Raw genomic sequence first — 54,854 nt, 5'->3', positions numbered from 1 at the left:
TCCATTTCCCGTACTGGGTATGGTTAGAGAATTGAACGGTATTAAGCGGCCAGACATTGGCACCAAGGCGACGCATCGGGAATTCCGCTGCGCTGTTGCCAGCATGTCCGAATACAACATGGGACTGAATGGCGAGGATATTCTTCATTTTTTGCTTACCACAACCCTGAAAAAACAAAGGGGCGTGGTTTCCCACGCCCCTGCATACTTTTGATTACTTCCAGCACACCAGACAGTAATTCTTCTTACCGCGACGCAACAGCGAGTAGCGGCCATACAGACGATCGCTGTCAACAAAGGTGTATTCAGGATCGGTCTGTTTTTCACCGTTGATGGTAATGGCGTTAGAGGCAATGGTCTTACGAGCCTGACCGCGGGACGGTTGCAGCTCAGAATCCACCAGCGCCTGCATCAGGTCTGCGCCTTTTTCCATCTCAACCATCGGCACGCCATCCTGCGCCAGCTGTTCGAAGTCCGCTTCGCTTAAATCGCTCAGCGTACCGTTAAACAGGCTTGCGGTAATGCGTTTTGCCGCAGCCAGGCCTTCTTCACCGTGAACCAGTTTGGTCACTTCATCAGCCAGAACATACTGCGCACGAGGTGCTGTACCACTGTTTTTGTCTTCTTCTTCCAGCGCATTGATGGCTTCAATGTCCATAAAGGTGAAGAATTTCAGGAAGCGGTAGACGTCAGCATCTGCGGTATTGATCCAGAACTGGTAGAACTTATACGGGCTGGTTTTCTTCGGATCGAGCCAGATTGCGCCACCCTCAGTTTTACCAAACTTGGTGCCATCGGCTTTGGTGATCAGTGGAACCGTCAGGCCGAACACCTGGTTCTGATGCAGACGACGGGTCAGATCGATACCAGAGGTGATGTTACCCCACTGGTCAGAACCGCCAATTTGCAGGGACACGCCGTGCAGTTTGTTCAGGCAGGCGAAGTCATAACCTTGCAGCAGGTTGTAAGAGAACTCGGTGAAAGAGATGCCCTGATCGTCACGGTTCAGACGCTGCTTCACGGCTTCTTTATTGATCATCTGGTTAACAGAGAAGTGTTTACCGATGTCACGCAGGAAAGTCAGCACGTTCATGCCGCCAAACCAGTCATAGTTGTTCGCGGCAATTGCAGCGTTTTCGCCACAGTTGAAGTCGAGGAAAGGCGCAACCTGTTTGCGGATCTTGTCCACCCACTCCTGCACGGTGTCTTCGGTGTTCAGTTTACGCTCAGCGGCTTTGAAGCTCGGGTCACCAATCAGACCGGTCGCGCCGCCAACCAGTGCAACAGGCTTATGGCCCGCCATCTGGAAGCGTTTCAGGCATAACAATGGAACAAGATGCCCCAAATGCAAGCTGTCAGCGGTGGGATCGAAGCCGCAATAGAGCGCGATCGGGCCTTGCGCCAGTCGCTCTGCTAACGCTTCCTCGTCCGTCACCTGGGCCACAAGGCCCCGCTCTTGCAATTGTTTAATCAAGTTACTGCTTGCCATCAAATTCTCCATGTATAAACGACTGCACCTTTGCCGGTACACGACTTTTCGCCTGATGCGAAAGGTACATAGAATAAAGCGCTGTCGCACGTAGCGCTAGCGCTTAAAACAACAATTTCGGGGATTACGGCGCCAGTCTGTCGATTTTCCAGCCACCATTCTCGCGCTGGTATAAAAAGCGGTCGTGAAGGCGATGTTCGCCGCCCTGCCAGAACTCCATTTGCTCGATTGGGATGCGGAATCCGCCCCAGAAACTCGGCAACGGGACTTCACCCTGCTGGAACTTTTGTTTTAACTCGAGGAATTTGCTTTCAAGTACACCGCGGGCAGAGATTCGACTGGACTGTTTAGAGACCCAGGCACCAATCTGGCTGTCACGCGGGCGGCTGTGGAAATATTTCAGCACATCCAGGGTGGAAAGACGCTCGGCCTTCCCTGTAACCATGACCTGACGTTCCAGCATATGCCACGGGAACAGCAGGCTCACGCGTGGGTTGTTTTCAATCTGGTGTGCTTTACGGCTGCCCAGGTTGGTATAAAACACCAGCCCTTTCTCATCGTAATGCTTCAGCAGCACGATGCGCTGATACGGCTGCCCGGTCTCATCAACCGTGGCAACAACCATTGCGGTCGGGTCGGCAAGTTTTGCTTCACAGGCCTGTTTCAGCCAGCGTTCAAAAAGCACCAGGGGTTCAGCGGGAAGATCCTGGCGACGCAGGCCGCCTTTGGTGTATTCACGGCGCAGATGCGCAATTTGCTGCAATTCGTCGTTATCTGACATGGCGTTAGCTGAAATTGACATTAGGTGGCGCTATTGTGCGCCGCCCCTGTAAAAATCTCAACGCTTCGGATTTTGTAGCTGGCAATTGTTCAGCACAATGCGGTCACGTTTATAGACCGTTGCTTCATCGCCTTTAGACCAGAAAACATAAATGCCATCGGTATAACGCGCACCTGATGCAGACATGCCCTGCTTCAGATTCAGCAGTTTGTTGTCAAATACAAAGCTGGCTTCCTGACGGGGGTTGTTGATCTTCACGGTCAGCGTTTTTTCGTCGCAACGATACTCCAGGGTATCGGTCTGCATACGTTCAACGAACTGGTTATAGACGCTGCACCCTGACAGCAGTAGAGGCACAGCAATAAGAAGAAGTTTTTTCATGGGCGTATTCCGAAGACTATCCTGGTCCTGGAGGACATTGCTGCCCTCCTGTTTTCTTTCCATTTTAACGGCTACACGCAGTGCTGAATTTCAGTTAACTCTGATTATGACGTGGATTTGCCGGGAAAATAGCGCCAAGCACGCTCGCTTCACGCGCACCGGTTACCGAAGGGAGATTTCCCGGTAACCCGGCGATGGTGCGCCAGGCTAGCCATGCAAAGGCCAGCGCTTCCATATCATCACCGCTGATCCCGGCATCGTCCGTCGTCGTGACTTCAGTGCCTGGCAGTAGCCCGGCCAGACGCGCCATCACCAGCGGGTTGCGGCTGCCACCGCCACACACCAGCAGGCGTTCACATCCGCCGCTGAGGAGAACCTGTTCGGAAATCGAGGTGGCCGTCAGTTCCGCAAGCGTTGCCTGTACATCTTTTGGGGAAAGTGCGGGGAATGGCATAAGCTGACGTTCAAGCCAGCCATAGTTGAAATACTCTCGCCCGGTGCTTTTTGGTGCAGGCGCTGCAAAATATGGGTCGCTCAGCATGGACTGTAAAAGAGGAATAATCACTTTTCCTTCACAGGCCCACTGGGCGTCTTTGTCGTAAGGTTTTCCGTACTGACGCCAGATCCAGGCATCCATCAGCATATTACCCGGCCCGGTATCATAGCCACGCACAGGCTGGCCCGGGATTAGCATTGACAGGTTGGCGATGCCGCCGATGTTGAGCACCATCCGGCGTTCTGTTGGGTGCGCCAGCAAGGCCTGGTGAAATGCGGGAACCAACGGTGCGCCCTGACCACCCAGCGCGATATCCCGACGGCGAAAATCGCCCACGACGGTCACACCGGTCCTGGCGACAATCTGGTTGTTATCGCCAATCTGCATCGTGTGCGGCGCGTCGCCGGTGGGTTCATGCCAGACCGTTTGCCCGTGACAGCCGATAGCCACCACATCCTGCGGTTGCAGCTTCTCTTTTTGCATCAAAGCCAGTATCGCATCGCCAAAGAGCGCGCCCAGACGCACATCAAGCTGACCAAGCTGTGACAGCGTCAACTGCTGGCCCTGACAGATGCCCAGGATAGCCTCTTTCAGCGAAACAGGGATCGGCCATGTCAGACTCGCCTGCTGTGCCACCATGTTTTCATCTATGGCAGCCAGAACAACATCGACACCATCAAGACTGGTACCTGACATCACACCAATGTAGCGACCCGATTTCATGCGCTTTCCTTACGTTTCGTGAGCGAGTTTCCCACACTCCACCATAAACGGCGTCGCTTTGCTATGCAGCGATAATATTATTTAACAATGTCAGACACGTAACCGGGGGGCTTCTTGTTTATGCCTCGTTAAGCCAAATTCAAGTACAATTTTCCTATTGTTAGTGCAAAGATATGAACTATGGCCTCTTATGCCATATAATTTAGCCATAACGGATGCCCTCACTGGGCGTTTTTGGTGAACAGGAGATTCAAATGATTTTACGTGTACTGGGCGTTTCGCTGATTGGATTGACGCTTGCGGGTTGTGTGAATAACGATTCCCTTTCCGGTGACGTTTATAGCGCGTCTGAGGCTAAACAAGTTCAGAACGTGACTTACGGTACTATCGTTAATGCACGTCCTGTACAAATTCAGGGCGGCGATAACAACAATGTTGTAGGCGCAATCGGCGGTGCAGTACTGGGTGGCTTCCTGGGTAACACCGTAGGCGGCGGTACGGGTCGTTCTCTGGCAACCGCAGCAGGTGCCGTAGCCGGTGGTGTCGCAGGCCAGGGCGTCCAGGGTGCGATGAACAAAACTCAGGGTGTTGAACTGGAAATCCGTAAGGACGACGGCAACACCATTATGGTTGTGCAAAAACAGGGTAGCACCCACTTTGCAGCCGGTCAGCGTGTTGTTTTGGCCAGCAACGGTAGCCAGGTTACCGTTTCCCCGCGTTAATACCAAAGAGGATGCGGCCAACTGGCTGCATCCTTTTACAATATTCATCATTTAAATATATATATTTACAAAATACTTTTCCCGCTAATTAATTTCCCCTTCTTATATTGCTCCTGCGCAAAGTATTTGTTCATGACGTTGTTAAACTAAGCAGACTCACACCTCTTTAATAAACTATTATATTTTTGTTAACAAAAACGTATGAACACGATTGAACGTTACATAAAGAACCGCTATATCGCTTTCTTCTTTGGCTGCATAATTGTCATTGGGATATTACAGGGTTCATTTTTAAAACTGGTCGAGTTAGTCCCGTCGTTTTCACCCTTATTATTCCCCACGCTCACCATATTTTTACTCGTGTTTCATCTGTTTATTGCTTGTTTTATGTCGATAAAATACTGGTGCGATCGCAGACGCTTGTATTTGGTCGCCATCGCCTTCGCCTTCGCCGGGTCGATGCTGATGATGACAGGGACGCTGTCGAGCTTCCCTGCCTGGCTTGACCTCTACCAGTTCGACGTCGTTAACTATAATGACACGATGATTTTCTTCACGTTTCGTCATATCCTGATGGCGGTGTTGATTATCCTTGCTGCGCTACTGTATATGGTCCGGGATTACCCTTTTTCGCGACTGGCGCATATCAGTATTATTATCGCTATTTTTGTATTCACCGCCTGTATGGTTTTACTGGCATGGCTTTTTTCCGGTCACTCATCAGTATTGATGATTGATTTAGTGGATAATGAAACCCGGCAGTTTATGGTTCTCTGGAGCCATTTTATCAATATCCTGCTTATCATTTTATGGGTGGTGGCATTCATCACGCTGTTAGCTATTACGCGTTTGCGCAATCTTTTCTGGGTTGGTGGTAATTTTTTATGTGTCTGTTACATCGTGACACTGTGCATGTTGTTTTTCGGTGGACACGCGGAGGATATCGTCTGGTATCGCGCCCGTTTATTTGAAACTGCGGCAACCTTACTCATTATTCTGGTTCTGCTTTATGATGTCTTTAGTCTCTATCGTGACTCACATTTAAAGTACCAACAGTCCTATCAAAATTCGATTCGCGATCCGCTTACCCGACTCTATAACCGCAGCTATTTTTATGACGCGTTAAACCAGTCCCTTGCGGCAGCGAAAGCGACCCGACCAGTTTCCGTTATCGTCAGTGACCTCGATCGTTTCAAACGCATCAACGACTGTTATGGCCACCTACAGGGCGACAAGGTATTGCAGTTTGTCGCCAATTTACTGATGGATTCCGTGCGCCCTCAGGATATCGCCGCACGCATTGGCGGTGAGGAGTTCGTCCTGATGTTGGCCAATACCGATTCCGATGCCGCACGCCAGGTGGCAGAGCGTATTCGCCTCAACTTAAGCAGCTTTGATAAGAGCAGCAGTAACGGACAGCTTCCGGAGCCCATTACCATCAGCATGGGGGTGTTTACCGCGACATCTTCACAGATAACCGCAGAGCAGTGTGTGGAAAGCGCGGATAAAGCGATGTATGAGGCAAAAGAGACGGGACGTAACCGTGTGGTGGTCTATCAGTAAAAAAAAGCCTTGCTGATGCAAGGCTTTTTTATGTTATCAGTCGCGGGACTGCAACTCACTGATGTTCTGCTCAAGACGAGCAATAAGACTAATGAGCATTTCAAGTTCCGCCGGAGATATCCCGGACAGGATCTCCCCTCGCGTTTTGCTGATCACAGCTTCCATCTCATCAATGATTGGCGCTGCTTTTTCAGTGAGTTTAATCCGCTTGGCGCGACGGTCACTGGCGCAGGTCTGCCGTGATATCAGCCCCTTTTCTTCCAGCTGATCGAGCGTTCGTACCAACGACGGCTGCTCAATACCTATCGCTTTGGCCAGTTGAATTTGCGACTGTTCGGGTGGCAGCTGATGAATGTTATGCAGCGTGACCCAATGCGTCTGTGTCAATTCCAGAGGTTTCAGGCGATGGTCAATCAGAGCACGCCAGACGCGTACCAACCTTGCCAGATCAGAACCTAATGGCGATTCCAATTTCATCTCCTTATAATTAGCTTGCTAAGTTATTATACTGATTTTAGAATAGTGTGCAGCATTTATATTGCCAAAACAAATGCAATACTGCATTCATCGATGTTGAAAGTATGATTTACACTGAATACTGACGCTTCATCGTGTAATGACCGGCCATTGTGGCCACCCTTTCAACTGCAAAGGATCTCTGCTCGTGAAGTTTTCTTACAGCTCTGCGGGGTTACCCCTCCAGGACTTGATAGTCGGTGCATCAGTCTATTTCCCTCCTCTTTTTAAAGCCGTTTTTGTCGGCTTTTTGATTTGGCTCGTCGCGCACCGCCTGCTGCGTGACTGGATGTATTCCGGTGAAATCTGGCACCCGATGCTGATGGATCTCTCCCTGTTTGCCCTTTCCGTATGTCTTGGCCTTGCCGTGTTGATTGTGTGGTGAATATGTCTCTGAAAACGCTAAAATATTTTTCCACTCTTTTGGTTCTTGCTCTGGCACTGGTTGCTGGTTGGTGGATGTGGACTTACTACATGCAGTCCCCCTGGACGCGTGACGGTAAAATCCGCGCCGAGCAGGTCAATATCACCCCACAGGTCTCCGGCAGTATCACGACGCTTCTTGTTAAAGATAATCAGTTTGTTAAAGAAGGCGATGTTCTGTTCCGTATTGACGAGACGCCCTTTCATATCGCTATCCTGAATGCACAGGCGCAGCTTGCCAAAGCACAGTCTGACCTGGCGAAAGCCAATAACGAAGCCAATCGCCGCCGCCATTTATCGCAAAATTATATCTCTGCGGAAGACCTGGACACCGCCAACATTAATGTGAAAGCCATGCAGGCAAGCGTCGATGTTGCCGAAGCAACGCTGAAACAGGCCCAGTGGCAGCTGACGCAAACGGTGGTGAAATCTCCGGTTGATGGATGGGTGACGAACCTTTCTACGCGTGTGGGGAATTACGCCACCACGGGGCAACCCGTGTTTGCGCTGGTAGACAGCCACTCTTTCTATGTTGTCGGCTATTTTGAAGAGACGAAACTGCGCCATATTCAGGAAGGTGCGCCGGCGCGGATAACACTGTACAGTGGCTCACAAACGTTACAGGGTCACGTATCAAGTATTGGCCGGGCCATATACGATCAAAGCGTAGAGACAGATTCCGGCCTGGTGCCAGATATCAAACCGAATGTGCCCTGGGTGCGTCTTGCCCAACGCGTTCCGGTTCGTGTGGAGTTTGATAACCTGCCGAAAGACATCACTCTGGTTTCAGGCACAACCTGTACCGTCTCTGTCGGAACACGTTAATGAACCTCTCCGCTTTCTCCTGGCGTAACACCCCATGGATAAAAGCAACCCGCCCGCAGTGGCGTTATGCGCTGCGTAACGGCATTGCCATGTGTCTTGCGCTCATGGTGGCCTACTATCTGAACCTGGACGAGCCCTACTGGGCGATGACCTCTGCGGCGGTGGTGAGCTTCCCCACCGTTGGCGGTGTTATCAGTAAAAGTCTGGGACGCGTGGCGGGTAGCCTGCTCGGTGCAACTGCTGCGTTGATCATCGCTGGCCATACCCTGAACGATCCCTGGCTCTTTTTACTGAGCATGGCAACATGGCTGGGCTTTTGTACCTGGGCCTGCGCGCATTTTACCAATAACGTGGCCTACGCGTTTCAGTTGGCAGGCTATACCGCCGCCATTATTGCTTTCCCGGTCATCAACGTGCTGGACACCACCGAACTGTGGGATATCGCCCAGGCGCGTGTGTGCGAAGTCATCATCGGTATTCTTTGCGGTGGGGTCATGATGATGATCCTGCCCAGCACGTCGGATGGCACAGCACTGATCACTGCGTTAAAAACCATGCACGCTCGTTTGCTGGAACACGCAAGTCTTCTCTGGCAGCCCGACACCAACGACGAAATTCGCCTTGCGCACGAAAAAGTCATCGGCCAGATCCTGACCATGAATTTACTGCGTATTCAGGCGTTCTGGAGCCACTACCGTTTCCGCAGGCAGAACGCGTTGCTTAACTATCTGCTGCATCAGCAACTGCGCATGACAAGCGCAATTTCCAGCCTGCGCCGAATGTTGCTTAACTGGCCCAATCCGCCGGAAAACACCCGCGACATTATTGAAGCTCTGCTGGTTGAGCTTGCGCGACCGACGGCAGACTCCTATAGCGTAGCGCGCATTATTGCGCCGCTGGCTCCGGTGGATGAATATGACTATCGCCATCGCGCCTTCTGGCAACGGCTGCGCTATTTTTGTCGGCTTTACCTGTTGAGCAGCCGCTGGATCCGCGCGGTAGAAAATGCCACGCCCATTACGGAGTTCTCTGTTCCGCAAAGCCCTGCACTGGCGCGGCATACTGACAACATGGAGGCACTCTGGAGCGGTTTTCGTACGTTCTGCGCGCTGACTCTGGTAGGGACATGGGGCATTACAACCCAGTGGGACAGCACCTCCGCCGCGTTAACCCTCGCCGCCATTAGCAGCGTGCTTTACTCTGTTTCCCCCTCACCCTTTAACTCGCTGACGCTGTTACTGCGTACGCTGATACTGCTGTCACTGTTCAGTTTTGTGGTGATGTTTGGCCTGATGGTGCAAATCACGGATCTTTGGCAGTTTCTGCTGTTTCTCTTCCCTTTGCTCACTACCATGCAGCTACTGAAGCTACAAATGCCAAAACTCGCCGGGCTCTGGGGGCAGCTTATCGTCTTCATGGGATCGTTTATCGCGGTCACCAACCCACCCGTTTATGATTTTGCTAACTTCCTCAACGACAACCTGGCAAAAATCCTTGGTGTGGCATTAACCTGGCTGGCGTTTGCGGTTCTCCGCCCGGGTTCTGATGCGCGCAAAAGTCGGCGTCATATCCGCGAGCTTCGCCGGGGATTTGTCGATCAGCTCAGCCGTAAGCCCCATCTGCGTGAAAGCGAGTATGAATCCCTTGTGTATCATCACGTGAGCCAGTTGAATAACAGTCAGGATGTTCTCGCGCGCCGCTGGCTGCTGCGCTGGGGCGTGGTATTGCTTAACTGTTCACATGTCGTGTGGCAGCTGCGTGCCTGGGAAACCCGTTCTGACCCTCTGGCGCAGGTTCGGGATATCTGTATCGCGTTACTGCGTGATGTGATGAGTGAACGCGGTGTTCAGCAACGTCCGCTGGAAGCCACTCTCGTTGAGCTCCAGCGTATTTGCGACACCCTCGCGCGCCACCATCTCCTGGCTGCGCGCGATTTGGCCTCGATAATCTGGCGACTGCACTGTTCGTTGTCACAGCTAGAGCGGGCCCCACCACCAGGTACGATAGGCGATCAGATAACGCCGCAGGCATAACGTGCGCCGCCACCGCCCAGAGGTTTAGGCTTGTCGGACATATTATCGCCGCCTACGTGGATCATTAGCGCCCTGCCTTTGATTTCATCCAGTTTTTTCAGCCGCGGCGCAATGACCGGCGTCGTGGCGTTGCCGTCTTTATTCACCACCAGCACGGGCAGGTCACCCAGATGCCCCATACCATTCGGCCCCTCGTGCTTACCGTAGTGTTCTGGATCAAGGTGGCCACCTGCGGCTTCAGCCGCCGAGGCTTTCCCCTCTTTCAGGGCAGGCTGACAACTACCGTTGGTATGAACATGAAAACCATGCTCGCCGGGTGGAAGTGAGTTGAGATGAGGAGCAAACTCTAGTCCTTTGTCGGTTTCAGTAATTTTTACTGTTCCGATGGACTGACCTATGCCAAGTGGGGAAACGAGGTTCATTTCTACTTCGTCACTGGCAGCCTGCGCCCCTGCGCATACCACCAGTGTCACGAGTGCCAGAGCAAAACGCTTCATGTGACCTCCTGGGTTTCTTTTTGCCCCTTAAGTCTATACCAGAGGCTGCATGTTCACCGGGAGGTCACGTTGCGGCGGATTACGGGACGTCGTAACCCAGTGCCGCTTTACGGATGCGGAACCACTGCTGGCGGGTCATTTCCAGCGCTTCAGCAGCAATTGCTGAGCGCACACGTTCAATTTTACCGGAACCGATAATCGGCAGTGGTTTTGACGGCAGACGCATGATCCACGCATACACCACCTGCTCAATGCTTTCCGCATTCAGCTCTTGTGCAATAGTGGTCAGTTCATCACGCAATGGCTGGAAGGCATCATCATTAAACAGACGCCCGCCGCCCAGGCACGACCACGCCATCGGACGAATGCGCAGCTGTTGCAGCTGATCGAGCGTACCGTCCAGCAGCAGCGGCTGGTGAACAGGTGAAATCTCAACCTGATTAGTGGCCAGCGTAAATGGCAGGCGCGACTGAAGTAAGGCGAACTGCGCAGGGGTAAAGTTGGATACGCCGAAATGACGGACTTTGCCGCTCTGGTGCAGATTCAGGAAAGCCTCAGCCACTTCGTCTGCATCCATCAACGGATCCGGGCGATGAATCAGCAGCAAATCGATATGGTCTGTCGCCAGATTAACCAGTGATTGCTCTGCGCTTTTTACAATGTGGTCGCGGTCGGTGATGTAGTGGCCAAGCGCGTGCTCTGGTTTAGCGGTAGTGGCGATACCGCATTTGGTGACAATCTCCATACGAGAACGAAGCGCCGGAACCAGCTTAAGTGCCTCACCGAATGCGGCTTCACACAGGTAGCCGCCATAGATGTCCGCATGATCGACGGTAGTAATGCCTAAATCGAGATGCTCTTCAATGAAGCTCGCGAGCTGAAGGGGGGACATATTCCAGTCCATCAGCCGCCAGTAACCCATCACAAAACGGGAAAACTCCGGGCCCTGGGGGGTAAGTGTAATACGCTGAACCATAACAATTTCCTCAAGGAAGTAATGTCATGAGTATACGCAATTACGCTGCTAAAAAAGTGAAGGTTGCTGGGGTTCTTCGGTTTCACCCGCTTTGTTTGCGCGTATTTTGCGCAGCAAACGCTGCCGACACAGGCGCAGGATTTCCTGTTTTTGCGTATCGCTAAAATTTTGCCAGTTAAAACGCTCGTCGCGGGTACGCATACACCCACGGCAATATCCGCGCTCATCTACCTGACAAATTCCCCGGCACGGGCTCTGGATGGGGAAAAACTCCAGTTGCTCTGCCACACACACCTCCAGAAAACGATTATCACCTACAGTGAAGACGTTAAATGCCGCTCATGCAAGGGCTTTACCACAGAAATATGGCATTAAGGTTTCACTAATCTTCTCCCCCTATACTCGCCGCATCACTATAAAGAATGGTTTGATAATGATGTGGTTTCTTAAAAAGTTACAATGTAACGACATTAAATTTACTCTGGGTTGTGCCCTCTTTTTTACCGCGCTGAATGCCCTGTTCATACAGCGCAGCTGGGCCATCATCGCCCCTGCACAGTTGCATGATGTGCTCTTTGCGGCCTCAGTCCCGCTGGTGCTGTTTTGCGGCTGGGTCATTGTTTTTAGCATTCTCAATATTCCCTTTATCCGCAAGCCGCTGCTGATCCTCTTAACCATGGGATGCGCCGCAGCGACCTATTTTATGTATACCTATGGCGCGGTTATCGATCAGAACATGATTGTTAACGTGTTCGAAACCAACTCCCAGGAAGCGACCGCCCTCGTGACACCACAGATGATCATCTGGATTGTCGTTGCCGGTCTTATTCCTTCCGTGGTATTAGCCCTGACGCGTATACGCACCGGTAAATGGTGGTACGCGATGCTGACGCGTATTGCCGCAATGCTCGGCGCACTGCTGGTGATCATTTTGGTCGCATCGGTGTTCTATAAAGATTACGCATCGCTGTTCCGTAACAACAAAAGCATCGTCAAAATGGTGACCCCTGCTAACTACGTCAGCGCGATCATGAAATACAGCAAAACCCGCTGGTTTGCAGGCGATCAGACCCTGGTTCGTATTGGCGAAGACGCCCACAAAGGCCCGGTGATTGCCGGGCAGCAGAAAAAAACGGTGCTGGTGTTGTTGGTCGGTGAAGCGTCCCGTGCAGCGAACTACTCGCTTAACGGCTACGACCGTGAAACCAACCCTGAACTGAAAAAACAAGACATCATCAACTTCCCTCAGGCATCCTCCTGTGGGACAGAAACCGCGGTCTCTGTTCCTTGCATGTTCTCTGGAATGACACGTAAGAAATACGACGCTGACCTCGCTCGCCACCAGGAAGGGTTGCTCGACGTGCTGGGACATGCAGGTATCAACCTGCTATGGCGTGATAACGATGGCGGATGCAAAGGCGCTTGTGACCGTATCCCGCATACGGACATGACCCAGTGGAAGCTGGACCAGTTCTGCAAAGACAAATCCTGTATTGATGACGTCAATTTCTACCGCCTTGATAACGTGCTGGACGGCCTGAAGCAGGACACAGTTCTGGTCATTCACCTGATGGGCAGTCACGGCCCGGCATACTATCGCCGCTACCCGGATAACTTCCGCAAATTCACACCAACCTGCGATACGAATGAGATTCAGGATTGCGATCATCAGGCGCTGATTAACACCTATGACAACACAATCCTTTATACCGATAGCATCGTGAGCAAGACTATCGATACCCTGAAAGCTCGCCAGGGCAGCATGAACACGGCGTTGATTTACCTGTCGGATCACGGTGAATCGCTGGGCGAAAGCGGTATCTACCTGCACGGCACGCCGTACATGCTGGCGCCTGAACAACAAACGCATATTCCGTTTATGTTCTGGCTCTCTCCTGACTACGCGAAAAATTACGGCGTTAACGAGCAATGCCTGCGCGACCATGCGGCAAAAGATGCGGTTTCACAGGATAATTTATTCTCAACGGTTCTTGGGATGATGAACGTAAAATCAAAGGTTTATCAGCAACAACTGGATATCCTGAACGCATGTCGTCAATAATCCTGCTTGCAATAGACCGATTGGTCTATTAGAGTGCCGACATGAGCAGAAATACTGAACACGATACGCGCGAACACTTACTGGCTACAGGCGAGCGTCTTTGTATGCATCGCGGTTTTACCGGTATGGGGCTTAGCGAACTGTTAAAAACCGCTGAGGTGCCGAAAGGGTCGTTCTACCACTACTTTCGCTCCAAAGAAGCCTTTGGCGTGGCGATGCTGGAACGGCACTATGCCAGTTACCATCAGCGCCTTGCTACCCACTTTGCCAGTGGCGAAGGTAACTACCGGGATCGTGTTCTTAACTACTATCAGGAAACGCTGACCCAGTTCTGTCAGCAGGGCATTATCAGCGGATGCCTGACGGTAAAACTCTCTGCTGAGGTGTGCGATCTTTCCGAAGATATGCGTGCCGCAATGGACAAAGGTGCCAGCGGCGTTATCGCCCTGCTGGCCCAGGCGCTTGAGAAAGGCCGCAATGAAAAGACGCTGGCCTTCCCCGGTGAGCCACTGACCCAGGCGCAGGTGCTCTATGCGCTCTGGTTAGGTGCAAACCTGCAAGCCAAAATTTCTCGCAGTGCCGTGCCGCTGGAAAGCGCACTGGCACATGTGAAAAGCAGTATTACAACGTCTGGCGTTTAGCAGGCGTTTTTATTTACCCAATTACTAGTCGACTGGTCTACTCAGGAGTCTCTATGTCAGCTGAAAAATTATTTACCCCACTGAAAGTGGGTGCCGTTACCGCGCCAAACCGCGTGTTCATGGCCCCTCTTACCCGCCTTCGCAGCATTGAACCGGGTGACATCCCAACCCCACTGATGGGTGAATATTACCGTCAGCGCGCAAGCTCAGGGCTTATCATCTCTGAAGCTACGCAGATTTCTGCTCAGGCAAAAGGTTATGCTGGCGCACCTGGCCTGCACAGCCCGGAACAAATCGCGGCCTGGAAAAAAATCACCGCCGGTGTTCACGCTGAAGATGGCCGCATCGCCGTACAGCTGTGGCATACCGGTCGTATCTCTCACAACAGCATCCAGCCTGGCGGTCAGGCTCCGGTTTCCGCCTCCGCGCTGAGTGCCAACACCCGGACCTCGCTGCGCGATGAAAACGGCCATGCGACCCGCGTAGATACCTCTATGCCGCGTGCGCTGGAGCTGGACGAGATCCCGGGTATCGTGAATGATTTCCGTCAGGCCGTTGCGAATGCGCGGGACGCCGGTTTCGACCTGGTTGAGCTGCACTCTGCTCACGGCTACCTGCTGCACCAGTTCCTGTCACCGTCTTCTAACCATCGTACTGACCAGTACGGCGGCAGCGTTGAAAACCGCGCACGTCTGGTTCTGGAAGTGGTTGATGCCGTTTGCAAGGAGTGGAGCGCAGACCGTATCGGTATCCGAGTTTCCCCAATTGGTTCTTTCCAGAACGTTGATAACGGTGCGAATGAAGAAGCAGATGCCCTGTACCTGATTGAAGAGCTGGCAAAACGCGGCATTGCTTACCTGCATATGTCTGAACCAGACTGGGCAGGCGGTCAGCCGTACACTGAGGCTTTCCGTCAGAAAGTGCGCGATCGTTTCCACGGCGTGATTATCGGTGCCGGTGCATATACACCAGAGAAAGCAGAAGACCTGATCAGCAAAGGGCTGATCGATGCGGTGGCATTTGGTCGCGATTACATCGCCAACCCGGATCTGGTTGCCCGTCTGGAACGTAAAACCGCACTGAACCCGCAGCGCCCGGAAAGCTTCTACGGCGGCGGCGCTGAAGGTTACACCGACTACCCTTCCCTGTAATTCCTCCTTGTGCATTGATAGCGGCGACATTTCGCCGCTATACTAAAACATCGTTTCTGTTCAAAAACATAATCCAATCCATTGGTTAATGAGGAAATTATGCGCCTACTTCACACCATGCTGCGCGTTGGCGACCTGCAACGTTCTGTCGATTTCTACACTAACGTCCTGGGCATGACGCTGCTGCGCACCAGCGAAAACCCGGAATACAAATATTCACTGGCGTTCGTAGGCTACGGCCCGGAATCGGATGAAGCGGTTATCGAGCTGACCTACAACTGGGGCGTAGACAACTACGAGCTGGGCACGGCATATGGCCATATCGCGCTGGAAGTGGAAAATGCCGCTGAAGCCTGTGAACGCATCCGCAACAACGGCGGTAACGTGACCCGTGAAGCGGGCCCGGTCAAAGGTGGCACCACGGTTATCGCTTTTGTTGAAGATCCAGATGGTTACAAAATCGAGCTGATTGAAGCCAAAGACGCTGGTCGCGGTCTGGGCAACTGATCCCGCAGGGCGCAATATGCGCCCGTAGTTTTACTGCATCCCCTCTTAAAATTTGCCATAATGCGCACTGCTTTTTTCCCCATGTAAGAGACCCTGATGTCCGATAACGCTCAATTTACCGGTCTGTGCGACCGTTTTCGTGGTTTTTATCCCGTTGTCATTGATGTAGAAACAGCCGGATTTAACGCTAAAACCGATGCGCTGCTTGAAATTGCCGCCATCACGCTGAAGATGGATGAACAGGGCTGGATTTCACCGGACACCACGCTGCATTTCCATGTTGACCCGTTTGAGGGCGCCAACTTACAGCCAGAAGCACTGGCCTTTAACGGCATTGACCCGCATAACCCGCTGCGTGGCGCCGTAAGCGAATACGATGCACTGCACGCCATTTTCAAAATGGTGCGCAAAGGCATGAAGGACAATGATTGCAGCCGCGCGATCATGGTGGCGCATAACGCCACCTTCGATCACAGCTTTATGATGGCGGCAGCCGAACGCGCTTCGCTCAAGCGCAACCCTTTCCACCCGTTTGTTACCTTCGACACCGCTGCGCTGAGCGGTCTGGCGCTGGGACAAACGGTATTATCCAAAGCCTGCATTACAGCAGGGATTGCGTTTGACGGGACTCAGGCGCATTCCGCGTTATATGACACCGAACGCACGGCTGAGTTGTTCTGTGAAATTGTGAACCGCTGGAAACGTCTTGGCGGTTGGCCGCTACCGATGGGCGATGAGGCAGATATTCAATCGTAGGTCGGGTAAGCGCAGCGCCACCCGACAAAAAAAAGCGACCTCGACAGGTCGCTTTTTTATTTTCGCAGATAACTTACTCTGCGTCTGGTTCTTCAGTTTTGTACTTAGCAGCAGTTTCTTTGATCAGCTGTTGCAGTTCGCCACGCTGATACATTTCGATCAGGATGTCACAACCGCCAACCAGCTCGCCATCAACCCACAGCTGCGGGAAGGTCGGCCAGTTAGCGTATTTTGGCAGCTCAGCGCGAATGTCCGGGTTTTGCAGGATATCAACGTAAGCAAAGCGCTCGCCACAGGCAGACAGCGCCTGAACTGCTTGTGCGGAGAAACCGCAGCTTGGCAGTTTCGGAGAACCTTTCATGTACAGGAGAATTGGGTTTTCAGCAATCTGGTGCTGGATTTTTTCAATAGTGGTGCTCATGTCTTGCTTCCTTTAACTTCTGTTACGGCATTCGTCTGACATTGTAGCGGTTCAGAGCGGCATCGGAAAATAACATTTTTTTCACGTCTATATATTTTAAACGTTACCGGCATAAGTTGCATTCCAAATGTAGCTTAACCCTACTGCAGATAAGGTTTTGCTTAAGGAGTAAGCAATAGTGCTACAGATTGATGTTTTTTTTTGCACTTGCTAACGAAACACAATTTTAGATTGAAAAATGCTATTAACTTCTCGGGTTTTTATAGATTAGAATCGACGGGTTTTGAAAATCACACGCGGGTATGATTGATGACCTGCATTTACCAGGGGACTGGCCAGTGGCGCGGATAAATAAAATCTCGATCACGCTCTGTGCTTTATTGTTTACAACACTCTCTTTCACGCCAGTGGCTAACGCCTCCCAGCAGGCGCGGCATTCTGCTGTACAAAAAACGCACCTGGCTAAAGTCACAGAACGTAAGAAAAAAACCACCAGTAAGAACGAAAAGAAAAAAACTACCACACAGACTAAACGTACTGCCTCCAGCAAAGCTAAAACCACTCACACCACTTCGCGCAAAGCCCAGCAAACTGCCGCTAATCTCGTTACCGAAAAATGCACTGCCCGCAAAGGTCACAAAGCGAAGTGCGTCAAAGTCACGAAAGTAGCGGAAGTCCATAAGGTACGCGTCCAGAAAGCGCAAAAAACCGCGATGAACAAGCTGATGGGACAAATTGGCAAGCCTTATCGCTGGGGCGGAACCTCACCCCGTACCGGTTTCGATTGCAGTGGTCTGGTGTACTACGCCTACAAAGATCTGGTGAAATTCCGTATTCCGCGTACTGCGAACGAAATGTATCACCTGCGCGATGCTTCACCGGTCGATCGTGGTGAACTGGAAAGCGGCGATCTGGTTTTCTTCCGCACTCAGGGTCGCGGCATGGCCGACCACGTGGGTGTTTACGTGGGCAACGGGAAATTCATCCAGTCACCACGTAGCGGCCAGGACATTCAAATTACCTCTCTGAGTGAAGATTACTGGGTACGCCACTACGTTGGCGCACGCCGTGTGATGACCCCGAAAACCATCCGTTAATCCCTGCCCTGCCGCGTCTGCGGCGGGGTAAGTTCCTCTTTTGCATACCCTTTCAATTTGCTACTCTATCCCTGTTGTCTTTATGGTTATTGGCAACGTAAAAAATAATAAGGAGAGAAGCAATGTCGTTCGAATTACCTGCACTACCGTATGCAAAAGACGCCCTGGCTCCACACATTTCCGTGGAAACCCTGGAATATCACTACGGCAAACATCACCAGACGTATGTCACCAACCTGAACAACCTGATCAAAGGCACTGACTTTGAAGGCAAAACGCTGGAAGAGATCGTGCGTAGCTCAGAAGCTGGCGTGTTTAACAACGCCGCTCAGGTCTGGAACCACACGTTTTACTGGCACTGCCTGGCACCTAATGCAGGCGGAGAACCCACCGGTGAACTGGCCGCAACCATCAATGCCGCGTTCGGCAGCTTTGCTGATTTCAAAGCGAAATTCACTGACGCAGCAATTAAAAACTTTGGTTCTGGCTGGACCTGGCTTGTGAAAGAAGCCGATGGCAAACTGGCTATCGTATCAACATCCAACGCGGGTACACCGCTGACCACCAGCGCAACCCCGCTGATGACCGTCGATGTGTGGGAACATGCTTACTACATCGATTACCGTAACGCACGCCCGAACTACCTGGAGCATTTCTGGGCGCTGGTTAACTGGGAATTTGTTGCGAAGAACCTCGCAGCGTAAGAGACACGCAGAAGGGTTCGCTCTTCTGCGTTATGATTATTCAGCCGCGCAGGCCGTTTCTGGCTGTTTACGACCCGACATCAGTACCAGCAGTAACCCCAGAGCCGCAATAATCGCCCCCATTACCGGCACAAAGCTGTACCCCAGGCCACCCGAAATCACCGCACCACCGGCCGCAGCGCCCAGTGCATTACCCAGGTTAAACGCACCAATATTCACGGATGAAGAGAGTCCTGGCGCTTCATGCGCCACACGCATTACCCGCATCTGCAACGGCGGAACCACGGCAAAGGTCGCCGCACCCCATACCACCATCGCAATGGCTGCACCAAATTCGTTACGCGCCAGCCACGGAATGGCCACCATGATGGCAATCAGCAGCGTTAAGAAGCCTTTCAGCGTGCCACTCACGGAACGGTCTGCCAGCTTACCGCCCAGGTAGTTACCGATAGAGAACCCTACGCCAATCAGCACCAGCATCGCGGTAATAAAGACCGGCGTGGCATGAGTAATGTCGTGCAGCACGGGCGAAATATAGGTATAGAGCGTGAACATCGCCCCAGCCCCCAGCACGGTGGTCAGCAGTGCAGACAATACCTGAGGACGAACCAGCACGGACAGCTCTTTGCGTACATCAGGGCGTTCGCCTGCGCTGCCTTTTGGCAACGAGAAGAACAGTGCGACCATAGCAATCACGCCCAGTGCAGCGGTTGCCAGGAACGACATACGCCAGCCGATCGCTTCACCCAGCCACGTGGCCGCAGGTACACCGCCGATGTTGGCAATGGTCAGACCCATAAACATGGTTGCCACGGCGCTGGCCTGCTTATGTTTAGGTACAACGCTTGCTGCAACAACCGATCCCAGTCCGAAGAAGGCACCGTGGTTAAGGCTAGTCAGGATACGTGACAACATCAGCGTGGTGTAATCCGGTGAAAGCGCGGAAAGTACATTCCCAAGGGTAAAAATAGCCATCAGGAAAATCAGCGCATTACGGCGCGCACGGTGTGAAAGCAGCAACGTCATTAACGGTGCCCCTACCATCACGCCAATCGCGTAGGCGCTAATCAGCATACCGGCCGCCGGGATAGAGACGTCTACACCCCGGGCGATAACAGGCAATAACCCCATCGGGGAAAATTCGGTGGTGCCAATCCCAAAAGCGCCAATCGCCAGGGCCAGCAGAGGAAAATTGATTTTCATGAGTCAACTCCGGATGCCGTGTCGTACCACGACACAGAACAAAGAAGTCAAAAGCATGACACCAATCACAAAAAATGAGAAGTTAACAATTTGGCAAAAGATTATTGCCGGAGAAGTAACAATAAAAGGAAATCCGGAGGGAGAACGCTCTCCCCCCGTCTGAATCAGTGCAGAATAGCCGTAAACGATGCAGCAACTATCAAACCCAGCACGATAACGGTGGTCGTCAGCGAAAACTTAAGATCGGTACTCATCAATTTTTCTCCTTTTAATCACCTTACGAAAAGTGAGCTTGCTCATTTTTACACAGTTTACGTCAAAAATCTTCCTGGATTTAAACTGATATCCACTTTTGCTCTTCCCCTTTTCATCAAGATAGGACAAAATTCCACGCTAAATTTATTAGCGTACCGGCCATTGACCCCCTCCTGACGTCCTGTGTCGTTTTCCCGGCGTGTCGCAATTCCAGATTGCGTGATAAGGGTGAGAGAAGGCAAACGTTTACCTTCAAGTTTTTCAGGAGCTTAGGATATGGTCTGGAGTGACATTTAATGGCAACAATTAAAGACGTGGCAAAACGCGCAAACGTTTCCACTACAACCGTATCACATGTAATTAACAAAACCCGTTTTGTAGCGGAAGAGACGCGTAATGCCGTCTGGGCGGCGATCAAAGAACTGCACTATTCGCCAAGCGCGGTCGCACGTAGCCTTAAAGTTAATCACACCAAATCCATTGGTTTGCTGGCCACCAGCAGCGAAGCTGCATATTTCGCAGAGATAATCGAGGCGGTCGAGAAAAACTGCTTCCAGAAAGGCTATACCCTGATCCTGGGTAACGCGTGGAACAACCATGAGAAACAGCGCGCTTATCTGTCTATGATGGCGCAAAAACGCGTGGATGGCCTGCTGGTCATGTGTTCCGAATACCCGGATTCTGTGCTCTCCATGCTGGAAGAGTACCGTCACATCCCAATGGTGGTGATGGACTGGGGTGAAGCGCATGCCGATTTTACTGACTCAGTAATCGATAACGCCTTTGAAGGCGGTTACATGGCCGGTCGTTATCTGGTAGAACGGGGTCACCGCGAGATTGGCGTGATTCCAGGTCCACTGGAGCGCAACACCGGTGCAGGCCGTCTGGCCGGATTTATGAAAGCCATGGAAGAAGCACTGATCACCGTTCCAGAAAACTGGATTGTTCAGGGTGACTTTGAGCCTGAATCCGGTTACCGCGCAATGCAGCAAATTGTCTCCCAGCCGCATCGTCCGACTGCTGTCTTCTGCGGTGGCGATATTATGGCGATGGGTGCGCTTTGTGCTGCCGATGAGCTGGGTCTGCGCGTACCGCAGGATATTTCTGTGATCGGGTATGACAACGTGCGCAACGCGCGTTTCTTCACCCCGGCGCTGACCACTATTCATCAACCGAAAGATTCTCTGGGTGAAACAGCCTTCAACATGCTGATGGACAGGATCGTTAACAAACGTGAAGAGTCGCAGTCAATTGAAGTCCACCCGCGTCTTATCGAACGTCGCTCCGTGGCGGACGGTCCTTTCCGCGACTACCGCCGTTAATCGTGCACGGAGCCAGTTAATCTGGCTCCCGTAACCACTCCCTGTTCAGCGTTTCACTGTCCCCCAGGTAATCCAGCAGCCAGGCCATCGCGGGCGATACGTCACTTTGCTGCCAGGTCAGACAACAGGCCGCGTCCGGGAATGGGTTTTCAAGCTCAAGGGCAACCCACTCCCCGGCATCGATTCGTGGTCTGGCAAAATGGACCGGCACCATTGCCACACACAACCCGGCAGAAAGGCAGGTCGCGGAGGATTCCCAGTCGGGCGCAATCACCCGTCGCTGGTTATCCAGAAGCCAGGTCACACGCTTGGGTAACGAGCGTGACGTATCTTCCAGTACCAGCGATGGCCAGTTACGCAGGGTATCATCGCTTAACGGCCCTGCCATTGCCGCCAGCGGGTGATCGCTTGCCACCACGCATTTCCAGCTTAACATTCCCATATCGCGAAATGCGTAACGTCCCCCAACGGGTATGGCCTGTGTTGCGCCGATCGCCATCTCAGCCCTGCCATCTGCCAGCGCATCCCAGACACCGTTAAAGACTTCCTGCGATACCCGCAGCTCGACATCGGAGAAGTGGCGATAAAAATCGACAATCATCTGCCGGGTACGTTCGGGTTTTACGATGTTATCCACCGCAATAGAAAGATGACCTCGCCAGCCATTAGCAATCTGCTGACACTGTTCACGAGTGATCTGCATTTTTTTGATAACAGAACGCCCTTCTTTCAAAAACCACGCCCCGGCAGGCGTTAACTCCACGTCGCGATGGCGGCGTTCAAACAGCGGAACGGCCAGCCACTCCTCAAGCTGACGCACCGTGTAGCTAATGGCCGAGGGGACGCGGTGTAGTTCCTGCGCGGCTCCGCTGAAGCTGCCGTTACGGGCGACAGCATCCACAACTTCAAGAGAATAATCTGACCACATTTTCTGCCTGCAAAAAATTTGAATGCACCCGCCAAATATTAGCGTTTCACAAGCCGCTTTGCACTCCCTACACTCTGCGCCAACGTACCCTGCCTCCTTAAGGAGAATAAAACAATGCAACCCAGGAAAGGTTTTTTAGTCTGGCTCGGCGGCTTAAGCGTGCTGGGCTTTTTAGCTACCGATATGTACTTACCCGCATTCGCTGCAATGCAGGAAGATTTGCAAACGCCTGCCGCGGCCATTAGCGCCAGCCTGAGTTTGTTCCTCGCCGGTTTTGCCTTTGCACAGCTGCTGTGGGGGCCGCTCTCCGACCGTTTTGGTCGTAAACCAGTGCTGTTACTGGGTCTGGCAATTTTTGCCGTAGGCTGTCTTGGGATGTTGTGGGTACGCGATGCGACCTGGTTACTGGTGCTGCGTTTTGTTCAGGCCGTCGGCGTTTGTGCCGCAGCGGTCACCTGGCAGGCGCTGGTGACGGATTACTATCCGGCTTCACGGACCAATCGAATTTTTGCCACTATTATGCCGCTGGTAGGCCTCTCTCCCGCGCTTGCACCACTGCTGGGCAGTTGGATCCTGGCGCATTTCGACTGGCAGGCGATTTTCGCCACCCTGTTTGCCATCACTCTGGTGCTGATGCTGCCCGCATTCGCCCTGAAACCTGCGCATAAAAAAGAGACACATCCGGAAGCGAAGCCAACTACCTTTACCTCTTTGCTGCGCACCAAAGCGTACCGCGGCAACGTGCTTATCTACGCCGCCTGTTCAGCCAGCTTCTTTGCATGGCTGACCGGCTCACCCTTTATTCTGCACGATATGGGGTACAGCCCGGCGGCCATCGGCCTGAGCTATGTTCCACAGACTATCGCCTTCCTGGTGGGCGGTTACGGTTGCCGTGCGGCGCTGCAAAAATGGCAGGGGCAGCAGATGTTACCCTGGCTGCTGGCGCTGTACGCTTTAAGCGTTATTGGTACCTGGGCCGTCGGCTTTATTCCGGGGGCTGGTCTGGCGGAAATCCTGATTCCATTCTGTGTGATGGCAATTGCTAACGGTGCCATTTACCCGATTGTGGTGGCGCAGGCTTTACGGCCGTTCCCACAGGCAACGGGCCGTGCGGCAGCCTTGCAGAACACACTGCAACTGGGGCTGTGCTTCCTGGCAAGCCTGGTGGTATCGGCACTGATTGCAACACCACTGCTCACCACCACCAGCGTGATGCTGGTTACCGTTGCACTTGCTGGCATCGGCTATCAGATGCAGTCATCGGCACACCGTGAGGATAATACGGCAGCCCAGGCTGAAACATCGCACGCATAATCGCACCAGCAATTATGTTACATTTCAGTGATTAGGTTGCTAAGAATTTTCTATTGAATCACCAAATTTTGAGGCCTATACTAAATTTGGTTCGATTAAATACGATAAATATTAAGTGTTAACGGGAGCCGGAGTGCTCCCGTTTTACCATGGAAGGCCTTTCGGCAAGGGTTATCTCCCTTCCTCTGTTCTACGTCGGATACTAGCCTCACGGGGCGTAATACCGTGAGATTTCTCACAAACCAAAAAAAGCGTCTACGCTGTTTGAAGGTTCTGATCACAGCAAGGTGATGGAGAAGCTATGAGTTCATCGTGTATAGAAGAAGTCAGCGTTCCGGACGACAACTGGTCCCGGATCGTCACTGAACTATTGGGTCGTGCAGGCATCACTATCAACGGGCCTTCCCCATCCGATCCCCAAATCAAACATCCCGATTTTTTCAAGCGTGTATTGCAGGAGGGATCGTTAGGACTGGGTGAAAGTTATATGGATGGCTGGTGGGAATGCGAGCGGCTGGATATCTTTTTCTCAAGCGTTTTACGCGCCGGGCTGGAGAGTCAGCTTCCCCGTAATGTGAAGGATACCCTGCGTGTCGCTGCTGCCCGCTTGTTCAACCTGCAAAGCAAAAAACGGGCATGGATCGTGGGTAAAGAGCATTACGATCTAGGTAATGACCTCTTTAGCCGGATGCTTGATCCCTACATGCAATACTCTTGTGCCTACTGGAAAGAGGCCTCGACGCTTGAAGAGGCCCAGCAGGCGAAACTGCGTCTGATCTGCGAGAAATTGCAGTTACAGCCGGGGATGCGCGTGCTGGATATCGGCTGCGGCTGGGGTGGTCTTGCATACTATATGGCGAAAAACTACGGTGTCAGCGTGGTAGGTGTGACCATCTCTGCAGAACAGCAGAAAATGGCGCAGGAGCGGTGTCACGACCTGGACGTCAATATTCTGCTCCAGGATTACCGCGAGCTACACGATCAGTTCGACCGCATTGTCTCTGTCGGGATGTTCGAGCACGTTGGGCCTAAAAACTACAGAACCTATTTTTCGGTAGCAGACCGTAATCTGAAACCGGATGGTATCTTCCTGCTTCACACCATTGGTTCGAAAAAGACCGACCATAGTGTTGATCCATGGATCAATAAATACATCTTTCCGAATGGCTGTTTACCGTCGGTTCGCCAGATAGCGAACGCCAGCGAACCCCACTTTATTGTGGAGGACTGGCATAACTTTGGCGCAGATTACGACACCACGTTGATGGCATGGCAGTCGCGTTTTCTCGATGCCTGGCCAGAGATTGCCGACAACTATTCCGAACGATTCAAACGGATGTTCATATATTACCTGAACGCCTGCGCGGGTGCATTCAGGGCGCGTGATATACAGCTATGGCAGGTGGTTTTCAGTCATGGTGTTGAACATGGTTTGCGGGTCGCCCGCTAAAAAATAACCCCGGATATCCGGGGTTATACCAGTCAGTTAAGCGATATTAAGCCACTCTGTTATTTTAGTGGCATCGTTCCGTTCACTCAGACTCTCCTGCTACCTGCCTAATCCGCTGTGGTGAACGTGCTAAGGGGGTCGCCGCCCCCTTAGCAATCCCGGCTCCCGGCAAAGAAAATCGCCGCTTCGGCGATTTTCAGCCGGACTCACGCTCCCTCAACCTTCTCTGCGGCCTGAAAGTGGCACGGATGTTGAGTCCCGCAGAAATCGGCGAACCGGAGGCCGGATGACAAGGGCTGGACGCCAGGGATGGCGGCCAGAGGCGAAATGAGACAGGATGTCGAGTCGAGCCGACCGCAGGCAAACGGTCGGGAGGTGAGCGCAGTGCGAAGCACCGATTTCTTTGCGGGCCGCGGGGATTGATAAGGGGGCCGCGGTGGCCCCCTTATCCCGTTCACGTGTTCTGAACGAATTATTTTCTGCGGGTATTAAGGTGAACGGAACCCTGCACCGAGCTTAACTGACAAGCATTACGGATAGCCGGGGTTATTTTTTATTCTTCTTCTGATTTTATTACTGCGGCTTCTTTTGCCGCCAGCACGCGCTCAACGGTATCCACAACCGCCTGCGTTTGCGGATCTATTTCAATATTCACGCGATGCCCCAGTTTTTTAGCGCCCAGCGTGGTGCGCTGTAATGTTTCAGGAATTAAATGCACGCAAAAACGCGTTGGCGTCACTTCACCTACCGTCAGGCTAATACCATCAATGCCAATATATCCTTTGTAAAGGATGTATTTCATTAATGTCGTATCCTGCACTTTAAACCAGATTTGGCGGTTATTTTCAGAGGTCAGGATTTTCGCAACTTCAGCTGTCGTCATGATATGGCCAGACATCAAATGCCCGCCGATCTCATCGCTGAACTTCGCCGCACGCTCGACGTTGACGCTATCGCCAACCACCAGTTCACCCAGATTAGTGATGCGCAGTGTTTCTTTCATTAAATCAAAGCTGATGTGGTTGCCGTTTATTTCAGTGACCGTCAGGCAGCAGCCGTTATGCGCAACCGACGCCCCGGTTTCCAGGCCGTCGAGCATATATTCCGGCAGCTCGACAACATGGGTGCGGAAATTGGGTTTTTCATCAATGGACACCAGTTTAGCCGTGCCCTGAACAATACCAGTAAACATGCTTACAACTCCTGTTTCTTCGGACGGTGCTGACACCGTTTAATCCCACCACAATAACAGTTGGAAAAACAGGTTGCCAGTGGAGCGCATTTTCTGGCTATTTTTTCACTAGATAATTAGTTAAAGCCCGCTACAATAGCTGCCATCCCCCTGCATTTTCTTCTTGCTGCCAGTAACGGCGGCTTTTTTAGTCTCTCAAATAACTACAATACAAAGGTGTTCACGTGCAGAAGTACATGAATGAAGCGCGTCAGTTGTTGGCACTGGCGATACCAGTGATCATCGCGCAGGTTGCCCAAACCGCAATGGGATTTGTGGATACGGTGATGGCAGGTGGCTATAGCGCCACCGATATGGCCGCCGTTGCAATCGGAACCTCTATCTGGCTGCCGGCCATTCTCTTTGGCCATGGTCTGTTGCTGGCCCTGACCCCGATTATCGCGCAGTTGAACGGCTCCGGGCGTCGCGAGCGTATCGCACACCAGGTGCGTCAGGGATTCTGGCTGGCGGGTTCAGTTTCTGTGCTGATTATGGCCGTGCTCTGGAACGCAGGCCACATTATCCGATCCATGCATAATATCGACCCTGCCCTCGCGGATAAGGCCGTGGGCTATCTGCGCGCATTACTGTGGGGCACGCCGGGATATCTCTTCTTCCAGGTGGCGCGTAACCAGTGCGAAGGGCTGGCAAAAACCAAGCCCGGTATGGTGATGGGTTTCATCGGCCTGCTGGTGAATATTCCGGTGAACTACATCTTTATTTACGGGCACTTCGGGATGCCTGAACTGGGTGGCGTCGGTTGTGGTGTGGCGACTGCGGCGGTGTTCTGGGTCATGTTCTTTAGCATGATGACCTATGTCAAACGCGCGCGCTCAATGCGTGATATCCGTAACGATGAGCCTTTCAGTAAGCCTGATATGGCTATCCTGACCCGTCTTGTGCAGCTCGGTCTGCCGATTGCGCTGGCGCTGTTCTTTGAAGTGACGCTGTTCGCGGTGGTTGCGCTGCTGGTGTCTCCGCTGGGCATCATAAATGTCGCCGGGCACCAGATAGCGCTGAACTTTAGTTCGCTAATGTTCGTCATGCCGTTGTCACTGGCTGCGGCGGTCACCATTCGTGTCGGTTTCCGTCTGGGGCAAGGTTCAACCATTGATGCGCAAACGGCGGCGCGTACCGGGTTAGGCGTGGGCGTTTGTATGGCAGTGTGTACCGCACTGTTTACCGTCACACTGCGTGAGCAGATTGCCCTGCTCTATAACGACAACCCGGAAGTGGTTCTCCTGGCGTCGCACCTGATGCTGCTGGCGGCGGTATACCAGATTTCAGATTCGATTCAGGTTATCGGCAGCGGGATCCTGCGTGGGTATAAAGATACGCGTTCTATCTTCTTTATTACCTTTACAGCGTATTGGGTTCTTGGGCTGCCTACTGGCTATATCCTGGCGCTGACCGACCTGGTGGTTGACCGTATGGGGCCTGCCGGATTCTGGATGGGCTTTATCATCGGCTTAACGTCAGCGGCTATCCTGATGATGCTGCGTATGCGCTTCCTGCAACGTCAGTCTTCGGCCGTCATTTTGCAACGCGCAGCACGTTAAATGCACAGTAGCCGCTGGCAAGCGGCTACTTTCTCTTCATTTTGCGCGGGAATAAAGCAATTACGTGAAATCTGAGAGAAAATTGCATTTTCCCTCTTGCCTCATCCGGGCAGTGCCGCTAATATTCGTCCCCGTTGTCGCCGACAACACGTTGCGTTCATAGCTCAGTTGGTTAGAGCACCACCTTGACATGGTGGGGGTCGTTGGTTCGAGTCCAATTGAACGCACCATTCTGCGTCCGTAGCTCAGTTGGTTAGAGCACCACCTTGACATGGTGGGGGTCGGTGGTTCGAGTCCACTCGGACGCACCATTTCAGTCCTGAAATGGTGCAAATCCACTCTTAGTATTCTGAATAATCCCAATTTCCTGATTTATTAATTCTTCACCTGCTACGCTTTTCTCATGAAAAAACGCAGGAATACCGTCGATGAAGAAAATCGCCATTATCGGTTCGGGTCCCACCGGGATATATACCTATTTTGCTCTGCTGAATAACAAAACACCCCTCTCGATCTCCGTCTTTGAGCAGGAAAAGGAAGCCGGAGTTGGGATGCCATACAGCGTTGAGGATAATTCGCGCCTGATGCTGGCGAACATTGCGAGTATTGAAATCCCCCCCATCTTCATCACCTATCTCGACTGGCTTAAGACACAGAGTCAGACCCATCTCGCCCGGTATGGCGTTGATAAAACTTCACTGCATGACCGCCAGTTTTTACCGCGTATTTTACTGGGCGAGTATTTCCGCGATCGATTTTTAGCCATTGTTGCAGAGGCCAGAAAGCGTGGTTTTGAGGTGCAGGTATACGAATCAACCTGTGTGACCGATATCGATGCCCACGCAGACGGAGTCGCCCTTTCGGTAAACGATAAACCCTTCAGGGAGAGCGTGGACCTTGCCATCGTTGCCACCGGCCACGTCTGGCCCGACGATGATGAAGCCACCCGCGCCTACTTCCCAAGCCCATGGTCCGGGCTGATGGACGCGAAAATCCGTCCCTGCCGCGTCGGCATTATGGGCACCTCTCTGAGCGGACTGGATGCCGCCATGGCGGTGGTTATGCAGCACGGAACGTTTGTCGACGACCAGTTCAGGCTGGCGGAAAAAAGCCAGGGGCTGAAAATTACATTAATGTCGCGCACCGGGATCCTGCCGGAGGCCGATTTTTATTGCCCGATCCCGTATGAACCGCTCGCCATATTGACCCCCGCAGTCGCAGAGGCTGAAATCAAAAAAGGCGCTGACGGACTGCTCGACCGGATATTCGCTCTCATGGCGAAAGAGCTCAGGAATGCCGACCCGCAGTGGTGCGACGCAATTGTGCTTCACAGGTTGAATGCCGACACACTCCTTGATGCCTGGTTTGCCGATCGTAAAAAGCACGATCCATTCTTATGGGCAGAAGACAACCTACAGGAGGTGGTGCGGAACAAACATGAAAAACGCACCGTCGCCTGGCGCTATACCGTCCTGCGGTTACACGACGTGGTGGGGGAAATTGTCCCTCACCTTAACGAGAAAGACAGTGAGCGTTTTAAAATGGGGCTGGCGCGGGTATTTATTGATAACTATGCCGCCATCCCGCCGCAGTCCATTCGCCGGTTACTGGCACTTCGAGAGGCGGGGATCATTAGCGTTCTGACACTTGGGAATGAGTACGAGCTGAATATCGGCAATGACCATACGGTTATCACGACCCAGGACGGCACCTGGCAATTCGATGTATTTATCGATGCGCGTGGACAAAAACCACTTAAAAACAAAGACCTGCCCTTCCCGACACTTCGTAAGCAGCTTCTGACTACAGGAGATGAAATACCGGACGTAGGAGAGGACTATACATTGCAGGCGCCTGAATCGCAGTGCGGACGGGTAGCCTTTGGCGCAATCCCCTGGCTCATGCACGATCAGCCTTTTGTACAGGGGCTGGCGGAATGCGCAGAGAGAGGAAAAGCGATGGCAAAAGCGGCAGAGAAACCCGCGTCCCGGCCACGCAGAAAAGTGTTTTTTGCGGAGAATTAACAGGGCGTCCCTGCCCTGATTAGCCGGATTATTCGAAGAACACTTCCGGGTTATCAGACAGGGACACGAAGGTTTTGGTCTCTTTATCCAGAGAGCGAATATCACCGCTTTCGATATCGTAAACCCAGCCATGCAGGCGAATAGAATTATTGCGCAGGCCGACCGCCACAGATGGATGCGTTTTGATGTTGCTCAGCTGCGCGAACACGTTTTCCTGCACCATCGCATTCACTTTTTCCGTGCCATCGGTCCAGGTTTTGTTTTCCACAACCGCTTTCGCTGCATCGGAATAACGCAACCAGTGGGATACCGCTGGCATAGGATCCAGGTTTGCGTTGTCGGCAATCGCTTTCATTGCGCCACAGTTGGAGTGGCCACAGATAACAATATCGGTCACACCCAGCGCTACTACCGCGTATTCGATCGTCGCAGACACACCGCCTGGTTCAGGCCCGAACGGCGGAACGATATTACCAGCATTTCGAATGACAAAGAGCTGTCCAGGTTCTTGTTGAGTCACCAGCTCTGGTACCAGACGACTATCGGAGCAGGAAATGAACAGCGCTTTGGGATTCTGGCTGGACGCTAAACTGCGGAAGAGTTCTTTACGTTGCGGGAAAACTTCTTTTTGAAAGCTCAGGAAACCTTCAATGATATGTTGCATAGCAATGTCTCTTTATCTGTTTTAGTTTAGGCGTGACAGTGATCACGTTCGTAAAGTTTAACTACCCCGCTTAACATCATACAAGAATTATATTGTTGGCCCGACCACATCGCCTGTCGCCACCCGGCATTTTGCACTTCGGGCTGTTCTGCCGCCCGTGGGATACATCCCCCCTGTTTTTGCCCTATACTGTGCTGACCGCAAAAACTGAACAAAGCAGGTAAATGATGGAAATTGATCTCGACAATCTGGTGTTTAACGGACTGGATGAAGCCGAAGAGCGCAACGCTGAACGTCTGGATGACGCAGATAAAAAGGCTCAGGCTATTGTGGCTGACGATGACTGCGGCGACGCCTGCAAAATCTAATTACGCAATTGACCCGCACCGGATGCAACACCCGGTGCGGGTCAGCCGTTACAGCTTCAGGCTATCAATCGCCTGCTGAGCGCACCCTTCATCAAGATGGCCGCCCGGCGCACGATCGGTTGTCTTTTCAAGTGCCAGAATATGTGGGAATTTTTTACGCGGCGCGGTGATATCTTCATCGCCACTGAGGAGCGGCAGCACCGATTCGTTTTGCGTCAGCACGGCACCGTTCGAGGAATAGAGCGTCAGAAACTCGCGATGCTGCGTTTAATCAGGATAGTATTACTTATCGTGGTAACGGGTGTCGTCATTCAGACAGTCGACATTACCAGCTAACCCTTATGAGAACAAAAAAACAGTGCCGTTACCCAATAACCGGGGGGGGTTAACGTCCTCTTTTCCTCAGCACCCTTCGCACAGCTCATTCCAGTACATTTCGCGCTTTAGGCGCAATTCAGCGTGACGTTTGATCATGAAACCACTCCGGGTCTATGTTCGCGATATCCACGCCATACAGGCTGGCAACAGGCAGTATCGACTCAAGAACACGTTGCGCGCTGTTCTCCGCACTTGCTGATGAACCCGCAAAAAACCGCCGTAACGTGCTTATCCACTTTTTCATTGTCTTTACCCCTCGTTGCTAAACCTGCCTTAAGTTAAACACCCCTTTCCCGCGCAAGTGAAATATCAATATCGACTGTTGATGTGCAGGAAGTGCAAATAGAGCCCTTTCATTTACCTGACGATAACACCTTGTTCACTAATGCTTTTTCGTTAATTACAAAGCACGATTTCTTATTTGGCGATAGGGTTCACTTATGGGAGCGTGAAAGGACAAAACAAAACGATGAGATAACACTATGGCAGCTTACACAAAATTGGCACTGGCTCTGGGTTTACTGGCGGCAGGCGGCATTCTTTCTACTCAGGCTCTGGCCGATCAACTGGCCGATATCAAGGCCGCGGGCGTGGTGAAAGTGGCCACCTTCGATGCCAACCCGCCGTTTGGTTCCATCGATGCGAAAACCCATGAAATTGTGGGCTACGACGTTGATTTCGCCAAAGCCCTGGCAAAAACACTCGGCGTGAAACTTGAGCTGGTTGCCACTAACCCGGCGAACCGTATCCCGCTGCTGCAGTCCGGTAAAGCGGATCTGATCGTGGCCGATATCACCATCACACCAGAGCGTGCACAGGTTGTTGATTTCTCGACCCCCTATTTCGTGACCGGGCAGCAGTTCCTGGTACCGGCGAAATCCGCCGACAAGCTGGACGAATACAGCCGGGCGCGTATCGGGGCGGTGAAAGGCACCACCGGCGAGCAGACATTACATCAGCGTTTCCCGCAGTCTCGCGTGCTCTCTTATGACGATATCCCGCTGGCACTGACGGCGCTGCGTAATGGCAACGTCCAGGCGATCACCCAGGACAGCACCATTCTGGCAGGGCTGCTGGCACAGGCACCGGATAAAGCAAATTTCAAAATCCTGCCTGATTTGATAAGCAAAGAAGAGATTGGCGTCGGGGTGAAAAAAGGGGAAACCGCGCTACTGAAAGTGGTTAACGATGAGCTGGTCGCTCTTGAGAAAAATGGCCAGGCCGCCAACATTTATGATGTATGGTTTGGCCCACAAACCCAATCTCCACAGCCTCGCGCCTTTAAAATAGAAGCTCAGTAATATGCTCTCAGGTTTATTTTCACGCTCCGCGGCCAGTGCCGCGGATTTTTCACATCTGGAACAGGCCAGCGTTGAGTTTCGTGACGTGGTAAAAAGCTACGGCGACCACCACGTGTTAAAAGGCATTGACCTCAGCATTACCCCTGGCGAAGTGGTTGCCATTCTTGGCCCTTCCGGTTCTGGTAAATCCACCCTTATCCGTCTTATCAACCAGCTTGAATCCCTGAACGGCGGTGAGATCCTTATTGATAACAAACCTACCGGACACCTCACAGGGGCGGTGCTTCGTAAGCTGCGCAGCCGCGTTGGCTTCGTTTTCCAGCAATTCAATCTTTACGCCCATCTTACGGCCAGCCAGAACATCACCCTGGCGCTGGAGCATGTTCATGGCTGGAAACCGCAGCCTGCCGAAGAACGTGCCCTGGAATTGCTGAACAACGTCGGGATGCTGGAAAAAGCGCACCACTTCCCTGCCGAGCTTTCTGGCGGCCAGCAACAGCGGGTGGCGATCGCGCGCGCGCTGGCCTCGTCACCCCAAATCATCCTCTTCGATGAACCCACTTCCGCGTTGGATCCGGAGATGATTGGCGAGGTGCTCTTTGTGATGAAAGCGCTGGCTCACAGCGGGATCACCATGATTGTAGTAACGCATGAAATGCAGTTCGCCCGCGAAATTGCCGACCGGATTGTCTTTATCGACGGCGGGCAAATTCTGGAAACCGCGCCACCGGAGCAGTTCTTTACTAAGCCAACACATCCGCGCGCGCAGCGTTTCCTGCAAAAAGTGCTTAACCCGCTGCATCAGGAGCATCTGTAATGCCTGCGCTCGACTGGCACGGGGTGCTGACCGGGCAACCCCTGCAATGGATCGTCTCCGGTTTTCTTACCACACTGTGGGTCACGCTCGCCGGTGTGATCCTGGCAAGCCTTCTGGCACTCCTTTTTCTGCTGCTACGTCTTTCCGGTGGGCGCGCCGGACATGCCATCGTCAGCAGTTGGGTTTCTCTGTTTCGTAATACGCCCTTGCTGGTGCAACTGCTGTTCTGGTATTTCGCCGCCTGGAACGGGCTGCCGCAGGCGTTTCGCGATCTGGTAAATGCCGATCACAGCTGGTCGATTTTGCCCGGCAACGTCTGGTGGTTCACGCCGGAATTCCTGTGTTCAGCCTGGGGACTGGGGGTTTTCACCTCGGCCTTTTTGATTGAAGAGGTGGAGTCCGGGTTACGCTCCGTCCCTGACGGGCAGCGGGAAGCCGCGCTGGCTCAGGGATTCTCAACCTGGCGGCTTTTTCGTTACATCCTCCTGCCGCAGGGGCTTGCTAACGCCTGGCAGCCCATCGTTGGGCAGTATCTCAATCTGATGAAGCTGTCATCGCTTGCCAGCGGGATTGGCTTCGCCGAGCTAACGTACCAGGTGCGGCAAATCGAGAGTTACAACGCACATGCGCTGGAGGCGTTTAGCGTGGGAACCGTGCTCTATCTGGTGACCGGGGTCGCCATTGGGTTGCTGCTCGCGAGAACTGGCCCGTCGATGAAAAAGCGCACCCGCCGCCAGCGGGCTGCGACCACCAGCACAGGGAGTGAGAACGCATGATTACCGGGCTGAGTGTTATTACTGATAACCTGGATTATTTACTGTGGGGCCGTCTGGCGGCTGGTGAACCCGGCGGAGTGCTTCTGACACTGCTGATGGCGCTGGGTGCCGCCGCACTCGCGCTGCCGGGTGGCATCGGGCTGGCGTGTCTCGCCTGGCGTTTTCCGGGGGTGGTACGCAACACGCTCTTTTTGTGGGCAGAGCTTATCCGCGGTATCCCGCTTATCTTTGTTATTTTCTGGATGTGGTATCTCTTGCCGCTGATAACCGGTGCGGATTTACCCGGCGCAATGACCGTCACCCTGGCGCTGGCGTGGTTTAGCGCGGCGGCAGTGATGCATTCGGTGCTGTCGGGGCTGAGCGCATTGCCCACCGGGCAGTATGAAGCGGCACTGACGCAGGGATTTAGCACGGGGCAGACGCTGTGGCGGATTTTATTGCCGCAGGTTTTACGCAATATTCTGCCGTCACTGCTGGGTATTTTTATCAGCCTGATGAAAGACACGTCCCTGGCCTTTATTGTGAACGTGCCTGAACTGACCACCGTGGCGGGGCAAGTGAACAACCGGGTGCAGATTTACCCGGCCGCCATTTTTATCTTTACGGGTGTGGTTTATTACCTGCTGTGCTGCTCCCTTGAGCTACTTGCAAAACGCTGGCGCGTTACCCGGCCAGCGCTTTAACCACCGTTTCCATTGCCTGAGTGGTCAACTCGCTACGCTTGACGCGCTGGTTCGCCAGCGCGGTACGCAGCACCCCGGCAATAACAATATGTTTCGGCTCTTGTCCTAAATCACGCATTTCAAGCACGACCTTCCCTACCACCCGGCACATTTCCTGATAAAGCGCGTCGTCTTTAGTCACATTGCCCATTGCTCTCACTCCATTGCTCTAAAGGCTCAGCTTAAATGATTCGTCGGCGAGATACAAAAAAGAAGCCCGGCGAGAAACTCGCCGGGCTTCATCTGTGAAATCAAATAATTAGTTGTTTACCGGAATAACCGCGCCTTTGTATTTGGTGCGGATCCAGTCCTGAATTTCTTTGGAGTGCAACACGTTCACCAGCGCCACGATATCTTTCTTCTTCTCGTCACCACGGTGTACCGTAATGATATTGGCATACGGGTTATTTTCACCGCTCTCTACCGCGATTGGATCGTGAACCGGGTCCAGACCTGCGTCAATGGCGTAGTTCGCGTTGATAACCACCGCAGCGCCTTCGTCGTTGTTGTACATCTGCGGTAACAGAGACGCTTCTACGTTAGGTGTGAATTGCAGTTTTTTCGGGTTCTCAACGATATCGCTGATGCGTGCCGTCACTTTGTCGATACCTGGCTTGAGCTTAATCACCCCCTCTTTTTCGAAGATGGAGAGAATACGGCCTTCTTCAGACACTGCATCACGCATGATGATTTTGCCACCTTCCGGCAGATCTTTCAGGGACTTGTATTTTTTGGAGTAAATACCGATTGGCTCGATATGGATAGCGCCAGCGCTGACAAAATCGTAATCCTTGTCGCCCGCATGATCTTTCAGCACGCTGTTCAGATAAGGAATGTGCTGGAAGTAGTTCGCATCAATGTCGTGCCCTGCCAGCGCGGTGTTTGGCAGAATGTAGTCCTGGAACGGTTTAATCTCCAGGTCGATACCTTGTTTTGCCAGAATCGGCTTCGCCTGCTCAAGAATTTCGGCATGCGGGGTGTTGGACGCGCCCACGGTCAGGGTATCAGCCCAGGAGGCAAAGCTCAGGGCACTCAGGGTTGCCGCGGCGATCAGTGTCAGTGTCTTTTTCATGATGATGGTTCCTGTGTGTATTTATTAGCGTTTATCTAACAGTGAAGTAATGACATCGCCGCAGAACTGGATAATGAAAACGATGATTAAAATGGTCACCGTTGCCACCAGCGTGACGTCACCGTGGTTGCGCTGGAATCCTTCCAGATAAGCCAGATTTCCCAAACCACCGGCGCCAATCACCCCTGCCATTGCGCTGTAACTCACCAGCGCAATCAGCGTCACCGTAATACCTGATACCAGTGCAGGTGATGATTCCGGCAGTAAAACCCGAAAAACTAACGTGCTCAGCCGTGCGCCCATCGAGCGCGTGGCCTCAATGACCCCTTTGTCCACTTCACGCAAGGCAATCTCTACCAGACGCGCGTAAAACGGTGCCGCGCCCACAATCAGGGCGGGTAGCGCGGCGTTCGCGCCAAGAATGGTGCCGACGATGGTCTTGGTGAACGGGATCAACAAAACAATCAGGATGATGAACGGGATTGAGCGGAACACGTTCACCACAATCGAAATCACGCTGTAGACCGTCCGGTTCTGGAATAGCCCGCCGCGTGCGGTCAGGAACAACGCCAGGCCAAGCACAATGCCCAGCACAAAGGTCGCAACACCCGAAAGCGCAGTCATGTACAACGTTTCCTGCGTTGCCGCCCAGAGCTGGTCCCATTTCAGATGGGGGAGCAGATTTTCAGCCATGTTTAATTACCTCGCCTTCAATATCGCTTTGCTTCAGGTCGGCGAGGATATTGTTCAGTTGTTCGTCAGATGCCACCACGTGTACCCATAACTGGCCAAAAACACCGTGGGCGGTTTGCGTCATTTTCCCGTGCAGAATGTTAAACGGCAGGCCGTAGCGTAACGTCAGCTCACCGACCACCGGCTTGTGCGTGCTGTGCCCGGTGAACGTCAGTCTGATCACCGTCCCTTCCAGTTCGCTTGTCAGCTCGGTATTAAAGGTCTCTTCTTCCGCATACTGGCTCACCTGGCGCACAAACTGTTGGGTGATCGGCTGTTGTGGATGGGTGAAGACGCTCAGCACGTCCCCTTCTTCCACCACGTTGCCGTTTTCCATCACCGCCACACGGTCACAGATTTTGCGCACCACATGCATTTCGTGGGTGATCAACACGATGGTCAGTTTGAACCGGCGATTAATGTCCAGCAGCAGATCGAGGATCTGATCGGTGGTCTGCGGGTCGAGTGCAGACGTTGCCTCGTCGCACAGCAATACGTCAGGGTTGTTTGCCAGCGCACGCGCAATACCTACGCGCTGTTTTTGCCCGCCGCTCAGCTGTGACGGATAGGCATTCTCGCGGCCTTTCAGCCCAACCAGCTCCACCAGTTCGGCCACACGCGCTTTGATGTTGGCTTTCGGCACACCCGCTATTTGCATTGAGAAGGCGATGTTCTCGTTCACCGTGCGCGACCACAGCAGGTTGAAGTGCTGGAAAACCATACTGATTTTCAGGCGAGCCTGGCGCAGCGCTTCACCTTTTGCGGCAGAGATATCCTGCCCGTTGATGGTCACGCTGCCGGTGCTGGGTTTTTCCAGGCCGTTCAGCAGGCGGATCAGGGTGCTTTTGCCTGCGCCGCTGTAACCAATGATTCCGTAAATCTGTCCCTGTTCAACCGTCAAATTGACGTTATCAACGGCAGTGAGCGCCACCTTCCCGTTGTCAAAAATCTTCGAAATATTCCTGAGAACTATCATTCTTCTTCGTTATCCGTTACGCATATAGCGGTTTAGCAGTATGGATGTCCAAACGATAGTAATCAGCGATTATCCGCTTTTAAATGACCAAAAAAGAATTTGTTATAACCAAAAGAAATAAAAGGCGGATTTACTGGGCGGGAAGTAAATAGCTCAATTTCAGCAATGATTATCTGCCAGACGCATATATCACTGCCCTAAGAGAGATAATTTGCTCATTTTTACAGCATTTTATACCGGTATAGCCATCCTCACTTCCAGACCACTTTACGTCTTGCTAGCTATACTGCCGGAGCAGTCATTAATATTACTTTTCGTTCTAAAAGGCAGTTAAACGTTCTTTATCGCTAAATTTTCGCCGCACTATCATCCCGCCATGACCTTCATACAGGAAAAAACCATGGCGATTTATCACTCTGTCACTGAATTGATAGGCCGTACTCCGCTTATTCAGTTGCACAAGCTCAATACCGGTCCTTGCGCCTTGTTTCTGAAGCTGGAAAACCAGAACCCGGGTGGCTCTATCAAAGATCGCGTTGCGTTATCGATGATTAACGAAGCAGAGCGCAACGGCCTGCTACAGCCCGGCGGGACGATTATTGAGGCCACCGCTGGCAATACCGGGCTTGGCCTTGCGTTAATCGCCGCACAAAAAGGCTATTCGCTGATCCTCGTGGTCCCCGACAAAATGAGCCGCGAGAAGATTTTCCACCTGCGGGCGTTGGGCGCACAGGTGGTGCTGACGCGTTCAGACGTTAATAAAGGCCATCCGGCTTATTATCAGGATTACGCACAGCGCCTGGCGAACGAACTTCCCGGCGCGTTTTACATCGATCAGTTTAATAATGACGCCAACCCGCTGGCTCACCGCACCACCACGGCCCCGGAGTTGTATGAACAACTTGATGGCGATATCGACGCCATTGTGGTTGGCGTGGGCTCCGGCGGCACGCTGGGCGGCCTTCAGGCGTGGTTTGCTGAACATTCTCCCCATACCGAATTTGTACTCGCCGATCCCGCTGGCTCAGTTCTGGCCGATCAGGTCGAAACCGGGCGTTATCATGATGCAGGCTCGTGGCTGGTCGAGGGAATTGGGGAAGACTTTATTCCCCCGCTGGCCCATATCGAAGGCGTTAATCGCGCCTGGCGTATTACTGACCGCGAAGCTTTCGCTACCGCCCGCGAGCTGCTGAAAACAGAAGGCATTCTGGCGGGCTCTTCCAGCGGGACTCTGCTGGCGGCGGCGCTGAAATATTGCCAGGCGCAAACAACCCCCAAACGCGTGGTGACGTTCGCCTGCGACAGCGGGAATAAGTATCTGTCGAAGATGTTCAACGACGACTGGATGCGCCAGCAGGGGCTTATCTCTCGCCCGCAGGCAGGCGATCTCTCTGACTATATCGCCCTGCGCCATGATGAAGGTGCCACGGTGACCGCCGCGCCGGATGACACGCTCTCCACCGTGCTGGCACGAATGCGTCTGTACGACATCTCACAACTCCCGGTGCTGGATGATGGCAAGGTCGTCGGCATCATCGATGAGTGGGATCTGCTGCGCCACATCGGCGGTGACGGCGACCGTTTCACCCTCCCCGTCACCGATGCCATGACGCGTCAGGTGGAGTTTCTGGATAAACGCGCCCCGGAAAGCGCACTGAACACGATTTTCGATCGTGGGCTGGTGGCGGTCATTAATGATAACGCTCGCTTTCTGGGTCTGATTACGCGCAGCGACGTTCTTACCGCCTGGCGCAACCGCCTGCAACAATAAAGGAAGAGACAATGAAAAATTTAGCCACCCTCAGCGTACACAGCGGTGAATTTAACGACCAGCACGGCGCGGTGATGCCGCCGATTTATGCCACATCGACGTTTGCGCAACCGTCACCGGGTGAACATACCGGCTACGAATATTCCCGCAGTGGCAATCCAACCCGTCACGCCCTTGAAACCGCCATTGCCACGCTGGAAAGCGGCACCCGCGGTTATGCCTTCGCGTCCGGGCTGGCGGCGATCGCCACGGTGCTGGAGCTGCTGGATAAAGACAGCCACATCGTTGCCATTGATGATGTCTACGGCGGGACGTACCGCCTGTTTGAAAATGTGCGCAAACGCAGCACCGGGTTGCAGGTCAGCTGGGTTAAGCCGGGCGATGTGGTGGCGCTGGAAGCCGCAATCCGGCCCGATACGCGTATGGTGTGGGTCGAAACGCCGACGAATCCCCTGTTGAAGCTGGCCGATCTGGCCGCCATTGCGGATATCGCCCGTCGCCATCGCCTTCTCAGCGTAGCCGACAACACGTTTGCTTCGCCGGTGATCCACCGCCCGCTGGAGTCGGGGTTTGATATCGTGGTGCACTCCGCAACCAAATACCTGAACGGCCATTCCGATGTGGTTGCCGGGGTAGCCGTTGTGGGCAACAACCCGGAACTGGTCGATAAACTGGGCTATCTGCAAAATGCGGTGGGCGGTGTACTCGATCCGTTCAGCAGTTTCCTCACGCTGCGAGGAATACGTACCCTTTCACTGCGCGTGGAAAAGCACAGTGCCAACGCCCTGGCGATTGCGCAATGGCTGGAGCACCATCCTCTGGTCGAAAAGGTTTTCTATCCCGGCCTGGAATCGCACCCGCAGTATCAGCTTGCCCGCAAGCAGATGGCGCTGCCCGGTGGGATGATTTCCGTCGTGGTGAAAGGCGATGCGCAACGCGCCACAGATGTGATTCGCAACCTGAACGTTTTTACCCTGGCGGAAAGCCTGGGCGGCGTTGAAAGCCTGGTCAGCCAGCCTTACAGCATGACCCATGCCTCGATTCCGCCCGAGCAACGACGGGCAAACGGCATTGTGCCGCAGCTGATCCGTCTTTCTGTGGGTATTGAAGATGTACAGGATTTGATTGCCGACCTGGATCAGGCGCTAAAAATTTGAGCTAAATGCGGCGGGTGACGAGCCTGCCGCCATAAGTTGTCATTATGCTTTAACGCCTTGATAACAATCTTATGTGAATCTGCACAGATTATTTTTGAAACGCTGTTTTCATTTTCCTTTTATCAGAAAATCAGCGTATAATGCGCGCCTAATCCCTGGTGAATGGTTTCAGCGCTTGGAATACAAAAAACAACGTACAACTTTTCCTCTCCTCCGTTGGGCTGACACTCAGGCACACTTTCTTCTGCACGCTCATTTGATGTCTCCTATCCTTAGTGCGTGTCATATACTCTTTTGCAACACAGGTTTGACTCCGCGGCGGTGCGCCCCCGGAGCGAGATTTCCATATCCTTCCCAACTTAAAGACTAAGACTGTCATGAAAAAGACGAAAATTGTTTGCACCATCGGCCCGAAAACCGAATCTGAAGAGATGCTGACCAAAATGCTGGACGCCGGCATGAACGTTATGCGTCTGAACTTCTCCCACGGTGACTATGCTGAACACGGTCAGCGTATCCAGAACTTGCGCAACGTGATGAGCAAGACCGGTAAAAAAGCCGCTATCCTGCTCGATACCAAAGGTCCTGAAATCCGTACCATCAAACTGGAAGGCGGTAACGACGTCTCTCTGAAAGCTGGCCAGACCTTCACCTTCACCACTGACAAGTCTGTTGTCGGCAACAACGAAATCGTTGCTGTGACCTATGAAGGTTTCACCAGCGATCTGTCCGTCGGTAACACCGTTCTGGTGGACGATGGTCTGATCGGTATGGAAGTTACCGCTATCGAAGGTAACAAGGTTATCTGTAAAGTGCTGAACAACGGCGACCTGGGTGAAAACAAAGGCGTTAACCTGCCTGGCGTTTCCATTGCGCTGCCAGCACTGGCTGAAAAAGACAAGCAAGACCTGATCTTCGGTTGCGAACAAGGCGTTGATTTCGTTGCAGCGTCCTTTATCCGTAAACGTTCCGACGTGGTTGAAATCCGTGAACACCTGAAAGCGCACGGCGGCGAGAAGATCCAGATCATCTCCAAAATCGAAAACCAGGAAGGCCTGAACAACTTCGACGAAATTCTCGAAGCGTCTGACGGTATCATGGTTGCTCGTGGTGACCTGGGTGTTGAGATCCCGGTTGAAGAAGTTATCTTCGCGCAGAAGATGATGATCGAGAAGTGTGTTCGCGCGCGTAAAGTGGTTATCACTGCAACGCAGATGCTGGACTCCATGATCAAAAACCCACGCCCAACCCGCGCTGAAGCAGGCGACGTGGCGAACGCCATCCTGGACGGTACTGACGCAGTAATGCTGTCAGGCGAATCCGCTAAAGGTAAATATCCGCTGGAAGCCGTGAGCATCATGGCCACCATCTGTGAACGTACCGACCGCGTGATGACCAGCCGTCTGGATTACAACAACGACAGCCGTAAACTGCGCATCACTGAAGCAGTGTGCCGTGGTGCGGTAGAAACTGCTGAGAAACTGGAAGCACCACTGATTGTGGTTGCGACCCAGGGCGGTAAATCTGCCCGTGCTATCCGTAAATACTTCCCGGATGCCACCATTCTGGCCCTGACCACCAACGAAACCACTGCTCGTCAGCTGGTACTGAGCAAAGGTGTTGTTCCTCACCTGGTGAAAGAGATCGCGTCTACAGACGATTTCTACCGTCTGGGTAAAGAAGTGGCGCTGCAACTCGTTGAACGCGGCCTGGCACAGAAAGGCGACGTTGTGGTGATGGTTTCTGGTGCTCTGGTACCAGCTGGTACAACCAACACTGCATCTGTTCACGTACTGTAATAATTCTCGAACGAATTAATTTTTGATAAAAGCGCCCTTCGGGGCGCTTTTTTTATTCCAGGCATTAGCCAGATTTATTCAAAAAGCAAATCGGGTTTTTCTATTTAATAGCGAATTATCTAAGATGAATCCGATGAAAAATGCCTTTTTTAACATAGCTTTTTCGACAAAAATGCCGAATTCGTTGCTTCTTTGAGCGAACGATCAAAAATAGGCGTATTCCCATCAAAAAAATATTCTCAACCTAAAAAACTTTGTGTAATACTTGTAACGCTACATGGAGATTAACTCAATCTAGAGGGTATTAATAATGAATCGTACTAAACTGGTACTGGGCGCGGTAATCCTGGGTTCTACTCTGCTGGCTGGTTGCTCCAGCAACGCTAAAATCGATCAGCTGTCTTCTGACGTTCAGACTCTGAACGCTAAAGTTGACCAGCTGAGCAACGACGTGAACGCAATGCGTTCCGACGTTCAGGCTGCTAAAGACGACGCAGCTCGCGCTAACCAGCGTCTGGATAACCAGGCTACTAAATACCGTAAGTAATAGTACCTGTTAATAAAATGGCGCACATTGTGCGCCATTTTTTTTGCCTTCACATTCCTACTGCGTAACCTTCTCACCCTCGCCTTCTGATACCGCCGCAGACACCCGGCTGTTCTGTACCGATAACACCGCATTATTCGCTGACGGACCATTGCCAGCTGACACCACCACAGGTATCCCCGCGCGGCGCGATAACGCTTTGTTGATGAGACCTTTATCACTCCCGGACTGAGTGACAAAAGAGGCAAAGTCTGTTGAGTGGTTAATTGGCGTTGTCTGTGGGTTCTCCCCTTCTTGCTGCGCCAGAGGACGGTGGACTTCGACGTAACGTCTGCCATCAGGTTCAACGGAGTATTTCACCGGCTCGTTGATGATCTGCACACGCGTACCGACGCGCGCCTGTTCAAACAACGCCTTAATATCCGGCGCGTTCATGCGCATACACCCGGAACTGACCCGCAACCCTACACTGTCGGGCGCACTGGTTCCGTGAATGAGATATTCCCCATGACCCACACCTAAACGCAGTGCAAAGCGTCCTAATGGGTTATTTGGCCCAGCGGGGACTACCGGGGGCAGCTTAATACCCTGCGCCAGTGAGCGCGCTCTGATGCCGGGTGTAGGTGTCCAGGTTGGATTAGGGATTTTCTGACTCACGCGCGTAGTGGTGACCGGGGTTTCCAGACCCAGTTGCCCAATGCCCAGCGGGAAAACCTGAACAATGTTTTCACCTGGAGGGAAGTAGTACAGCCGTAGCTCAGCCAGGTTCACGACAATGCCTTCGCGCGGCGTGTCTGGCAGTAGCATCTGTGAGGGGATCGTAATTACGGTTCCCGGCGCGGGATTAACCGGGGCTATCGTATTATTGGTTTCGAGGATCAACTGTGCAGCCGTATTAAATCGTCGGGCAATGGCCTGAAGTTTATTGTCCCCTTCCTGAATGGTGTAGGTTTGATTTTGACCAATAAGTCTACTGCCGACAGGCGGCAATGGATAATCAAGCGCCCAGGCCGAATTAAGCGCACCGAGCGAACCGAGGAGTAATAGAGTAATAATAGACGCGCGCTTCATGCTGAGATTCCTTATTCACTGGCAGAAAGCCAGAAAGCTGAAAAACCAGCGAGGCGGGAACCACCTCGCGAAACAGAATGAATGCTGTCTGTTAAGTCTAGCTAATGATTGACGCTTTGGAGCGAATTGCGCGAATCATCGCTTCGAGTCCCTGAGAACGGGACGGGGTGAGGTGTTGTGTCAGCGCCATTTTTTCAAACCACGGGCGCACGTCAAAAGTGACAATATCCTGTGCTGACATCTGGTGATAAAGAATAAACACCACCGCGATAAGCCCCTTCACAATGGCCGCATCGCTGTCGCCCTGCAATTCAATTACGCCAGCATCGTTCTGGCGCATGACGATCCACACCTGGCTCTGGCAGCCCTGAATACTGTTTTGTGGGTTATGCTCTTCCTCACCGAGTGGGGGCAAACGCTGCCCCAGCTCGATAATATAGAGATATTTCTCTTCCCAGTTTGCACAACGCCCAAAGTTACGCAGCAGTTTATCTCTGTCCGGCAAATCGGCCATCTCTTGCCTCTCCGTTATCCAAGCAGCTGGTGGATACGTTTAAGTCCCGCCACCAGTCTGTCGACCTCTTCCATTGTGTTATACATCATCAGCGATGCCCGGCACATCGCCGGCACCTGGTAAAATGCCATCAGCGGCATGGCACAATGATGCCCGGTACGCACGGCCACGCCGTAATTATCCAGGAAACTGCCCACATCGTAGGCATGGTGTTTACCCAGATTAAAGGCAATCACCCCTTTCCTGTCGGCCGGGCCGTATAAGACCAGATCCGGTACACTGGAAAGCTCCTGTAAGGCGTAGTGCATCAGCACCTGTTCGTACTCCTGAATGGCATCAAGACCAATCGAGGAGATATACGCAATTGCCGCCCCAAGGCCGATAATCCCGCCCGTATTAGGCGTGCCCGCCTCAAAGCGCCACGGCGCACGTGTGTAAGTGGTACCTTCCGTCAGACTGACGGTGGCAATCATTGACCCGCCCCCTTCCCAGGGTGGCATAGCCTGCAAAATCGCGTCTTTGACATACAGCACGCCGATGCCGGTTGGCCCGTAGAGCTTATGCCCGGAAAAAACGTAGAAATCGCAATCCAGCGCCTGCACGTCAATGGCGTGGTGCATCACGGCCTGCGCGCCATCAACCAGCACTTTCGCACCTACCTGATGCGCTTTTTCGATAATCTCCGCCACCGGGTTTTCGGTCCCCAGCACGTTAGATACTTGCGTGACAGCCACCAGCCGGGTGCGTTCATCAAGCAACACGTCGAGTTGCGCCAGCTGTAGGGTGCCGTCCTTGTTCAACGGGATCACGCGCAGCTGTGCGCCTGTGCGCTCGCAGAGCATCTGCCAGGGAACGATATTCGCGTGATGTTCCATCTGGGTAATGATGATGTTATCCCCGGCGTGGACCTGTGCGCTGCCCCAGCTGTTCGCCACCAGGTTTATCCCTTCGGTGGTGCCGCGCACAAATACCAGCTCTTCCGGCGAGCGCGCATTGAGGAACGCCGCCACCTGGGTGCGCACGTTTTCCATGCTCTGCGTTGCCTCAGCGCTGAGCGTATGAATACCGCGATGCACGGCGGCATAGCCGTGGCGGTAGAACTCCGCTTCAGCGTCAATCACCTGATTCGGTTTCTGAGCGCTGGCAGCACTGTCGAGATAGGCCAGCGGCAGACCGTTCACTTCACGGGTCAGAACCGGAAAATCCGCCCGTACTTTCTCTACGGGAAAACTCATGCTTCGCCTCCAGGCAGACGCTGACCAATACGCTCCAGCACCTGCTGTTTTAACGCGTTATCACGCAGCGCTTCCGTCAGTTCTGCCGCAAACGCGTAAATAATCATCTTCTGCGCCGCCTGTTTGTCGATCCCACGCGAGCGCAGATAGAACATCTGTTCATCGTCAATACGGCCAACCGTGGCGCCGTGGCTGCACTTCACATCGTCGGCGTAGATCTCAAGCTGCGGTTTGGTATCCACTTCCGCCAGGCGCCCTAACAGCAGGTTGTTGTTGGTCATTTGCCCGTCAGTTTTGATGGCGTGTTGCGCCACGTTAATCAGGCCGTTAAATACCGCGCGGCCTTTATCGCTGACGATGGTTTTATGCAGCTGGCGGCTGTTGCAGTAGCCTTTGTTGTGCTCAAGCCAGGTGCGGGTATCGCACACTTCCGATTTAACCGGCATCGCCAGACTATTAATGCGAAGCGTGGTGTTTTCACCATTCAGCTGCGTGCTGGTGTTGTGGCGCAGCACTGCGCCGCCCAACAGGAAGCTGTGGCTATATGCCGCCGCATCGGCTCCCAGCAGAATATCGTTATGGGCAAAGTGGTGGCTGGCCGGGTTTTCAAACGCCAGCTTGATATGGTGAAGTTGCGCATTTGCCGCCACGTTCATCGTCAGGCGTGCGCCGGTAAAGTGCGGCGCGTCATTCAGGCTAACGTAGTGTTCGATGATCGTCGCCTCCGCCCCTTCGGCCAGTTCAAGATGGTGGCGATAATGCGCGGTGTTGATCTCTTCGCCCGGCAGCCCCTGAGTGATATGCATCAACAGCAACGGCTTCGCCGGGCGCTGGTTACGTTTTACGCCGATATGCGTGACACTCTGCGCCAGGCTTTCGGTAAGGTGCAGGAACACCTCCGGCTGTACCGGCACCGCGAGCGGCTGGCGGTCGTTATTCACGGTTATCTCAAAGCCGCTGTTCTGTGTATCGTCACTCAGTTCCGGGTGGAAGCACCCGTCAACAAATACCAGACGCACTGCCGCCACGCTCAGCGCCAGCAGATCGCACTGAGCCTTGCTGACATCCGCCAGACGGGTCACGAACTGGCCGTTCAGCAATCCGTCGAGCGGGGTGTATTTCCAGTTTTCATGCTTACGCGTCGGCAATCCCAGGCGCAGCATCTGTTGAAGGTGCTGTTGGGCATGTTCAGAGCGCGAGTCGCCCTGCGCTTCAAACAGGCGATGCCACTGCTGGAGCGCGTTACTGCTGTTCGGTAAGCCAGCCATAGCCCTGCTCCTCCAGTTGTTTGACCAGCGTAAAATCGCCGGATTTCACAATGCGCCCTTGCCAGAGCACATGGACGTAATCCGGTTTGATGTAGTCAAGGATTCGCTGGTAGTGCGTAACGATAATGAACGAACGTTTACCGTCGCGCAGGGAGTTTACGCCGTCAGCCACAATTTTCAGGGCATCGATATCCAGACCAGAATCGGTTTCATCGAGAATGCACAGTTCCGGCTCCAGCACCGCCATTTGCAGAATATCGTTACGCTTTTTCTCACCGCCGGAGAAGCCGACGTTCACAGAGCGGGTCAGGAGATCTTCCGGCATTTTCAGCAGTTTGATTTTTTCTTCCATCAGATCCTGGAAGTCAAATCGGTCGAGCGCCTCCAGCCCACGGTATTTACGCACCGCATTGAGCGCCGTTTGCAGGAAGAACTGGTTACTGACGCCAGGGATTTCTACCGGGTACTGGAAGGCCATAAAGATGCCCTCTCCCGCACGGTCTTCCGGTGACATCTCGAGCAAATCTTTGCCGTTAAACTCGACAGAACCGTGGGTGACTTCGTAATCTTCACGTCCTGCCAGCGTCGCTGAAAGCGTACTTTTCCCGGAGCCGTTTGGCCCCATGATGGCGTGAACTTCTCCCGGTTTGACGTCAAAATTGAGGCCACGCAGGATCTCTTTGTCTTCAACGCTTACCTGTAAATCTTTAATGCTTAACATGTGCTTTCCTTAACCGACGCTGTGTTCAAGACTAATGGCGAGGAGTTTTTGGGCTTCAACGGCAAATTCCAGCGGCAGTTCAGAGAACACATCCTTACAGAAGCCGTTAACAATCATTGATATCGCATCTTCTTCACTGATCCCGCGTTGCAGGCAGTAGAAGAGCTGATCTTCACCAATACGCGACGTGGTCGCTTCATGCTCCAGTTGGGCGCTGTTGTTTCGGCATTCCACGTACGGGAAGGTATGCGCGCCGCTATCAGGGCCAATCAGCATCGAGTCACACTGGGTATAGTTACGGGCGTTGGTGGCCGTAGGCATGATTTTCACCAGCCCGCGATAGCTGTTCTGGCTGTGCCCGGCGGAGATCCCTTTCGAGATAATCGTTGATTTGGTGTTTTTACCAATGTGGATCATCTTGGTGCCGGTATCCGCCTGCTGGCGTCCGCTGGTGAGCGCCACAGAATAAAACTCACCGATGGAGTTATCTCCACGCAGAATGCAGCTTGGGTACTTCCAGGTGATCGCAGAGCCGGTTTCCGACTGGGTCCAGGACATTTTGCTGTTTTCGCCTTCGCACAGCGCGCGCTTGGTGACGAAGTTCAGGATGCCGCCGGTGTTACCATCGCCCGGGAACCAGTTTTGCACGGTGGAGTATTTCACTTCGGCGTCTTTGTGGATGATGACTTCCACCACTGCCGCGTGCAGCTGATAGCTGTCACGAACCGGAGCAGAACAGCCTTCGATGTAGCTGACGTAGCTTCCCTCATCGGCAATCAGGATCGTGCGTTCGAACTGGCCGGTTTTTTCGGCGTTGATGCGGAAATAGGTCGACAGCTCCATCGGGCAGCGCACGCCTTTTGGCACGTAAATAAAGGTGCCATCGGACGCTACCGCAGCGTTGAGCGCGGCAAAAAAGTTATCGTTACCCGGTACAACCGTCCCCAGGTACTTCTTCACCAGATCGGGGTGTTCGTGGATGGCTTCGCCAAACGAGCAGAAGATAATGCCCTGCCCGGCCAGCTTTTCACGGTAGGTGGTGGCAACTGAAACGGAGTCAAAAATGGCATCAACCGCCACCTCTTTACCTTCCCGCACCGGCACGCCCAGCTGATTAAATGCCTCTTCGACTTCTTTGCTCAGGAAGCTGTTCTCGGCACCGGTTTGCTGTACGGCTCCCGGCTGCGAGGCGCAGGTATCATCACAACTGCCGCAGGATGGCGCGGAGTAGTAGCTGTAATCCTGATAGTTCAGCTTGTCATAGTGCGCTTTTAGCCAGTGTGGCTCTTCCATTTCAAGCCAGGCACGGAAAGCATTCAGACGGAACTCAAGCATCCACTCCGGCTCATTACGCTTGGCCGAAATCGCGCGGATGACATCTTCATTGATGCCTTTTGCCAGTTCATCTGTTTGCAGGTGGGTGAAGAACCCCTCTTTATAGTTGAGGTGCCCGCCGCTCCAGGTGTTGACATCATCAGTTGCTTCAGTATTACGAGACATAGTACCGCCTATACGCCAAAGCTTTCGCCGCAGCCGCATTCGTTCTGGGCTTTCGGGTTATGAAATTTAAAGAGCTGGTTTAACCCTTCGCGAACGTAGTCGACTTCAGTTCCGTCGATAAAGGGCATGACCTGTAGCGCGACGTACAGTTTCGCGCCATCGGTTTCAAATACCAGGTCGTCTTTTGCGGGTTCCGTGACGGTATCCAGCACGTAGCCGAAGCCTGCACAACCGGTCTGCTTAACGCCTAAGCGCACGCCGAGGATCCCGGTTTGTTTAGCCACCAGCTCGTGAATATGTGCCGCAGCCGCTGACGTTAGCGTTAAACCACGCCAGGCAAAGTCGGCAGGATTGAAGGTTTCTGAATGCAATTCCATAGGTCCACCTCATGTATTGAGCCACCAGGGCATAACATCATGTTAGTGATAACGATTATCACTTCAACCCCCTGACAGCAGGGGCTTTCCGCTAAATCGCCCTTTTTGGCTACTTTTATTAAGCATAGACCCTGTTGCGACAGGCCGGAGGGATGGATTTAATTGTTCAATACATTGATAAATAATGCATTTAACATTCTAAATAGACGTACAGGTGGGAATGAAGAAATATGTATCGAAAATACCTATTTATAGGATAGATTTTTTAATTTCTACTAAATCAGTCGATTACATTAAAATCAGCAACTTAAGATTTTGGGGATGCGGACAATATCGGACAATTTATCGCTCCCCAATTTACCCCCACGTAGTTCCTTCCAGTTACTGCCACCATGGCGGCCCGGTATAGGAGGCTCGCGCGACCACAGCCACAGCGGAAAGCAGCATCAGGTCGATCATTCCGGCATGCCGCGACAGAAAATACAGGATAGTTTGTTGGTGAGGCATTTTATTCTGTCCATAAACAAGCCTCGGCAGATACCGAGGCTTGTTATTGTTCGCTTTTTAAAGCCCACTTTCCGCTGCGGCCTTTTCCCGGGCAATAGCTCCGGTATTGAAAATTGGGTGCTCGTGATTGTTCGTTACGTCACGAACGCGGTAGATTTTCCATGCATCATCTTCACGACGAAGAAAAACTTCAAGGTGTATGCTTCTCCCGTCACCCGCCCCCTCAATGACCTGGACCACTTCACCGTTTAAAAATGGCCTTGCGTTTTCCACTCGTAACGCAGCTACCCATTCACGAGAGTAATCCTGGGTATACGTAAAATAGTCAGACTCTATTAACTCCTGTTCAGAGATTTCCTGAATGGCATCAATGCGAGCAATAGTATCAGCAGAAACATATTTACGTAGTTCGTCGGCAGGGTAAAGCCTGGTTTCATCGCTGCCGAATACGGAAAGATAGGATTTATAAAATGATTCAGTAGCGTCTTTTGCGCCCTGATCTTGATTGGCAGCTGAAGTGCATCCCACCAGCAAAATAACGAATGATAAAAATATCCTTTTCATCAACGCATCCTGTAAATTTTAAAAGGTGGTTGCATTTTTCTGTACCCAGGCCCCGGATACATGCTTTTTTGAACAAAGTCTGAAATCCACTGCGTGCCATCATACATGGTCATATGACCTATGCCATTTCCGCCGGGATAAGGCTGTATCACAGCCACATCGCCAGAAATTAAAGTTGAACCGGGCGGCAGTTCACTGAATCCAGCACGTAATAATTCCGCCCCATAATCTTTTGCATAATCTGTGTTCGGTACCTTAACACCTCCAGCCAGGATGGCCAAGGCGGGTAAACTTAGCACATTCACTATGAGATCGCCCCAGAGCGTGTGAACGGAGATACGAAACTGCGGCTTCTTTATTCCAACTCATTCTTAGTTCCTTTAAGTAAGTAAGAGCGGAATTATCACGTTAACCATTAAAGTGTTGTGGGATTAAAAATGCTGTTCTGAATAATTAGATCGCGATATGACTGGGGCTCTGATGCAATGCATCTTTATGAATATCCGGGGAGACTTTTGCGTATGACCAAAGAAAGCCCAGTTGATATTGTTCACGCTCATTTCGCCATAGACGGAGGGGCGCTCCGTCTCCTGTAATCAAAGCAGGCTAAATATAATCGCCGGGATAGTCATATCTTTGGTGAACTCCGCCAGCGCCTCGGTATTCTCCCGGAAATGCTGCAACATCCTATCTACCGCGTCTGATTCATCCTTTGCCTCGGTATCAAACGGCAATCTATGAAATCCTTCGGCCTTGAGACTTTTTGCGCGTTCGGCGGTGAGTGTCTTTTTCTCATAAACATTGACAGCAATATCATTCATATAGAACAGCCAGGTTTTCATCGTGTTTTCCTTACGCCCTATCCGGTCAGAACCCTTTCTGCACATCAGATTATTCATCATATCCGAAATGATTTTTACCCAATAGCTCCTGGAATTTAGCTGACGAATCATCGTCAGATTTGACGAATTCACTGCCGACGACAGACCCGACATCGAAATAAATGCCCATATGACAACCTTTTCAGATTTGGCACGGATCCTGCTAATGACGCTAACGGGACTGGGTTAACCAGTTAAACATCTCTTCATTTATTAACAGGTCTGTTATTGATGAAAAAAATCGCAAGCGTCTGCCCTTACTGTGGTGCAGGCTGCAAATTAAACCTTGTCGTTGAAAATAACCGCATTATCCGTGCCGAAGCCGCCGATGGCGTAACAAACCAGGGCACGCTGTGTCTGAAAGGCTTTTACGGCTGGGATTTCCTTAACGACACCCGTCTGCTGACTCCTCGCTTAACGCAACCGATGATCCGCTACCATAAAGGAGAAGCGTTCACCCCCGTTACCTGGGAAGAAGCCATTCGCTACACCGCCCACAAACTGAAAAGCATTAAAGAACAGTTCGGCCCACGGTCGATCATGACTACCGGTTCCTCTCGCGGGACAGGCAATGAGACGAACTACGTGATGCAAAAATTTGCCCGGGCGGTGCTTAACACCAACAACGTAGACTGCTGCGCGCGTGTCTGCCACGGCCCTTCCGTTGCAGGCCTACAGGAGACGCTTGGCAATGGTGCCATGAGCAACTCCATCAACGAGATTGAAAACTCAAAATGCCTGCTGGTCTTTGGCTATAACTGCGCCGACTCACATCCGATTGTGGCAAGACGCGTGCTTAAAGCGCGTGAAAATGGCGCGAAAATTATTGTCTGCGATCCGCGCCGTATCGAAACCGCGCGCATTGCCGATCAGCATCTACAGCTGAAAAACGGCAGTAATATGGCGCTGGTGAACGCCTTCGGCTATGTACTTCTGGAAGAGGAGTTGTGCGACAAAAACTATGTTGCGCGCTTTACCGAAGGGCTGGATGCCTACCGCGAGGCGGTAAAAGATTACGCCCCAGAGAATGTCGAACATCTGACCGGCATTGCCGCCAGCGACGTTCGCCAGGCAATGCGTACTTTCGCGGCAGCACCGTCTTCCACCGTTATGTGGGGGATGGGCGTCACCCAGTTTGGGCAGGCCGTCGATGTGGTTAAAGGGCTTTCCAGCCTCGCCCTGCTGACCGGTAATCTGGGGCGCCCGGCGGTCGGCGTCGGCCCAGTGCGCGGGCAGAACAATGTTCAGGGTGCGTGCGATATGGGTGTGCTGCCTAACATGTTCCCGGGTTATCAGGATGTCACCGATACTGCGGTCCGGCAAAAATTTGCCGATGCCTGGCACATCGATGTCAACCAGATGGATGACCGCGTGGGGACACGCATAACGGAAGTTCCGCACCTCGCGCTGGAAGGCAAGATCAAGGCCTATTACATCATGGGGGAAGATCCACTCCAGACGGAGGCCGATCTTGGCCTGGTGCGCCAGGGGTTTGAGGCGCTGGATTTTGTGGTGGTGCAGGACATTTTCATGACCAAAACCGCCGAAGTGGCTGACGTGCTGCTTCCGGCGACCTCCTGGGGCGAGCACGGCGGCGTATTTACCTGCGCTGACCGTGGCTTCCAGCGATTCGGCAAAGCCATTGAAGCCCGCGGCAACGTGAAGCGCGACTGGGAAATTATCAGCCTGCTTGCCACCGAAATGGGTTTCCCGATGCACTATATGTCTGACCAGCAGATCTGGGATGAGATGCGCGAGCTGTGCCCACTGTTCTATGGCGTGACGTACGAAAAAATGGGCGAGATGGGTCATGTCCAGTGGCCGTGTCCAACCCTGGAACATCCCGGCACGCCTTATCTGTATAAAGACAATCAGTTCGACACACCAACCGGCAAGGGGCAGCTTTTTGCGACCGCGTGGCGTCAACCGGCCGAAATTCCTGATGCGGAATATCCTCTGGTGCTCTGCACGGTAAGGGAAGTTGGCCACTACTCCTGTCGCTCAATGACCGGTAACTGTGCCGCCCTGCAAAGCCTGGCCGACGAGCCTGGTCGCGTGCAGTTAAACCCGGCAGATGCCGACACGCTGGGCATCCGCGACGGGCAACTGGTCTGGGTGCGCTCGCGCAGGGGGAAAGTGATTACCCGTGCCAGCATCAGTGAGCGCATCAATACCGGTGCGGTTTACATGACGTATCAATGGTGGATTGGCGCCTGTAACGAACTGACGCAGGATAACCTCGACCCGATATCCAAAACGCCGGAAACGAAATATTGCGCGGTACAGATTGAGGCCATTGAGGACCAGCGCTGGGCGGAGGATTATGCGGCGTCGGCCTATCAGACCATGAAAACGCGGTTGATTAATGCAGTAAACGTCTGACGCGTACCGGCCTGCGCGCGCGCAGGCCGACCGGGATATCATACCGCCAGCGCGTTCCCCTGATGCAGTTTGTTGAGAAACAGCACCAGTTCAAAATCGCTGCGCAAATTAAATTTTTTCATCACTGCATACTTGTGGTTGTAGACCGTCTTGTCGCTGATGTGCAGTTCATCGGCGATTTCCACCACAGTTTTACCTTTATATAACGCGTTCATTATCTGATGCTGTTTACCGGACAGCGCCTTGTGCGGACAGGTCTGACAAGATAGGGCACTTATCTGCGTTCCCAACAGCTGTTCTTTTTTCCAGGCGAAATAGAGTATCTGGCTAAATCTGTCGCAGGTAATTTTACGCGGCAGCACAAGAATATCGTCGATGCAGGGGGTCAATGCCGAGGCGCGCGCCCTGTCGTCCACCAGCCCAATAACAATGCCTTTTTTACGCATGCTTAATTCCGGAGCACAGTGGAAGTGCCCTCCCGTATGCAGTGAGAGGACAATAATATCCGCTTCTCGAATATTTTCCGGTGTGTAGTGATACTTGATGATCGGCGGCTGAATGAATTCTCTGACAAATGCCCGAGCAATAATCGCCTCCAGCCCATACCGATAAAGTACATCCTCATCTTTAATTAAAACGTTTATCATCCCTGCCACCGATAGTTAAAAAATCAGTTATATTGCATGGTCAGAACGACCACACTA

At 52.7% G+C, this 54,854-nt stretch carries 62 protein-coding genes and 2 tRNA genes (2 of these 64 only partly in view); 30 read left to right on the top strand and 34 right to left on the bottom strand.

What is annotated here, in order from left to right:
- From pdxY to anmK, 5 genes are all read right to left on the bottom strand, one after another.
- Positions 1–148: the beginning of a pyridoxal kinase PdxY gene (gene pdxY, locus ACT9TW_RS15215; RefSeq protein WP_182060784.1), read on the bottom strand. It extends 713 nt beyond the left edge of the window; 148 of the gene's 861 nt are visible here — the first part of the coding sequence; its start codon is at positions 146–148; its stop codon lies off the left edge, out of view.
- Between the two features lie 66 nt (positions 149–214).
- On the bottom strand, positions 215–1,489 hold the full coding sequence (gene tyrS, locus ACT9TW_RS15210; protein ID WP_446492896.1) for a tyrosine--tRNA ligase: 1,275 nt from the start codon (positions 1,487–1,489) through the stop codon (positions 215–217).
- A 124-nt stretch (positions 1,490–1,613) separates the two neighbouring features.
- Positions 1,614–2,270 (bottom strand): pyridoxamine 5'-phosphate oxidase, encoded by a 657-nt coding sequence (pdxH, locus tag ACT9TW_RS15205; RefSeq protein WP_315688694.1) that lies wholly within the window; start codon positions 2,268–2,270, stop codon positions 1,614–1,616.
- Between the two features lie 57 nt (positions 2,271–2,327).
- Positions 2,328–2,651 carry a C-type lysozyme inhibitor gene (gene mliC / locus ACT9TW_RS15200; RefSeq protein ID WP_446492895.1) on the bottom strand — a complete coding sequence of 108 codons (324 nt, stop codon included), beginning with the start codon at positions 2,649–2,651 and terminating at the stop codon, positions 2,328–2,330.
- Between the two features lie 94 nt (positions 2,652–2,745).
- Positions 2,746–3,870 carry an anhydro-N-acetylmuramic acid kinase gene (gene anmK / locus ACT9TW_RS15195; RefSeq protein WP_182060781.1) on the bottom strand — a complete coding sequence of 375 codons (1,125 nt, stop codon included), beginning with the start codon at positions 3,868–3,870 and terminating at the stop codon, positions 2,746–2,748.
- Positions 3,871–4,124: 254 nt separating this feature from the next.
- Between anmK and slyB the strand changes: the two genes are divergently transcribed.
- Together slyB and ACT9TW_RS15185 are read left to right on the top strand one after the other, a co-directional pair.
- On the top strand, positions 4,125–4,592 hold the full coding sequence (slyB, locus tag ACT9TW_RS15190; protein WP_182060780.1) for an outer membrane lipoprotein SlyB: 468 nt from the start codon (positions 4,125–4,127) through the stop codon (positions 4,590–4,592).
- Positions 4,593–4,793: 201 nt separating this feature from the next.
- On the top strand, positions 4,794–6,155 hold the full coding sequence (locus ACT9TW_RS15185; RefSeq protein WP_446492894.1) for an MASE4 domain-containing protein: 1,362 nt from the start codon (positions 4,794–4,796) through the stop codon (positions 6,153–6,155).
- Between the two features lie 36 nt (positions 6,156–6,191).
- Here the strand turns inward: ACT9TW_RS15185 and slyA are convergent, their stop codons facing one another.
- Positions 6,192–6,632, bottom strand: coding sequence for a transcriptional regulator SlyA (slyA, locus tag ACT9TW_RS15180; RefSeq protein ID WP_041162049.1), 441 nt, complete (start codon positions 6,630–6,632; stop codon positions 6,192–6,194).
- Between the two features lie 139 nt (positions 6,633–6,771).
- On the opposite strand from slyA, the gene ACT9TW_RS15175 reads away from it, so the two are divergent.
- Genes ACT9TW_RS15175 through ACT9TW_RS15165 form a run of 3 tightly spaced genes read left to right on the top strand, consistent with a single transcriptional unit; the run spans position 6,772 to position 9,952 of the window.
- Complete coding sequence (locus ACT9TW_RS15175) at positions 6,772–7,056, top strand: DUF1656 domain-containing protein (RefSeq protein WP_395677902.1); 285 nt, start codon at positions 6,772–6,774, stop codon at positions 7,054–7,056.
- 2 nt (positions 7,057–7,058) lie between these two features.
- Positions 7,059–7,919, top strand: a complete 861-nt coding sequence (locus tag ACT9TW_RS15170) for an HlyD family secretion protein (protein ID WP_315688411.1) — start codon at positions 7,059–7,061, stop codon at positions 7,917–7,919.
- Positions 7,919–9,952 carry an FUSC family protein gene (locus ACT9TW_RS15165; RefSeq protein WP_446492893.1) on the top strand — a complete coding sequence of 678 codons (2,034 nt, stop codon included), beginning with the start codon at positions 7,919–7,921 and terminating at the stop codon, positions 9,950–9,952. The genes ACT9TW_RS15170 and ACT9TW_RS15165 overlap by 1 nt, the downstream gene beginning before the upstream one ends.
- Here the strand turns inward: ACT9TW_RS15165 and sodC are convergent.
- The 3 genes from sodC to ACT9TW_RS15150 form a co-directional block, all read right to left on the bottom strand.
- Positions 9,931–10,449, bottom strand: a complete 519-nt coding sequence (gene sodC, locus ACT9TW_RS15160) for a superoxide dismutase [Cu-Zn] SodC (protein WP_446492892.1) — start codon at positions 10,447–10,449, stop codon at positions 9,931–9,933. The genes ACT9TW_RS15165 and sodC overlap by 22 nt on opposite strands.
- Before the next feature lie 79 nt (positions 10,450–10,528).
- Positions 10,529–11,425, bottom strand: coding sequence for an aldo/keto reductase (locus ACT9TW_RS15155; protein ID WP_446492891.1), 897 nt, complete (start codon positions 11,423–11,425; stop codon positions 10,529–10,531).
- A gap of 48 nt (positions 11,426–11,473) precedes the next feature.
- Positions 11,474–11,713: a DUF1289 domain-containing protein gene (locus ACT9TW_RS15150; RefSeq protein WP_446492890.1), complete on the bottom strand. Its 240-nt coding sequence runs from the start codon at positions 11,711–11,713 to the stop codon at positions 11,474–11,476.
- Positions 11,714–11,861: 148 nt separating this feature from the next.
- On the opposite strand from ACT9TW_RS15150, the gene eptA reads away from it, so the two are divergent.
- The 5 genes from eptA (at position 11,862) to rnt (ending at position 16,542) form a co-directional block, all read left to right on the top strand.
- Positions 11,862–13,487 (top strand): phosphoethanolamine transferase EptA, encoded by a 1,626-nt coding sequence (eptA, locus tag ACT9TW_RS15145; protein WP_446493842.1) that lies wholly within the window; start codon positions 11,862–11,864, stop codon positions 13,485–13,487.
- Positions 13,488–13,528: 41 nt separating this feature from the next.
- Entirely contained in the window at positions 13,529–14,128 is a 600-nt protein-coding gene (locus tag ACT9TW_RS15140) for a TetR/AcrR family transcriptional regulator (RefSeq protein ID WP_446492889.1), read from the top strand.
- Between the two features lie 53 nt (positions 14,129–14,181).
- A complete protein-coding gene (gene nemA / locus ACT9TW_RS15135; RefSeq protein ID WP_446492888.1) occupies positions 14,182–15,279 on the top strand; it encodes an N-ethylmaleimide reductase in 1,098 nt (365 codons plus the stop codon).
- 99 nt (positions 15,280–15,378) lie between these two features.
- Positions 15,379–15,786 (top strand): lactoylglutathione lyase, encoded by a 408-nt coding sequence (gene gloA, locus ACT9TW_RS15130; RefSeq protein WP_446492887.1) that lies wholly within the window; start codon positions 15,379–15,381, stop codon positions 15,784–15,786.
- Positions 15,787–15,882: 96 nt separating this feature from the next.
- A complete protein-coding gene (gene rnt, locus ACT9TW_RS15125) occupies positions 15,883–16,542 on the top strand; it encodes a ribonuclease T (RefSeq protein ID WP_014069965.1) in 660 nt (219 codons plus the stop codon).
- Positions 16,543–16,615: 73 nt separating this feature from the next.
- On the opposite strand, the gene grxD is transcribed toward rnt, so the two are convergent.
- Positions 16,616–16,963 carry a monothiol glutaredoxin 4 gene (gene grxD, locus ACT9TW_RS15120; protein WP_014069964.1) on the bottom strand — a complete coding sequence of 116 codons (348 nt, stop codon included), beginning with the start codon at positions 16,961–16,963 and terminating at the stop codon, positions 16,616–16,618.
- A 338-nt stretch (positions 16,964–17,301) separates the two neighbouring features.
- On the opposite strand from grxD, the gene ACT9TW_RS15115 reads away from it, so the two are divergent.
- Both ACT9TW_RS15115 and sodB read left to right on the top strand, forming a co-directional pair.
- Positions 17,302–18,060, top strand: coding sequence for a C40 family peptidase (locus ACT9TW_RS15115; RefSeq protein WP_182060768.1), 759 nt, complete (start codon positions 17,302–17,304; stop codon positions 18,058–18,060).
- Positions 18,061–18,182: 122 nt separating this feature from the next.
- On the top strand, positions 18,183–18,764 hold the full coding sequence (gene sodB / locus ACT9TW_RS15110) for a superoxide dismutase [Fe] (RefSeq protein ID WP_446492886.1): 582 nt from the start codon (positions 18,183–18,185) through the stop codon (positions 18,762–18,764).
- 36 nt (positions 18,765–18,800) lie between these two features.
- Here the strand turns inward: sodB and ACT9TW_RS15105 are convergent, their stop codons facing one another.
- Together ACT9TW_RS15105 and cydH are read right to left on the bottom strand one after the other, a co-directional pair.
- Positions 18,801–19,967 carry an MFS transporter gene (locus ACT9TW_RS15105; RefSeq protein WP_446492885.1) on the bottom strand — a complete coding sequence of 389 codons (1,167 nt, stop codon included), beginning with the start codon at positions 19,965–19,967 and terminating at the stop codon, positions 18,801–18,803.
- Positions 19,968–20,131: 164 nt separating this feature from the next.
- Positions 20,132–20,221: a cytochrome bd-I oxidase subunit CydH gene (gene cydH / locus ACT9TW_RS15100; RefSeq protein WP_446492884.1), complete on the bottom strand. Its 90-nt coding sequence runs from the start codon at positions 20,219–20,221 to the stop codon at positions 20,132–20,134.
- A gap of 297 nt (positions 20,222–20,518) precedes the next feature.
- Between cydH and purR the strand changes: the two genes are divergently transcribed.
- Positions 20,519–21,544: an HTH-type transcriptional repressor PurR gene (purR, locus tag ACT9TW_RS15095; protein ID WP_182060765.1), complete on the top strand. Its 1,026-nt coding sequence runs from the start codon at positions 20,519–20,521 to the stop codon at positions 21,542–21,544.
- A gap of 16 nt (positions 21,545–21,560) precedes the next feature.
- Here the strand turns inward: purR and punR are convergent, their stop codons facing one another.
- The gene (gene punR, locus ACT9TW_RS15090; RefSeq protein WP_182060764.1) at positions 21,561–22,472 is read right to left on the bottom strand and encodes a DNA-binding transcriptional activator PunR; all 912 of its coding nucleotides are present in this window, start codon (positions 22,470–22,472) and stop codon (positions 21,561–21,563) included.
- A 114-nt stretch (positions 22,473–22,586) separates the two neighbouring features.
- Between punR and punC the strand changes: the two genes are divergently transcribed.
- Together punC and cfa are read left to right on the top strand one after the other, a co-directional pair.
- Positions 22,587–23,786: a purine nucleoside transporter PunC gene (gene punC, locus ACT9TW_RS15085; protein ID WP_446492883.1), complete on the top strand. Its 1,200-nt coding sequence runs from the start codon at positions 22,587–22,589 to the stop codon at positions 23,784–23,786.
- A gap of 301 nt (positions 23,787–24,087) precedes the next feature.
- Positions 24,088–25,236, top strand: coding sequence for a cyclopropane fatty acyl phospholipid synthase (gene cfa / locus ACT9TW_RS15080; RefSeq protein WP_182060762.1), 1,149 nt, complete (start codon positions 24,088–24,090; stop codon positions 25,234–25,236).
- Positions 25,237–25,789: 553 nt separating this feature from the next.
- Here the strand turns inward: cfa and ACT9TW_RS15075 are convergent.
- Positions 25,790–26,428: a riboflavin synthase subunit alpha gene (locus tag ACT9TW_RS15075; RefSeq protein WP_182060761.1), complete on the bottom strand. Its 639-nt coding sequence runs from the start codon at positions 26,426–26,428 to the stop codon at positions 25,790–25,792.
- A gap of 224 nt (positions 26,429–26,652) precedes the next feature.
- Between ACT9TW_RS15075 and mdtK the strand changes: the two genes are divergently transcribed.
- The 4 genes from mdtK to ACT9TW_RS15055 all read left to right on the top strand — a co-directional run bounded on the left by mdtK (position 26,653) and on the right by ACT9TW_RS15055 (position 30,050).
- The gene (gene mdtK / locus ACT9TW_RS15070; RefSeq protein WP_182060760.1) at positions 26,653–28,026 is read left to right on the top strand and encodes an MdtK family multidrug efflux MATE transporter; all 1,374 of its coding nucleotides are present in this window, start codon (positions 26,653–26,655) and stop codon (positions 28,024–28,026) included.
- A 153-nt stretch (positions 28,027–28,179) separates the two neighbouring features.
- Positions 28,180–28,256: transfer RNA gene (locus ACT9TW_RS15065), tRNA-Val, on the top strand.
- Positions 28,257–28,260: 4 nt separating this feature from the next.
- Positions 28,261–28,337 (top strand) — tRNA-Val (locus ACT9TW_RS15060).
- A gap of 117 nt (positions 28,338–28,454) precedes the next feature.
- The gene (locus tag ACT9TW_RS15055; protein WP_446492882.1) at positions 28,455–30,050 is read left to right on the top strand and encodes an FAD-NAD(P)-binding protein; all 1,596 of its coding nucleotides are present in this window, start codon (positions 28,455–28,457) and stop codon (positions 30,048–30,050) included.
- Between the two features lie 28 nt (positions 30,051–30,078).
- On the opposite strand, the gene ACT9TW_RS15050 is transcribed toward ACT9TW_RS15055, so the two are convergent.
- Entirely contained in the window at positions 30,079–30,714 is a 636-nt protein-coding gene (locus tag ACT9TW_RS15050) for a carbonic anhydrase (RefSeq protein WP_446492881.1), read from the bottom strand.
- Between the two features lie 227 nt (positions 30,715–30,941).
- Here ACT9TW_RS15050 and ACT9TW_RS15045 point away from each other — a divergent pair, with 227 nt between their 5' ends.
- On the top strand, positions 30,942–31,082 hold the full coding sequence (locus ACT9TW_RS15045) for a hypothetical protein (RefSeq protein ID WP_003857665.1): 141 nt from the start codon (positions 30,942–30,944) through the stop codon (positions 31,080–31,082).
- Positions 31,083–31,130: 48 nt separating this feature from the next.
- On the opposite strand, the gene ACT9TW_RS15040 is transcribed toward ACT9TW_RS15045, so the two are convergent.
- Together ACT9TW_RS15040 and ACT9TW_RS15035 are read right to left on the bottom strand one after the other, a co-directional pair.
- Positions 31,131–31,304, bottom strand: a complete 174-nt coding sequence (locus ACT9TW_RS15040; protein WP_315688404.1) for a hypothetical protein — start codon at positions 31,302–31,304, stop codon at positions 31,131–31,133.
- Between the two features lie 232 nt (positions 31,305–31,536).
- Positions 31,537–31,704: a hypothetical protein gene (locus ACT9TW_RS15035; protein ID WP_182060757.1), complete on the bottom strand. Its 168-nt coding sequence runs from the start codon at positions 31,702–31,704 to the stop codon at positions 31,537–31,539.
- Between the two features lie 238 nt (positions 31,705–31,942).
- Here ACT9TW_RS15035 and ACT9TW_RS15030 point away from each other — a divergent pair, with 238 nt between their 5' ends.
- The 4 genes from ACT9TW_RS15030 to ACT9TW_RS15015 are packed head-to-tail and all read left to right on the top strand — an operon-like array spanning position 31,943 to position 35,037.
- Entirely contained in the window at positions 31,943–32,761 is an 819-nt protein-coding gene (locus ACT9TW_RS15030) for an ABC transporter substrate-binding protein (RefSeq protein ID WP_182060756.1), read from the top strand.
- Position 32,762: 1 nt separating this feature from the next.
- Entirely contained in the window at positions 32,763–33,578 is an 816-nt protein-coding gene (locus ACT9TW_RS15025; protein WP_446492880.1) for an amino acid ABC transporter ATP-binding protein, read from the top strand.
- Positions 33,578–34,354, top strand: coding sequence for an amino acid ABC transporter permease (locus ACT9TW_RS15020; RefSeq protein ID WP_446492879.1), 777 nt, complete (start codon positions 33,578–33,580; stop codon positions 34,352–34,354). The genes ACT9TW_RS15025 and ACT9TW_RS15020 overlap by 1 nt, the downstream gene beginning before the upstream one ends.
- On the top strand, positions 34,351–35,037 hold the full coding sequence (locus ACT9TW_RS15015; RefSeq protein ID WP_446492878.1) for an amino acid ABC transporter permease: 687 nt from the start codon (positions 34,351–34,353) through the stop codon (positions 35,035–35,037). Before ACT9TW_RS15020 ends, ACT9TW_RS15015 begins: the two co-directional genes overlap by 4 nt.
- Here the strand turns inward: ACT9TW_RS15015 and fumD are convergent.
- The 4 genes from fumD to ACT9TW_RS14995 all read right to left on the bottom strand — a co-directional run bounded on the left by fumD (position 35,018) and on the right by ACT9TW_RS14995 (position 37,856).
- On the bottom strand, positions 35,018–35,227 hold the full coding sequence (gene fumD, locus ACT9TW_RS15010; protein WP_014069945.1) for a fumarate hydratase FumD: 210 nt from the start codon (positions 35,225–35,227) through the stop codon (positions 35,018–35,020). The two genes, ACT9TW_RS15015 and fumD, sit on opposite strands and share 20 nt — an antisense overlap.
- A 108-nt stretch (positions 35,228–35,335) precedes the next feature.
- Entirely contained in the window at positions 35,336–36,148 is an 813-nt protein-coding gene (locus tag ACT9TW_RS15005; RefSeq protein WP_003857677.1) for a MetQ/NlpA family ABC transporter substrate-binding protein, read from the bottom strand.
- A gap of 24 nt (positions 36,149–36,172) precedes the next feature.
- Positions 36,173–36,841 (bottom strand): methionine ABC transporter permease, encoded by a 669-nt coding sequence (locus ACT9TW_RS15000; protein WP_446492877.1) that lies wholly within the window; start codon positions 36,839–36,841, stop codon positions 36,173–36,175.
- Entirely contained in the window at positions 36,834–37,856 is a 1,023-nt protein-coding gene (locus ACT9TW_RS14995; protein ID WP_446492876.1) for a methionine ABC transporter ATP-binding protein, read from the bottom strand. The genes ACT9TW_RS15000 and ACT9TW_RS14995 overlap by 8 nt, the downstream gene beginning before the upstream one ends.
- 400 nt (positions 37,857–38,256) lie before the next feature.
- On the opposite strand from ACT9TW_RS14995, the gene ACT9TW_RS14990 reads away from it, so the two are divergent.
- The 5 genes from ACT9TW_RS14990 to lpp all read left to right on the top strand — a co-directional run bounded on the left by ACT9TW_RS14990 (position 38,257) and on the right by lpp (position 43,130).
- On the top strand, positions 38,257–39,627 hold the full coding sequence (locus tag ACT9TW_RS14990; RefSeq protein ID WP_446492875.1) for a pyridoxal-phosphate dependent enzyme: 1,371 nt from the start codon (positions 38,257–38,259) through the stop codon (positions 39,625–39,627).
- Positions 39,628–39,638: 11 nt separating this feature from the next.
- Complete coding sequence (locus tag ACT9TW_RS14985) at positions 39,639–40,784, top strand: trans-sulfuration enzyme family protein (protein WP_446492874.1); 1,146 nt, start codon at positions 39,639–39,641, stop codon at positions 40,782–40,784.
- 73 nt (positions 40,785–40,857) lie between these two features.
- Positions 40,858–41,154, top strand: a complete 297-nt coding sequence (ynhH, locus tag ACT9TW_RS14980) for a protein YnhH (protein WP_446492873.1) — start codon at positions 40,858–40,860, stop codon at positions 41,152–41,154.
- A 7-nt stretch (positions 41,155–41,161) separates the two neighbouring features.
- Positions 41,162–42,583, top strand: coding sequence for a pyruvate kinase PykF (gene pykF / locus ACT9TW_RS14975; protein WP_182060748.1), 1,422 nt, complete (start codon positions 41,162–41,164; stop codon positions 42,581–42,583).
- A gap of 310 nt (positions 42,584–42,893) precedes the next feature.
- Positions 42,894–43,130, top strand: a complete 237-nt coding sequence (gene lpp, locus ACT9TW_RS14970) for a murein lipoprotein Lpp (protein WP_001082307.1) — start codon at positions 42,894–42,896, stop codon at positions 43,128–43,130.
- A 57-nt stretch (positions 43,131–43,187) separates the two neighbouring features.
- On the opposite strand, the gene ldtE is transcribed toward lpp, so the two are convergent.
- From ldtE to ACT9TW_RS14915, 11 genes are all read right to left on the bottom strand, one after another.
- Complete coding sequence (gene ldtE / locus ACT9TW_RS14965; protein ID WP_446492872.1) at positions 43,188–44,201, bottom strand: L,D-transpeptidase LdtE; 1,014 nt, start codon at positions 44,199–44,201, stop codon at positions 43,188–43,190.
- A 97-nt stretch (positions 44,202–44,298) separates the two neighbouring features.
- Positions 44,299–44,715 (bottom strand): cysteine desulfuration protein SufE, encoded by a 417-nt coding sequence (gene sufE / locus ACT9TW_RS14960; protein WP_182060746.1) that lies wholly within the window; start codon positions 44,713–44,715, stop codon positions 44,299–44,301.
- A gap of 14 nt (positions 44,716–44,729) precedes the next feature.
- The gene (sufS, locus tag ACT9TW_RS14955; protein ID WP_182060745.1) at positions 44,730–45,950 is read right to left on the bottom strand and encodes a cysteine desulfurase SufS; all 1,221 of its coding nucleotides are present in this window, start codon (positions 45,948–45,950) and stop codon (positions 44,730–44,732) included.
- A complete protein-coding gene (gene sufD / locus ACT9TW_RS14950) occupies positions 45,947–47,218 on the bottom strand; it encodes a Fe-S cluster assembly protein SufD (protein WP_446492871.1) in 1,272 nt (423 codons plus the stop codon). Before sufD ends, sufS begins: the two co-directional genes overlap by 4 nt.
- Positions 47,193–47,939, bottom strand: a complete 747-nt coding sequence (gene sufC / locus ACT9TW_RS14945) for a Fe-S cluster assembly ATPase SufC (protein ID WP_446492870.1) — start codon at positions 47,937–47,939, stop codon at positions 47,193–47,195. Before sufC ends, sufD begins: the two co-directional genes overlap by 26 nt.
- 9 nt (positions 47,940–47,948) lie before the next feature.
- Positions 47,949–49,439: a Fe-S cluster assembly protein SufB gene (gene sufB, locus ACT9TW_RS14940; protein WP_446492869.1), complete on the bottom strand. Its 1,491-nt coding sequence runs from the start codon at positions 49,437–49,439 to the stop codon at positions 47,949–47,951.
- Between the two features lie 8 nt (positions 49,440–49,447).
- A complete protein-coding gene (sufA, locus tag ACT9TW_RS14935) occupies positions 49,448–49,816 on the bottom strand; it encodes a Fe-S cluster assembly scaffold SufA (RefSeq protein ID WP_446492868.1) in 369 nt (122 codons plus the stop codon).
- Positions 49,817–50,197: 381 nt separating this feature from the next.
- A complete protein-coding gene (locus tag ACT9TW_RS14930; protein ID WP_446492867.1) occupies positions 50,198–50,323 on the bottom strand; it encodes a hypothetical protein in 126 nt (41 codons plus the stop codon).
- Positions 50,324–50,380: 57 nt separating this feature from the next.
- Positions 50,381–50,887: a YbjP/YqhG family protein gene (locus ACT9TW_RS14925; RefSeq protein ID WP_446492866.1), complete on the bottom strand. Its 507-nt coding sequence runs from the start codon at positions 50,885–50,887 to the stop codon at positions 50,381–50,383.
- A complete protein-coding gene (locus tag ACT9TW_RS14920; protein WP_446492865.1) occupies positions 50,887–51,192 on the bottom strand; it encodes a hypothetical protein in 306 nt (101 codons plus the stop codon). The genes ACT9TW_RS14925 and ACT9TW_RS14920 overlap by 1 nt, the downstream gene beginning before the upstream one ends.
- Before the next feature lie 291 nt (positions 51,193–51,483).
- Positions 51,484–51,729 carry a hypothetical protein gene (locus ACT9TW_RS14915; RefSeq protein ID WP_446492864.1) on the bottom strand — a complete coding sequence of 82 codons (246 nt, stop codon included), beginning with the start codon at positions 51,727–51,729 and terminating at the stop codon, positions 51,484–51,486.
- A 270-nt stretch (positions 51,730–51,999) separates the two neighbouring features.
- Here ACT9TW_RS14915 and fdhF point away from each other — a divergent pair, with 270 nt between their 5' ends.
- Positions 52,000–54,150, top strand: coding sequence for a formate dehydrogenase subunit alpha (fdhF, locus tag ACT9TW_RS14910; RefSeq protein ID WP_446492863.1), 2,151 nt, complete (start codon positions 52,000–52,002; stop codon positions 54,148–54,150).
- A 38-nt stretch (positions 54,151–54,188) separates the two neighbouring features.
- Here fdhF and ACT9TW_RS14905 read toward each other — a convergent pair whose 3' ends face one another.
- Positions 54,189–54,797 (bottom strand): helix-turn-helix transcriptional regulator, encoded by a 609-nt coding sequence (locus ACT9TW_RS14905; protein ID WP_446492862.1) that lies wholly within the window; start codon positions 54,795–54,797, stop codon positions 54,189–54,191.
- Positions 54,798–54,820: 23 nt separating this feature from the next.
- Positions 54,821–54,854, bottom strand: partial view of a fimbrial protein gene (locus tag ACT9TW_RS14900; protein WP_446492861.1) — the final stretch only. 479 nt of this gene lie beyond the right edge of the window; the window shows 34 of its 513 coding nt (coding positions 480–513); the start codon falls outside the window, past its right edge; the stop codon is at positions 54,821–54,823.

Source organism: Enterobacter sp. C4G1 (assembly GCF_052886895.1).
This window is presented reverse-complemented; position numbering and strand designations above follow the sequence as displayed.

What these genes read in the sequence shown, in the direction of transcription:
- ACT9TW_RS14990 (WP_446492875.1), top strand. Translation starts at nt 38,257, where the DNA reads ATGGCGATTTATCACTCTGTCACTGAATTGATAGGCCGTACTCCGCTT.
- ACT9TW_RS15005 (WP_003857677.1), bottom strand. Translation starts at nt 36,148, where the DNA reads ATGAAAAAGACACTGACACTGATCGCCGCGGCAACCCTGAGTGCCCTG.
- fumD (WP_014069945.1), bottom strand. Translation starts at nt 35,227, where the DNA reads ATGGGCAATGTGACTAAAGACGACGCGCTTTATCAGGAAATGTGCCGG.
- ACT9TW_RS15015 (WP_446492878.1), top strand. Translation starts at nt 34,351, where the DNA reads ATGATTACCGGGCTGAGTGTTATTACTGATAACCTGGATTATTTACTG.
- ACT9TW_RS15140 (WP_446492889.1), top strand. Translation starts at nt 13,529, where the DNA reads ATGAGCAGAAATACTGAACACGATACGCGCGAACACTTACTGGCTACA.
- pdxH (WP_315688694.1), bottom strand. Translation starts at nt 2,270, where the DNA reads ATGTCAGATAACGACGAATTGCAGCAAATTGCGCATCTGCGCCGTGAA.
- ACT9TW_RS14915 (WP_446492864.1), bottom strand. Translation starts at nt 51,729, where the DNA reads ATGAAAACCTGGCTGTTCTATATGAATGATATTGCTGTCAATGTTTAT.
- cfa (WP_182060762.1), top strand. Translation starts at nt 24,088, where the DNA reads ATGAGTTCATCGTGTATAGAAGAAGTCAGCGTTCCGGACGACAACTGG.
- sufA (WP_446492868.1), bottom strand. Translation starts at nt 49,816, where the DNA reads ATGGAATTGCATTCAGAAACCTTCAATCCTGCCGACTTTGCCTGGCGT.
- ACT9TW_RS15035 (WP_182060757.1), bottom strand. Translation starts at nt 31,704, where the DNA reads ATGAAAAAGTGGATAAGCACGTTACGGCGGTTTTTTGCGGGTTCATCA.
- slyB (WP_182060780.1), top strand. Translation starts at nt 4,125, where the DNA reads ATGATTTTACGTGTACTGGGCGTTTCGCTGATTGGATTGACGCTTGCG.
- ACT9TW_RS14925 (WP_446492866.1), bottom strand. Translation starts at nt 50,887, where the DNA reads ATGAAAAGGATATTTTTATCATTCGTTATTTTGCTGGTGGGATGCACT.
- lpp (WP_001082307.1), top strand. Translation starts at nt 42,894, where the DNA reads ATGAATCGTACTAAACTGGTACTGGGCGCGGTAATCCTGGGTTCTACT.
- ACT9TW_RS15170 (WP_315688411.1), top strand. Translation starts at nt 7,059, where the DNA reads ATGTCTCTGAAAACGCTAAAATATTTTTCCACTCTTTTGGTTCTTGCT.
- mliC (WP_446492895.1), bottom strand. Translation starts at nt 2,651, where the DNA reads ATGAAAAAACTTCTTCTTATTGCTGTGCCTCTACTGCTGTCAGGGTGC.
- gloA (WP_446492887.1), top strand. Translation starts at nt 15,379, where the DNA reads ATGCGCCTACTTCACACCATGCTGCGCGTTGGCGACCTGCAACGTTCT.
- fdhF (WP_446492863.1), top strand. Translation starts at nt 52,000, where the DNA reads ATGAAAAAAATCGCAAGCGTCTGCCCTTACTGTGGTGCAGGCTGCAAA.
- ACT9TW_RS15105 (WP_446492885.1), bottom strand. Translation starts at nt 19,967, where the DNA reads ATGAAAATCAATTTTCCTCTGCTGGCCCTGGCGATTGGCGCTTTTGGG.
- ACT9TW_RS14905 (WP_446492862.1), bottom strand. Translation starts at nt 54,797, where the DNA reads ATGATAAACGTTTTAATTAAAGATGAGGATGTACTTTATCGGTATGGG.
- ACT9TW_RS15165 (WP_446492893.1), top strand. Translation starts at nt 7,919, where the DNA reads ATGAACCTCTCCGCTTTCTCCTGGCGTAACACCCCATGGATAAAAGCA.
- ACT9TW_RS15045 (WP_003857665.1), top strand. Translation starts at nt 30,942, where the DNA reads ATGGAAATTGATCTCGACAATCTGGTGTTTAACGGACTGGATGAAGCC.
- ACT9TW_RS15020 (WP_446492879.1), top strand. Translation starts at nt 33,578, where the DNA reads ATGCCTGCGCTCGACTGGCACGGGGTGCTGACCGGGCAACCCCTGCAA.
- anmK (WP_182060781.1), bottom strand. Translation starts at nt 3,870, where the DNA reads ATGAAATCGGGTCGCTACATTGGTGTGATGTCAGGTACCAGTCTTGAT.
- ACT9TW_RS15055 (WP_446492882.1), top strand. Translation starts at nt 28,455, where the DNA reads ATGAAGAAAATCGCCATTATCGGTTCGGGTCCCACCGGGATATATACC.
- ACT9TW_RS15155 (WP_446492891.1), bottom strand. Translation starts at nt 11,425, where the DNA reads ATGGTTCAGCGTATTACACTTACCCCCCAGGGCCCGGAGTTTTCCCGT.
- rnt (WP_014069965.1), top strand. Translation starts at nt 15,883, where the DNA reads ATGTCCGATAACGCTCAATTTACCGGTCTGTGCGACCGTTTTCGTGGT.
- ACT9TW_RS14995 (WP_446492876.1), bottom strand. Translation starts at nt 37,856, where the DNA reads ATGATAGTTCTCAGGAATATTTCGAAGATTTTTGACAACGGGAAGGTG.
- ACT9TW_RS15175 (WP_395677902.1), top strand. Translation starts at nt 6,772, where the DNA reads ATGACCGGCCATTGTGGCCACCCTTTCAACTGCAAAGGATCTCTGCTC.
- grxD (WP_014069964.1), bottom strand. Translation starts at nt 16,963, where the DNA reads ATGAGCACCACTATTGAAAAAATCCAGCACCAGATTGCTGAAAACCCA.
- ACT9TW_RS15075 (WP_182060761.1), bottom strand. Translation starts at nt 26,428, where the DNA reads ATGTTTACTGGTATTGTTCAGGGCACGGCTAAACTGGTGTCCATTGAT.
- sufD (WP_446492871.1), bottom strand. Translation starts at nt 47,218, where the DNA reads ATGGCTGGCTTACCGAACAGCAGTAACGCGCTCCAGCAGTGGCATCGC.
- punC (WP_446492883.1), top strand. Translation starts at nt 22,587, where the DNA reads ATGCAACCCAGGAAAGGTTTTTTAGTCTGGCTCGGCGGCTTAAGCGTG.
- ACT9TW_RS15030 (WP_182060756.1), top strand. Translation starts at nt 31,943, where the DNA reads ATGGCAGCTTACACAAAATTGGCACTGGCTCTGGGTTTACTGGCGGCA.
- ACT9TW_RS15025 (WP_446492880.1), top strand. Translation starts at nt 32,763, where the DNA reads ATGCTCTCAGGTTTATTTTCACGCTCCGCGGCCAGTGCCGCGGATTTT.
- purR (WP_182060765.1), top strand. Translation starts at nt 20,519, where the DNA reads ATGGCAACAATTAAAGACGTGGCAAAACGCGCAAACGTTTCCACTACA.
- sufC (WP_446492870.1), bottom strand. Translation starts at nt 47,939, where the DNA reads ATGTTAAGCATTAAAGATTTACAGGTAAGCGTTGAAGACAAAGAGATC.
- ACT9TW_RS14985 (WP_446492874.1), top strand. Translation starts at nt 39,639, where the DNA reads ATGAAAAATTTAGCCACCCTCAGCGTACACAGCGGTGAATTTAACGAC.
- tyrS (WP_446492896.1), bottom strand. Translation starts at nt 1,489, where the DNA reads ATGGCAAGCAGTAACTTGATTAAACAATTGCAAGAGCGGGGCCTTGTG.
- pykF (WP_182060748.1), top strand. Translation starts at nt 41,162, where the DNA reads ATGAAAAAGACGAAAATTGTTTGCACCATCGGCCCGAAAACCGAATCT.
- ACT9TW_RS15050 (WP_446492881.1), bottom strand. Translation starts at nt 30,714, where the DNA reads ATGCAACATATCATTGAAGGTTTCCTGAGCTTTCAAAAAGAAGTTTTC.
- ACT9TW_RS14930 (WP_446492867.1), bottom strand. Translation starts at nt 50,323, where the DNA reads ATGCCTCACCAACAAACTATCCTGTATTTTCTGTCGCGGCATGCCGGA.
- slyA (WP_041162049.1), bottom strand. Translation starts at nt 6,632, where the DNA reads ATGAAATTGGAATCGCCATTAGGTTCTGATCTGGCAAGGTTGGTACGC.
- sodB (WP_446492886.1), top strand. Translation starts at nt 18,183, where the DNA reads ATGTCGTTCGAATTACCTGCACTACCGTATGCAAAAGACGCCCTGGCT.
- sufE (WP_182060746.1), bottom strand. Translation starts at nt 44,715, where the DNA reads ATGGCCGATTTGCCGGACAGAGATAAACTGCTGCGTAACTTTGGGCGT.
- nemA (WP_446492888.1), top strand. Translation starts at nt 14,182, where the DNA reads ATGTCAGCTGAAAAATTATTTACCCCACTGAAAGTGGGTGCCGTTACC.
- sufS (WP_182060745.1), bottom strand. Translation starts at nt 45,950, where the DNA reads ATGAGTTTTCCCGTAGAGAAAGTACGGGCGGATTTTCCGGTTCTGACC.
- ACT9TW_RS15185 (WP_446492894.1), top strand. Translation starts at nt 4,794, where the DNA reads ATGAACACGATTGAACGTTACATAAAGAACCGCTATATCGCTTTCTTC.
- eptA (WP_446493842.1), top strand. Translation starts at nt 11,862, where the DNA reads ATGTGGTTTCTTAAAAAGTTACAATGTAACGACATTAAATTTACTCTG.
- punR (WP_182060764.1), bottom strand. Translation starts at nt 22,472, where the DNA reads ATGTGGTCAGATTATTCTCTTGAAGTTGTGGATGCTGTCGCCCGTAAC.
- sufB (WP_446492869.1), bottom strand. Translation starts at nt 49,439, where the DNA reads ATGTCTCGTAATACTGAAGCAACTGATGATGTCAACACCTGGAGCGGC.
- ACT9TW_RS15000 (WP_446492877.1), bottom strand. Translation starts at nt 36,841, where the DNA reads ATGGCTGAAAATCTGCTCCCCCATCTGAAATGGGACCAGCTCTGGGCG.
- ldtE (WP_446492872.1), bottom strand. Translation starts at nt 44,201, where the DNA reads ATGAAGCGCGCGTCTATTATTACTCTATTACTCCTCGGTTCGCTCGGT.
- sodC (WP_446492892.1), bottom strand. Translation starts at nt 10,449, where the DNA reads ATGAAGCGTTTTGCTCTGGCACTCGTGACACTGGTGGTATGCGCAGGG.
- cydH (WP_446492884.1), bottom strand. Translation starts at nt 20,221, where the DNA reads ATGAGTACCGATCTTAAGTTTTCGCTGACGACCACCGTTATCGTGCTG.